At 34.8% G+C, this 57,671-nt stretch carries 38 protein-coding genes (1 of these 38 running past the window's edge); 30 read left to right on the top strand and 8 right to left on the bottom strand.

Translation table 11 applies throughout. From position 1 onward, the window contains the following. The 4 genes from C7972_RS21665 to C7972_RS21650 all read left to right on the top strand — a co-directional run. On the top strand, positions 1-2,697 hold the 3' portion of the coding sequence (locus C7972_RS21665) for a DUF6797 domain-containing protein (protein WP_110358261.1). It extends 522 nt beyond the left edge of the window; the window shows 2,697 of its 3,219 coding nt (coding positions 523-3,219); its start codon lies off the left edge, out of view; it ends in the stop codon at positions 2,695-2,697. 87 nt (positions 2,698-2,784) lie between these two features. Next, a complete protein-coding gene (locus C7972_RS21660) occupies positions 2,785-3,324 on the top strand; it encodes an RNA polymerase sigma factor (RefSeq protein WP_181422961.1) in 540 nt (179 codons plus the stop codon). Positions 3,325-4,126: 802 nt separating this feature from the next. Continuing rightward, positions 4,127-7,594 carry a TonB-dependent receptor gene (locus C7972_RS21655; RefSeq protein ID WP_110358259.1) on the top strand — a complete coding sequence of 1,156 codons (3,468 nt, stop codon included), beginning with the start codon at positions 4,127-4,129 and terminating at the stop codon, positions 7,592-7,594. A gap of 11 nt (positions 7,595-7,605) precedes the next feature. Continuing rightward, positions 7,606-9,258 (top strand): RagB/SusD family nutrient uptake outer membrane protein, encoded by a 1,653-nt coding sequence (locus C7972_RS21650; protein ID WP_110358258.1) that lies wholly within the window; start codon positions 7,606-7,608, stop codon positions 9,256-9,258. Between the two features lie 1,512 nt (positions 9,259-10,770). On the opposite strand, the gene C7972_RS21645 is transcribed toward C7972_RS21650, so the two are convergent. Further along, positions 10,771-11,985, bottom strand: coding sequence for a site-specific integrase (locus tag C7972_RS21645; protein ID WP_146216367.1), 1,215 nt, complete (start codon positions 11,983-11,985; stop codon positions 10,771-10,773). 306 nt (positions 11,986-12,291) lie between these two features. Here C7972_RS21645 and C7972_RS21640 point away from each other — a divergent pair, with 306 nt between their 5' ends. The 12 genes from C7972_RS21640 (at position 12,292) to C7972_RS21580 (ending at position 23,098) form a co-directional block, all read left to right on the top strand. Further along, complete coding sequence (locus tag C7972_RS21640) at positions 12,292-13,134, top strand: hypothetical protein (protein ID WP_110358256.1); 843 nt, start codon at positions 12,292-12,294, stop codon at positions 13,132-13,134. 125 nt (positions 13,135-13,259) lie between these two features. Further along, complete coding sequence (locus C7972_RS21635; protein WP_110358255.1) at positions 13,260-13,562, top strand: helix-turn-helix domain-containing protein; 303 nt, start codon at positions 13,260-13,262, stop codon at positions 13,560-13,562. Continuing rightward, positions 13,559-14,449 carry a hypothetical protein gene (locus C7972_RS21630; RefSeq protein ID WP_110358254.1) on the top strand — a complete coding sequence of 297 codons (891 nt, stop codon included), beginning with the start codon at positions 13,559-13,561 and terminating at the stop codon, positions 14,447-14,449. The genes C7972_RS21635 and C7972_RS21630 overlap by 4 nt, the downstream gene beginning before the upstream one ends. Positions 14,450-14,511: 62 nt before the next feature. Continuing rightward, positions 14,512-15,741, top strand: coding sequence for a site-specific integrase (locus C7972_RS21625; RefSeq protein ID WP_110358253.1), 1,230 nt, complete (start codon positions 14,512-14,514; stop codon positions 15,739-15,741). Positions 15,742-15,821: 80 nt separating this feature from the next. Then, positions 15,822-16,688 (top strand): AAA family ATPase, encoded by an 867-nt coding sequence (locus tag C7972_RS21620; RefSeq protein ID WP_110358252.1) that lies wholly within the window; start codon positions 15,822-15,824, stop codon positions 16,686-16,688. Then, entirely contained in the window at positions 16,657-17,643 is a 987-nt protein-coding gene (locus C7972_RS21615; RefSeq protein ID WP_258364922.1) for a DUF3871 family protein, read from the top strand. Before C7972_RS21620 ends, C7972_RS21615 begins: the two co-directional genes overlap by 32 nt. Before the next feature lie 366 nt (positions 17,644-18,009). After that, the gene (locus tag C7972_RS21610; protein WP_110358250.1) at positions 18,010-18,867 is read left to right on the top strand and encodes a competence protein CoiA; all 858 of its coding nucleotides are present in this window, start codon (positions 18,010-18,012) and stop codon (positions 18,865-18,867) included. Between the two features lie 164 nt (positions 18,868-19,031). After that, on the top strand, positions 19,032-20,258 hold the full coding sequence (locus tag C7972_RS21605) for a Shedu anti-phage system protein SduA domain-containing protein (RefSeq protein ID WP_110358249.1): 1,227 nt from the start codon (positions 19,032-19,034) through the stop codon (positions 20,256-20,258). A gap of 171 nt (positions 20,259-20,429) precedes the next feature. Then, complete coding sequence (locus C7972_RS21600) at positions 20,430-21,086, top strand: hypothetical protein (protein ID WP_110358248.1); 657 nt, start codon at positions 20,430-20,432, stop codon at positions 21,084-21,086. 1 nt (position 21,087) lies between these two features. Then, the gene (locus tag C7972_RS21595) at positions 21,088-21,375 is read left to right on the top strand and encodes a hypothetical protein (protein WP_146216366.1); all 288 of its coding nucleotides are present in this window, start codon (positions 21,088-21,090) and stop codon (positions 21,373-21,375) included. Positions 21,376-21,721: 346 nt separating this feature from the next. Continuing rightward, on the top strand, positions 21,722-22,171 hold the full coding sequence (locus tag C7972_RS21585) for a hypothetical protein (RefSeq protein ID WP_146216365.1): 450 nt from the start codon (positions 21,722-21,724) through the stop codon (positions 22,169-22,171). A 234-nt stretch (positions 22,172-22,405) separates the two neighbouring features. Then, positions 22,406-23,098: an Abi-alpha family protein gene (locus tag C7972_RS21580; RefSeq protein ID WP_110358244.1), complete on the top strand. Its 693-nt coding sequence runs from the start codon at positions 22,406-22,408 to the stop codon at positions 23,096-23,098. 91 nt (positions 23,099-23,189) lie between these two features. On the opposite strand, the gene C7972_RS21575 is transcribed toward C7972_RS21580, so the two are convergent. From C7972_RS21575 to C7972_RS21550, 5 genes are all read right to left on the bottom strand, one after another. Continuing rightward, positions 23,190-23,885, bottom strand: a complete 696-nt coding sequence (locus tag C7972_RS21575) for a hypothetical protein (RefSeq protein WP_110358243.1) — start codon at positions 23,883-23,885, stop codon at positions 23,190-23,192. After that, on the bottom strand, positions 23,885-25,033 hold the full coding sequence (locus C7972_RS21570) for a DUF3800 domain-containing protein (protein WP_110358242.1): 1,149 nt from the start codon (positions 25,031-25,033) through the stop codon (positions 23,885-23,887). Before C7972_RS21570 ends, C7972_RS21575 begins: the two co-directional genes overlap by 1 nt. A gap of 37 nt (positions 25,034-25,070) precedes the next feature. Beyond that, a complete protein-coding gene (locus tag C7972_RS21565) occupies positions 25,071-26,315 on the bottom strand; it encodes an McrC family protein (RefSeq protein WP_110358241.1) in 1,245 nt (414 codons plus the stop codon). Then, positions 26,316-28,976: an McrB family protein gene (locus tag C7972_RS21560; protein ID WP_110358240.1), complete on the bottom strand. Its 2,661-nt coding sequence runs from the start codon at positions 28,974-28,976 to the stop codon at positions 26,316-26,318. A gap of 305 nt (positions 28,977-29,281) precedes the next feature. Beyond that, positions 29,282-32,326, bottom strand: a complete 3,045-nt coding sequence (locus C7972_RS21550; protein WP_110358238.1) for an Eco57I restriction-modification methylase domain-containing protein — start codon at positions 32,324-32,326, stop codon at positions 29,282-29,284. Between the two features lie 283 nt (positions 32,327-32,609). Between C7972_RS21550 and C7972_RS21545 the strand changes: the two genes are divergently transcribed. The 4 genes from C7972_RS21545 (at position 32,610) to C7972_RS21530 (ending at position 34,476) form a co-directional block, all read left to right on the top strand. Beyond that, entirely contained in the window at positions 32,610-33,005 is a 396-nt protein-coding gene (locus C7972_RS21545) for a hypothetical protein (protein WP_258364921.1), read from the top strand. An 81-nt stretch (positions 33,006-33,086) separates the two neighbouring features. Beyond that, positions 33,087-33,527, top strand: coding sequence for a RadC family protein (locus C7972_RS21540; RefSeq protein WP_110358237.1), 441 nt, complete (start codon positions 33,087-33,089; stop codon positions 33,525-33,527). A 109-nt stretch (positions 33,528-33,636) separates the two neighbouring features. Further along, entirely contained in the window at positions 33,637-33,990 is a 354-nt protein-coding gene (locus tag C7972_RS21535) for a KTSC domain-containing protein (RefSeq protein ID WP_110358236.1), read from the top strand. Between the two features lie 3 nt (positions 33,991-33,993). Further along, positions 33,994-34,476, top strand: coding sequence for a hypothetical protein (locus C7972_RS21530; RefSeq protein WP_110358235.1), 483 nt, complete (start codon positions 33,994-33,996; stop codon positions 34,474-34,476). Here C7972_RS21530 and C7972_RS21525 read toward each other — a convergent pair. Then, complete coding sequence (locus tag C7972_RS21525; RefSeq protein WP_110358234.1) at positions 34,473-34,700, bottom strand: helix-turn-helix domain-containing protein; 228 nt, start codon at positions 34,698-34,700, stop codon at positions 34,473-34,475. The two genes, C7972_RS21530 and C7972_RS21525, sit on opposite strands and share 4 nt — an antisense overlap. 131 nt (positions 34,701-34,831) lie before the next feature. Between C7972_RS21525 and C7972_RS21520 the strand changes: the two genes are divergently transcribed. Beyond that, positions 34,832-35,701 carry a hypothetical protein gene (locus C7972_RS21520; protein WP_110358233.1) on the top strand — a complete coding sequence of 290 codons (870 nt, stop codon included), beginning with the start codon at positions 34,832-34,834 and terminating at the stop codon, positions 35,699-35,701. A gap of 333 nt (positions 35,702-36,034) precedes the next feature. Here the strand turns inward: C7972_RS21520 and C7972_RS21515 are convergent, their stop codons facing one another. Further along, on the bottom strand, positions 36,035-37,201 hold the full coding sequence (locus tag C7972_RS21515; RefSeq protein ID WP_110358232.1) for a XylR family transcriptional regulator: 1,167 nt from the start codon (positions 37,199-37,201) through the stop codon (positions 36,035-36,037). 731 nt (positions 37,202-37,932) lie between these two features. On the opposite strand from C7972_RS21515, the gene C7972_RS21510 reads away from it, so the two are divergent. From C7972_RS21510 to C7972_RS21470, 9 genes are all read left to right on the top strand, one after another. Further along, the gene (locus C7972_RS21510) at positions 37,933-41,148 is read left to right on the top strand and encodes a TonB-dependent receptor (protein WP_110358231.1); all 3,216 of its coding nucleotides are present in this window, start codon (positions 37,933-37,935) and stop codon (positions 41,146-41,148) included. 6 nt (positions 41,149-41,154) lie between these two features. Continuing rightward, a complete protein-coding gene (locus C7972_RS21505) occupies positions 41,155-42,888 on the top strand; it encodes a RagB/SusD family nutrient uptake outer membrane protein (protein WP_110358230.1) in 1,734 nt (577 codons plus the stop codon). 122 nt (positions 42,889-43,010) lie between these two features. Then, entirely contained in the window at positions 43,011-44,687 is a 1,677-nt protein-coding gene (locus C7972_RS21500; protein WP_220020935.1) for a sulfatase, read from the top strand. Positions 44,688-44,834: 147 nt separating this feature from the next. Continuing rightward, positions 44,835-46,310 (top strand): sulfatase, encoded by a 1,476-nt coding sequence (locus C7972_RS21495; RefSeq protein WP_110358229.1) that lies wholly within the window; start codon positions 44,835-44,837, stop codon positions 46,308-46,310. Between the two features lie 48 nt (positions 46,311-46,358). Next, positions 46,359-47,918, top strand: a complete 1,560-nt coding sequence (locus C7972_RS21490; RefSeq protein WP_220020934.1) for a sulfatase — start codon at positions 46,359-46,361, stop codon at positions 47,916-47,918. Positions 47,919-47,932: 14 nt separating this feature from the next. After that, positions 47,933-49,843, top strand: a complete 1,911-nt coding sequence (locus C7972_RS21485) for an arylsulfatase (protein ID WP_110358227.1) — start codon at positions 47,933-47,935, stop codon at positions 49,841-49,843. Between the two features lie 101 nt (positions 49,844-49,944). Beyond that, a complete protein-coding gene (locus C7972_RS21480; RefSeq protein ID WP_220020933.1) occupies positions 49,945-53,859 on the top strand; it encodes a PVC-type heme-binding CxxCH protein in 3,915 nt (1,304 codons plus the stop codon). Positions 53,860-54,054: 195 nt separating this feature from the next. Then, a complete protein-coding gene (locus C7972_RS21475; RefSeq protein ID WP_110358226.1) occupies positions 54,055-55,266 on the top strand; it encodes a sugar MFS transporter in 1,212 nt (403 codons plus the stop codon). A gap of 456 nt (positions 55,267-55,722) precedes the next feature. Then, positions 55,723-57,132 (top strand): sulfatase, encoded by a 1,410-nt coding sequence (locus C7972_RS21470; RefSeq protein ID WP_110358225.1) that lies wholly within the window; start codon positions 55,723-55,725, stop codon positions 57,130-57,132. The last annotated feature ends 539 nt before the right edge of the window (positions 57,133-57,671 follow it).

The raw sequence follows: 57,671 nt of genomic DNA, 5'->3' as shown, positions 1-57,671 counted from the left end.
GCCCAAAGATGGTTATCACCCGAGGAAGCCTATGCTGTTGTACAGTACATTCGTGAAGATCTTATCAAAGGCAAAAATCCCAAGGCATATTTTAATATTACAGATGTATATTTAGAAAGTTTGCCAGGACCGCAGATAGGCAAAGAGGAAATAGAGGATAAAGTAAAGAGAGAGGCTCTGTCTGGATCTCAGGAGTTTGGACAATCATATTTTGAGAATCATATCGGAAATTATGGACAAGCCATTTATTCCCAGATAGGAAATAAAACAAACAGTGCATTGACAATTAAGCTAGCGGACAGCTTATTTATAAGTTACAATGTTCATAGGCTGTCCACTTCGGTAGCTTGGAAAGGTATTTTCGATTTGAGTAAGACCAAATATCAAAAATATCGAGGAGAGGGGGAACCAACCATGGTAGGCCATGAACTTCTTGGGTTTAGTGATATGCATTGGAGCTTTAAAGACAGATACCATCAACTTGAAAATCTGGTTTCAGAGCGGAGTCCGTATCCAGCCAAATGGCTTGATTACCACGGGCATTATCAATTTGGAATGAAAACCATTCTCTCTTACTCTATTGTTGGGCGTAAAATTCTAGAGATGCCGTCCGTGGAGGTTTTGGGTAACGAGCCAATAATACAACATACCTTTGCTATTGCTCCCGGGGATTCTTGGCGAAAGATTGTTCTCGGAAGGCTTTCGAAGAATGAAAATTTTGCTTTTAAAGAGGGAGTCTTTTCACTGGATAATTTAAATGCCCAAAATATGCTTCCGGAAGCTAAATGGATAAATCCGAAAAATAGCATAGTAGTGATAGGGCAGGGGGACAAGGAATCTCAAAGCTTCATGGCCGTGGGAGTCCAAGGAGATATCGAGGGATTACGTTGGGATATAGATGGGAGTCAACAAGTTTCATTGTTTATACCGAAATCTACCGAAAAACAACTGATTAAGGTACACCGATATAGTGGCGGTAATACTAAGGAGCTTGAGGAATTTGCAAAATTTATCGCAAAAGTTCAAAACCAACCGATATCCGATCCGACCGATTTCACCAAAGGCGGTGATCCGTTGTGGAATACAACAATTACACTTACAGGGGCATTAGATGTGGGCATTCCGCACTATGACCCTATACATTACAATAGCAATGATAAACTAGAGCCGGAAAATATGGTTCAAATACCGGAGAACTATCCTTATGTGGTGGATAGGATACCCTTGCCTTTCAAAAATCCATGGAATAGTTGGATTCGTCCATCGGGATTGGATTTTTTTAGCGATGGACGATTGGTAATGAGCACTTACTTGGGGGATGTGTGGATTGCGAGTGGAATTGACCTTGGGCTAAAAAATGTAAAATGGCAACGTATTGCGACTGGACTTTATGACTCCTTTGGCGTAAAGGTAATCAAAGATGAAATTTATGTTACCTGTCGTGATAGGATTGTCAAACTCATAGACTTCAATGGGGATAGTGAAATCGATTTTTATGAAAGTTTCTTCGCTGACACTGATGTTTCCCCCGTTCCCGTTCAAGCTTTTAATTACTCTTTGCAAACGGATAGCAAGGGAAACTTACTTTATTCGAAGGGCGGTCAATATACACATGATGATGAACCAGGTCATCTAATCCAAGTAACTCCGGACGGTAAGGGGCAGCAATCCCTTGCTATCGGTTTCCGTGCCCCCAATGGGGTGACTGTTGGGCCTAAAGATGAAATATATGTCAGTGATAATCAGGGCAATTGGATGCCGGCGAACAAAATTAGTCTTATTAAGGATGGCGGATTTTACGGTTACATCCCAACTATTAAAGGATCGTTAACAAAACCAGGAAGAAGTGAATATAGCATGAAATCCTCCCTTGCATCACCAAACTATCCTGATGATATTTTGCCAGAAACATTTGATAAACCAATAATTTGGCTGCCACAAGAATTTGATAATTCTCCTGGGAATGGTGCATGGACACCCAAAGAGTGGGGGCCTTTAGGAAATCGTCTCATACATACTAGTTTTGGCAAAGGATGGGTGTATCAGGTATTGACTCAGGAAATTGATGGAATTACCCAAGCTTCTGCTTCTGCCCTTCCATTTCAATTTACCTCTGGGATACAGCGTGCACGGGTCAACCCATTGGATGGACAGTATTATGTGGCGGGAATTACGGGATGGGATGATTCCTTTGCTACTAAGTACGGGAGCTTAGACCGAATTCGCTATACAGGTGGGGAAGGTTTTCTTATTGAAGCGTTGAACGTGAGGTCCAATGGTATCGAAATTATATTTAATCAAAAACTTGATTCTGATGCGGCCAAAGAGTTGGATAATTATGATATTACTCAATGGAACTATCATTGGACTGAAAATTATGGATCAGCAAATTGGTCGGTAAAAAATCCCGACAAACAGGGTCGGGATACTGTAATAATAAAAGCTGTTGAAGTTTCTGGAAATGGTAAAAAGCTTCTGTTAAAGGTTTCTAAAGAAGACCTTAAACCTGTCGATCAGATGCGTATTATATTATCATTGGTGTCGGAAGATGGTCAACAATTTCGGGATTCAATATATCTTACTATCCATAAAGTTCCTGAAAACAACAGTAATACCCTCATCAGCAAGGTACTTATCGGAATTGTCATGATAGGAGTTATTATCTTATTGAGATGGTTTTTTAATAAGGAAAAATAATTTGGAGTAATATGTCCATTCAGCATAATTGATTTGTCCTATCTACCATATATAACGATAAATAATCAATATTTCTAATAAATCCAAGTGTATAAGAATAATTTACAAATAGAGATTATATTTAAAAAACATTATAAAGACTTATGCCTTATTGCGTACAATTATCTTCAGGACGTATCGGATGCCGAGGATATTGTTCAAGAAGTATTTATTTCCATTTTAAGGAATAAAAAAATCGGGAATATAGCCAATGTAAAGTCATATTTATGGCAGTGCGTTAAGAATGCTTGTATCAATAAGCTAAAAAGAGAAAAGAAACTATATTGTTTAAACGAGGCATACACACTAGATTATAACTATATTTCAAAAGAAGAGGAAATGATATGTTTAGAGAATCAACTATATCTTTACCAGCAAATTGATTTATTACCGAAACAGTGTAAGAAAATTTTCTTAAAATGTGCAATAAATGGTGATGGTTACAAACAAGTCTCCGAAGATCTGGAAATATCTGTAAATGCTGTCAAAAACCAAATAAAGAGAGCCTATAAGTTTTTAAGGGAATCCTTAACCGACTATTACATTTTTATTGGTGCTGTTCAGTTAAATATATTTTTGTTATTCTAGACAAAACATTTTGTATAGATTAAGGGAATATGGAAAAGACTGTGACCCAACTTCCAGGTCTATACCATTTCATTGTAAGTCCACATTTACAAATCATAATAATTGATTAATAGTTCTGTCCGAATGAAGTGATCATTTGAATATTCGAGAACATCCCGATTGGTTGACTGAGGCCTTCAATGGAGTTAGGTGTACATAACAAATCTACTCCTCTTATGATAGTTATGGAATGTTGATAGGCCTTCCCAGTTTGATTTCCACGACCACGCCATTGCCGTGTGCTCCATGTCATATCTCTATTCAAAAGGCACTAGGCCAACCTCAGTTTGTTCTATAGTTTCAGTCTTTTTATAAAATAATTATACATGGGAGTACCCAAAAATAATTTTATTGTGTTTATAGAGTATAATCTGCACGTGCATAAATGAAAAAGTTTGAACTGTTACTATATGGAAAACTCGAAGATTCACTTTCTAAAAAAGATGAATTACTATTGGAAGGAAAGTAAAAGGTAGTAAATCTCAATAATGGTAGTGACCTGGAAGAACAACTATATAAAGTATTCTTTCAGGATGACGCAGTAGAAGCGGTTTTGGGGTTTCTTAAAAAAACGTTCGAAATAAACTATAAAATAGAAACCAATAAATTAATTATTACATAAAAAAAATGTGCCTATGACATAAAAACCAATCAAACTAAACAAAGTCCATTAAAAAAAGGATTGAGAATGGTGGGCATTCCCAATCCATACTATTAGTGGCTAAAACTAATGTAAAACCACATTAATATTCAGAACAAAAATATGAAAAATTTAAGACAAGTTAAAGAAATTGCTTTAACTAGGTTAAAAACCAATTTGAAAATGAAACTCTCCGTTCTATTCCTAGTAATAGTTCTTTTTCAAACACATGCAAACAACTCGTATGCACAAAAAACAAAAATCTTTTTAGATTTAAAAAACGTGCCCATTGAAGTTGTTTTAAATGAAATTCAAAAACAATCCGAATTTAGATTTTTGGTCAATGTTTCTGAAATAGATTTGAGTGAAAAAGTTACTGTATTTGCAAAAAAGGAAACAATAAAAAAAGTTCTGACTAAAATATTTAAGAATAGAGAAATCGATTTTGAAGTATCTAGGAAGCAAATAATACTTACAGCCAAAGAAATCATTAAACAAAAAGATGCTATAAACATCGGCTTTCAACAGACCATACAAGGTATTGTTAAAGATGCAGATGATGTCCCATTGCCTGGTGTGAATATTTTAGTTCAGGGCACCAAGAGAGGTACTCAAACTGACTTTAATGGAAAATTTCAAATCGTTGCCACCGAAGGGGATGTATTAATATTTTCATATTTAGGAATGAAAACCCAAAACCTTACGATAGGTAACAATTCTACTGTGAATATGGAAATGGAGGAGGATCTAGCTGGTTTAGACGAAGTTATAGTTGTTGGTTATGGTAATCAAAAAAGAGAGACTTTAGCAGGTGCTGTAGATCAAGTTTCAGGAGTAGTTCTAGAATCACGTCCTATCACAAATTCTTTAAATGGATTGCAGGGAGTGCTTCCAGGATTGACAATTACAAAAGGTAGTGGTCAACCTGGTAATGAAGGGTATGTAATTAATATTAGAGGGGTAAGTTCGGTCAATGGCAGCAATTCTCCATTAGTATTAATAGATGGCGTTGAAGGAGATCTAAGTCTTATAAACCCAGCTGATATTAAATCCGTTTCAATTCTTAAAGATGCCGCAGCTTCAATTTACGGAGCGCGAGCTGCATATGGAGTAGTTTTAGTCACCACACAGACCGGAAAAAAGAGCCAAAAACTTAAAGTCAAATATGCAACGAACTTAAGTATAAATAGCTTATCTAATCAAATAGAAAGGTTAACGGCTAGAGAATGGATGGAAATGGATTGGGAAGCTAAAATAAACGCTCAGGCTACACCCCAATTACAAGATGCATCGATTGGCAATAATACATTAGCTGATGTTTTAGCCAAGGTGGATGCTAATATGGGGCCCGAATATGCATATGGTTCAACCAACGTGATCTTTAATTACAGATCTACAGATTGGAATAAAATTGTCTTCGATGGAACAGGATATCAGCAATCCCAAAATTTGACGTTCACTGGAGGGGGTGAAAATTCCAAATACAATGCTTCTTTTGGTTATGTGGATACTAATGGCGTGTTTAAAGACACTTACGACGACAGTAGGCGCTTTAACCTAAGATTAAACTATGGATTTGATCCCTTCGAAAAACTTAGATTAAATACCAGTATAAGTTATACAAACCAAAAAGATGAAAGTCCGGCCATATCGGCAGCAACAATTCTAAGTTGGTATAACAGGCATTTCGTTTGGCTACCTGAGCGAACTGTTGATGGGCAATACTTGACTCAATGGGGTTTTATAAATCCGAGAGCTTTTTTAGATAAGGATGTTGGCAAAACAACAGATGTTATTGAAGAATTTAGAGCAAATTTCACAGGAGAATATCAAATTCTAGATGGTTTATACCTGCATGGCCAAGCCGCTATAAACCGAGTTACGGGAAATGTTAAAAGTTTTACAGATCTTATTCCACGAATTAGATATGATGGAGTAACATCTGAAGGACCTTTTCAAACATATAGTAATTCATATAGAGAGTCTTCTGAATCAGATTATTTAAACTTAACGGCTTATATAAAATATGGTAAGACACTTTTAGACAAACATGATTTAAACTTAACCCTTGGAACCAGTCATGAAGAAAAAGAGTTTGGTAATTTTTGGGCTAATGCACGAGACTTAACTCAAAATGAAGTAACTACACTCGGATTTGGAAACCCAAGTCTTGCACAATTAGGAGAAGATAGACAGGATTGGGCTATTAAATCTTATTTTGGACGTGCTAATTATACATATGATTCTAAATATATTGCTGAAGTAAATTTCAGAAGAGATGGAACTTCTATATTTTCACCTGATGTTAGATGGGGTAATTTTACAGGTGCTGCCTTAGCCTGGAGAGCATCCGAAGAATCATTTGTTGAAAATCTAAATATTTTCGATAATTTAAAAATTAGGGCTTCTAAAGGAATCGCTGGAAATCAAAATTTAAACCCTGATAATAGTCCAAACTATTACGATTACATTGCCAGGGTGGATGTGTTTAATTTTAATTACCCTTTTGGAAATGGTTCAGTACAAACACAAGCCGCATCTGAAGCCGGTATAGTGTCACCACTTCGAACTTGGGAAGATATTGAAACAACTAATATTGGTATTGACTTTGCCATAATGGATACTCGCCTATCAGGACGCTTTGATCTCTTTAAAAAGAAGAACAAGAATATGCAATTACCTGTAGTTCTTCCTGCCGTATTAGGTGGTACGGCACCATCATTGAATATAGGCACTTTAAAAACCGATGGTTTTGAATTATCACTTACGTGGGCGGACAGAACAGTAGGGGGATTGAATTATTCCGTTACGGGTATTTTGAGCGATGCAACTGATAAGTTAACCAATTTAGATGGTGATGACCTTAAAGTACTAGGTAGGAATTTTGCTACGGAAGGATACGCACTCAATACTTATTTGGGATATGTGTATGATGGTGTACTGGAGACACAGGCCGAGGTAGACGCTTATAAGACTTTGGGCGGCAATGTTCGAAGTGATTTAAACATTGGAGATGCTAAATACAGGGACCTTAATGGCGATGGGGAAATATCAATTTTAGATGGCGATGGTAATCTTGCTGATGTAATAGATTATGGTAGTTTGGCTCCAAGATACTCTTACGCCCTTACAGGAGCTCTTGACTATAAAGGTTTCGATTTCAGTTTCTTCCTTCAAGGTGTGGCCAAGCGTACTTTATTCTATAGTGATGAGTTTCGACTCCCTTTTGAGCAGCCTTGGTGGCAGCCGCTTAAAAGGTTTTATAATAATACTTGGTCACCGGAAAGACTTGATGCCAAATATCCTAGGCTGACCACAGGACCACAACGATATTGGAATTTTGCACCTTCACAAAACACTAAGATTAACGGAGCATATTTAAGACTTAAAAATGTTTCCGTTGGATATTCACTTCCAGGAAAAGTGGTGGAGAGACTTAACCTTAGTAAGATTAGAATTTACCTAAGTGGAGAAGACTTATTTACCTTGGATCATGTAGATGGTGGGTACGATGCTGAAAATACTAATGGTAATGCAAATTCTTACCCATTTACCAAAAGATATTCGTTAGGATTAGCTGTTAATTTCTAAAAAAAATACTCATGAAAAATAACATAAAAAGATATATACATTTACTATTAGTACTAATTGTTTTTTCATTCACAAGTTGTAGTAAGGATTTGAATTTAGTTCCTCAAGCGCAATTATCGGATGCCTCATTTTGGAAAACAGGTTCCGATTTTGAAAAAGCGGCGAATAATCTATATGCTGATTTGTCAAATCACCAATCTGGTTGGATTGATGGAGAAACTGATCTTGCAGACGCAGATGGACCGCAATTATTGATTAATGTAGTACCACAATCTGATGATAACTGGGTTAATTCTTATAAGTCTATTAGAAGGGCAAGTAAGATTATTGAAAACTATGAATTAGCATCCGAAATTCAGCAGGAAACAGCTCGTTATGCAGGAGAAGCACATTTCTTTAGAGCGAGAATCTATTTTAATCTGTTAAAGCGTTACGGTGAGGTTCCAATTATTTCAAGCGTATTGGACCTTGATTCAGAGGAATTATTGGCCCCACGGAACACCAGAGAAGAAGTGCTAGCTTTTATTATTAATGAGTTGGACTGGGCTATTTCCAATTTACCCGTAGAAAGTCAAATCCCAGAAGGTGAAAAAGGCAGGGTATCTAGGGGTGCCGCACATGCCTTAAAATGTAGAGTAGGGCTTTTCGAAGGAACTTGGAATAAATATCACGGTATCGGTGACATTGATTTTTATTTAAATATTGCTATTTCAGAAGCTGAAGCTATTATTTCTTCCGCAGAGTATGATATTTATAAGGTAGGACCTGTTCCTTATTACGACCTATTTTTAGAGAAAGGTACTAAAGGTGTAGAAACTATTTTGGCCAGACAATATGCATTGAACGTATCCACTCATAATACAACCAGATGGTTGGAAACTGCGAATAACAACCCTACGAAGTTTTTAGCGGATTCCTATTTATGTACAGATGGGTTACCAATAGAAATGTCTCCTTTATTTCAAGGGTATGATCTAAAAGTATCTGAATTTGAGAATCGGGATCCTAGAATGCAACAAACCATATGGCTTCCCTTTACGGAAATTTCATTCCATAATGCCCCAAAGATTTTTAACCCTTTAATAGGTAGTGGGAATGGACCTTCATCAACTGGATATAATGCACGTAAATATTTTTCTTTAGATGCAGATTGCCATAACCAGCAATGTCATTATGATTTTCTTGAATTTCGCTATGGTGAAGTTCTGTTGAATTTAGCGGAAGCCCTATTTGAGAGAGATGGTAGTATTTCCGACAGTGATTTAGACAGAACAATTAATAAACTACGCGACCGAGTAGGCATGATAGGTTTAACAAATCAATTTATCGCTACAAATGGTTTGGATATGCTTTCAGAAATACGAAGAGAAAGAACAATTGAATTGGCTTATGAAGGTTTCAGACTAGATGATATAAAAAGATGGAAATTAGGCCCAGAACTTTTAGCAGTGGACTTTAAAGGAGTGAAGTATACTGGTACGGAACAAGAAACAATTCCTCCAAACGATATTTACGCTTCTGGAGGATTAAATTTAGATGCTAATGGTTTCGTAATTGCGGACCCTGGAAGTAATAGACCGTGGTCGGAAAGAGATTACCTAGATCCTTTACCTCAGGATCAATTACAGTTGAATTCTAGTTTAAATCAAAACCCGGGATGGTGAATAAACACATATTCCAAAGGAGAAATATCCTTGCATATTATTCTTGAGAAACAGTTTGATTATGTAATGGAATAGAATTATTATAGTAAGTTGTTAGTTAGTTTTGAGAAGAAGGGCTCCGACCATTAGGGGCTCTTTTTTTATTCTAGAGGAGTAAATACCCTGAGACTTGTCTCGTAAGTAAATGGCTAATGTTTGAAAACATGTTCCTTTATAATGCTCCGTAGTTTGCCCCGGAGAAATTTACTAATTAATATACCACCAATATTCTATTCCACTAAATTATTAAATGGACTAATTATTCTGTAGAAAAAATGAGGTTATGTAGCGAGACTTAGCGCTTTTGATTCAATTCTTATCTCTAATAAAAAGAATCAAAAACCAATGACAATATCGATATCGTCATCCAAATCTTTAATTTATAAAGTTCTGTTGGTAGTCAATGGTTGTTTTAATATCGGAATGATTTTAAAGCTTCTGTAAAACTTGTAACGGAATTCGGTCTCCAGAGATATTGACAAAGGAATGACGGGATACAAGCATTGTGATTTTGAATGAACAATTCCATTTGTATTATTCGGCTATAATTGTCAAGACTTAGTCTTTCACGAGACAATAAGCTCATTCGTCTTATCTAGCACAAGTTTGGTACAGCTTTTCAAATAAATCTCCTTTGTCCAAAGTGAATTATGGCCCAATCCTTAACTGATTACCTCCGGTAGGTACTTCCATGAACCTATTTATTATTGCATTGGCAGAAGTCTATTAACTCTTCCACTCCAAATCTTACTATTCGCCTAATTCCTTCCGGACTATTATGTCCGTCTTCGTGTTCCAGTTTTCTTTTACACCCTCCCGAATGCGGGAAAGCGCTAACTGAAAAGACAGTTTGACTTATCTTCTCCCTAACCATAAACATTCCTAACCGTTAAAAAGTTGCATAGCCTCTGGGTTGCACTTGGCACAGTCAAATGCATCAAATAAATAATGGATTGCTGCGGTCACGAAATATGTATATATGCAAATATGTCAATATAAATATATGCGTATATGAATATATTATTATTGGTACGTAGGATCTCCGAAATCGGAAGGTATTTTTGTTTTTAATTATGTCTATATCGAGTCTACTCGTTTTGAGTAATTTAACCTTTAAATAAAATTAGAAATATTTATCTTCGAAGAAGATAGCAAGTTATGTTTTAAGCAACTTAAAACTCCTACTTCTGGCGAAGTGAAAACTGGGTCTGTGACAGTCAGGCGATAATAATTGAATGAGAATATGGCAATCAATAATGCAGGATAAAACGTTATAGGAAAAAGAAACGTGAGTATTACTTAACACTTAGTATCAATGGTTCGGAACTAGCTGATTTAAAATACGGACCCCTTAGGGATGCATTTTTGTGTCTAGGGGGAATAAGGGAAATGGGACAAATTCTAGTGCAGCAATATATATCCGGACAAAACTTATTAGAAATCTATTATTACATTAAATGTTTAATGTAAAACTTAAATCTCCAATCTTTCCTGGTATCCATCCATTATATGCGTAGGGAGATTTTTAATATATATTTCAGTTGTACTGATATCGCTGTGCCCTAGCATTTTGCTCAGTGCATTAATAGGAACATCATTGAGGATAAGATTCGTTGCCATGGAATGACGGCTTACATAGCTTGTCAAATGCTCTTCAATTTCACAAAGCTTGGCGATCTCTTTTAGACGTTTGTTATACCGCTTTCTTTCCCATTGGACATCCTTAAATTGATCTTGCATATCGTTACGCTTTACGATTGGAAAAATATAGTCGGTTTTATCCTTGCCTGTCAAATAACAATCCATAATCGATGATAACTGTGGAGTTAGCTTAATATCGTAATATCGGGCTGTTTTTTGTCTACGGTACTGGATGCGTCCATCTATGATATTATCCAGTTTTAAAAAGGCCATATCAATAAATGAAATGCCGTTCATAAGGTAAGAGCACAAAAAATAATTCCGGGTGTTAAATAAAGGCGTACCAGGTTCTAATTCCAAATTAAGGATCCGTCTTATTTTTTCTATGCTGATTGCCCGTTTTGCCGTTGGCTGGGATTTTATCTTGTATTTCCTAAAAGGATAAGAATCCGCAGATACTACCCCCTGATGTATGGCTTTGTTGTATATGGCCCGGAACGTTCTCATATACATGGATAATCCATTTATACTATTTCCCTTTTTCAAATGTGCCGTTTCAAATCGTTTAAGATAAGTGTAGGTCATCTCTTCAAACCGGAGAGACTCCTTTTTATTGAAATTCTTCAATGAACCAAGGGCACATCTATAGGCTTTGGCGTTCCCGAAACGATTAGCTTCTTCCATTTCGCCTATTAAATGATTGGTAAAATCAAAAAAGGAAATCGTGTTGGTCGGCTTGGTCAAAGTGTTTTTGAGTTCGGTGATGCTCAGCCCTCCGAGCTGTCCAATTTCTTCTAATTCATTAATCCCATCCCGTAATTCGGTCTTTTTCTTGATAAGGAGGTTATTTAAGCGCGCAACGGACGACACGCCATTATAGGTCCTTTTGACCTCTCGATTCTTCTCATTCCAGTACTCGGGCGGAACGGCAAATCCCGTTGAAATGGCAATCGTTTTTCGATGATGGCTCAATCTAAAAATTATCGGACACATGCCATCTTTGCGCTTGCGCCTAGAGTCTATGGAAAGAGTGATGTTTGTTTTCACATTCTAAAGATATAAAAATTTGCACTCAATTTGCACTCAAAATCAGGTATTATATGGTTTAATATGAATCCTTATGAAATACATAATATTGATAATCAGTATTATATGTATTTATTAAGACAAATAAATACAATAATCCTCCTTCTTCTAAGCAGGCGGTCCTAGGTTCGAATCCTAGTGCCATCACGTAACAAAATTAAGCCTTTCAAGAAATTGAAAGGCTTTTTCTTTTTATACGGGTTAAACATAGGTTAAACAATTGGTGTTTTCTTCATACATTTAATTGTTCCAAAATGTTTTCAAGTTATGCCTCAATCATATTTACAATTTTATTCTGATATAGCATTCCATAACGGTCTGAAAAAGCTGATGTCTGAATTTTTAGGGAATAAGCAACTTTTGGATAATGGGTTTGAATATTTAAAAGAGTACGATTATTATTTAAAGGAGGAAATGGTTATTGATGCAGAGGATGCAGTATTTGATATTACTACTATAAATAGAGAAATATACCTTAGAGACATTCTTCTGGAACAACGAAAGAATCTTTATAATGTTCTGAAATCAACCCCTGACTGTCTCAAGGGAACTTTAGATGAGCTTAATATAGTATTCACCAAAATAGAAAGTCAAGAGGAGCAAACTTACTTCGCAATAATAATTGAAGAGCTGAAAAATGTAGTCGGAGATATTAAATTACAGTATTCAAATATTGTTGAGCATCATCCAATTTATAATAAAATCAAGAGAGTCAATTCTTCCTTAAGTTATTTTCAGTGTAAAGACCTTCCCTATTCATTTTTTGAAAAGCTCTACGAGTTAACCTATAGCTTAGATTTAATTGATGATGTTATAGTCACGGAAGAAGAATTCATGAATGTTTTTACTTCGGTTAAACCAGAATCACAAATAATATTTAAAAAGCCTAATCCCATCATTGCTTTCTACCTTAAAGCAATTGAAGTTTTTTTTGACAATTTAAATGCAGTTACAATTGAGAAAAGCCAATTGTTTTTAAATAAACAAGGTAAGCCTTTAAAAAGTGCGGATTTATATACAGCTTTATCAAGAGGTACGGATAAGTATGCCGTGGAAAAAACTAGAATAAAAACTGAGGTTGAGGAATTAAACAACAAGTATTTGACCTAACCTTACACTTTACCTTACACTTTGTCTTAACCCTTCATTACACTTTGAGAATGAGGGTTTTTTTATGCGCGTAATTCGCTTCATTATTAACCGTGATATGCGCATATCCATTAACCTAAACAGTGATGGAAATTATCCTAAAAAAATTAGAAAAGTTAGAAGACTTAATTAAAAGTCAAAACATTTTAAGCAAAGAAATATTAACTCTAGAAGAGGCAGCTGAGTATCTGCATTTGAGCAAGTCTTGTGTCTATAAAGCTACGAGCAATAAGGAAATTCCTTATTATGTGCCAGGGGGCAAAAAGTTATACTTCAAGAGAACAGAACTTGATAAATGGGTTTTCAACGGTAGAGTCACTCCTACAGTTGAAATGGATTTAGAGATTGGAAATTATTTAGGTAGAACATCTAAAACTCCAATGTCATGATAGATTTTATTAAGATTTATTGGAGTGACAAAAGCTATTTGGAACCTTTTGTATGCAATGTGGACAATTTTCAAAGTCTTTATTTCGTATGTGAGCAGCATACAGGAGAAATCAGCTACCCATATAAAACTAATATTGAGAGTATGAATGTGGTGGTTAATAAAAAGTCTGGTTATGTAAAAAATTCTATTCATAAACTATTCAATGTTCTTAATGAAGATAAGGAGCATAATCATAATGATTTCACCTATTCCAATCTATGCACATCTATAGATTATTTAACCTCAAGATTAATTGATACTGAAAACGCAAGGATTTCACAATTGGAGTTTGGGTTAAATATTAATACTAGTGCAGCTGCGGAAACTATAATTCGAAAAAATGTTTTGATGCATCAATTTAGAGGCTATAATCATAATAGAAAATATCATGGGTCTGGGGAATTAAAACAATTTGATCATAGTAATTATGTAATAAAGGTTTACGATAAAGCTAAACAATATAGGATTGAACAGAACATACTTAGGTTCGAAATAAAGTTTTTAAAGAGTCGTGAATTTCAAAAGTTTGGCATCTATAATATCAATGATTTAAAAAATAAAGAAAATCTAAAAAAATTATTTGAATTATTAATCCAAAGGTTTGATGAGATCACGATTGTAGACGACGGAGCTTCCATAAATATTTCAACAGAAGATAACAATAAGCTTAGACAATATCTTAATCCATCTTTCTGGGAAGAAGACCTAGAAGGTGTGCATCAACAATATAAAGCAAGACATCGAAATAAGTTCAACGATCTCTTGGAGAGGAATAATCTTTTAAAAACTAAAAAGGCATTGAAAGTTGCTTTGACCAATAAATTCAAATATTTAATCAGTAATTAATTCATTGTGACAAAATCACTACTTCTTATATAGGGATTTTGTCACATTAAAAAAATAGCACAATGGCAAGTATAAAAATATTATTAAGAAATAAACAAACCAAAGAAGGATTATACCCAGTTATTTTAAAGGTCATAAAAGACAGAAAAATAAAGGTAATCACCCTAGGAATGGAATGTGATAAAAAAGATTGGGATGATAAAAATTATCAGTTTAAAAAAAGTCACCCAAATTATGTTCAGAGAAATAGGATATTACTGCAATTAAAGGAGAAAGCTTATAGAATAATTGATGAATTTAATCTTGATGGTAGTGATTATTCTTTACATCAGTTTGAAATAAATTTCAGAGGTAAAAAAACAAATCACATTACGGTAAAGGAATTTTGGATGGAGAAAGTGCAGGATTTAAATAGGGCAGGGAGAACTGGGAATGGAAAGGCCTATTACGAAACAATGAATTCTTTCTTTAAATATAATAGAAATAATAAGCTTTTGTTTAATCAAATAGACCTAAAAATGCTTGATAAATATGAAACTCATTTAAGAGAAAATGGCTGTAATGATGGAGGACTATCAGTTAGAATGAGGACCCTAAGAGCATTATTTAATGATGCAATTAAAAAGGACATTGTCGATGCAAAGTATTATCCATTTAACCTTTATAAAATATCTAAATTAAAAGGAGTAAGTATAAAAAAGGCATTGACTAGAGAGGAGATTAAAAAAATTGAATCCTTAGATTTAATTCAAAACCTTCACTTATCAGAAGCTAGAATGTTATTCCTATTCTCTTACTATACAAGAGGTATGAATTTTCATGATATGATGAAATTAAAATGGGACAATGTGTTGAATGATAAAATCATTTACACACGTTCTAAGACTAAAGGGAAATTCATCATTAAAATCTTACAACCTGTCCAAGAAATATTGGATTTTTATAAAGGGAAGAACCCTGACACTGATTATATCTTTCCTATTCTCTTAAAAGAGGGGATGACTCCAATGCAAATTGAATATCGAAAATCAAAGAAGTTAAAAAGGTTTAATTCAGATTTAAAAATGATTGCATCTGAACTTAAAATCGATAAAAATATAACTAGCTATGTTGCTAGGCATAGTTATGCTACTAATATGAAGCACATGGGTATTTCTACAGATATCATAAGTGAATCTATGGGGCATAAAAATTTAACCATTACGGCAACTTATCTAAAGGATTTTGATACTAAAGTAATAGATGATGCAAATCAAAAACTTATTGAAGAAGAATTAATACCCTATTGTTAATTTTTCGGCTCTCGCTCCGCGAGAGCCTGGTTACGGTTTACTTTAAAAATATATCATATTAATCTTAAAAATTTTAAATTATGAAATTAAGACAATCAGAACGTAAAAAAGCCAAAATCAGATTGGCTCTCCAAGGCCCATCAGGTGCAGGTAAGACATATTCGGCACTATTATTAGCTAAAGGTCTAAGTGGAGGGGACATAAGCAAAGTAGCCGTTATTTCCTCTGAAAATGGATCAGCAGACCTTTATTCAAACCTATATAGTTATAATGTGCTTACACTTCCATCTCCTTTTTCTCCTGAAAAATATATTGAGGCAATAGCATTATGTGAAACGTCTGGGATGGAGGTTATAATTATTGATAGTATATCCCATTGTTGGGAATTTTTATTGGAATATCATTCTTCTTTGATAGGTAACAGTTTTACAAATTGGAGCAAGGTTACGCCGAGACATAAATCTTTTGTTGAAAGAATGCTTCAATCATCATGTCACATTATTGCCACAATTAGAACTAAACAGGGTTACGTACTAAACCAAAAAGATGGTAAATACATCCCTGAAAAAGTAGGTTTAAAAGCAGTTCAAAAATCTGATATCGAGTATGAATTCACTCTTGTTTTTGATATTGATATAAAGCATAAGGCAATTGCTTCAAAAGATAGGACAAGCCTATTTATGGACAAGCCAGAATTTATTATCAATTCGTCTACAGGAAGGAAGATTTTGGATTGGTGCAATAGTACCATGACAACCAAAGAATTAACGTCACAGGTTAGTTCTTGTGTCAGCTTGGATGAATTAACAAATCTATATAGGGAAAACCCTGATATTGCCAAAATCATTGAACAGGATTTCATAGAAAAAAGAAACCTTTTACAAGAATTAATTAACCCTAAAAATTATGTATCAAATGGAACTACAAACAGTCACCCTAAATCGTAATATACCTTTAGAAAGAAAAAGACCTTCTCTAGTTAAAAAAGTAAACCCATTTATAGAGGCTAACACTCAAGATGTTAGCCTCTCTCATTTAAAAAATAATTGTATTATTCCAGTATTTGCAAAGGACAATGAGCAGACAATATCCCATCAGGAATTTATAGATTCCGCATTATCCTGTGCCTTAAGATTATTCAGTAATGAAATCATTGATAAGCCAGAAATAAGAGTGAGCCATCAGGTCAAGGGCAGAACACCAGATGCTATCCATATTCCAGCCAAAGAATTGTTGGATCAACAGAAAACAATTTACTATGAAAGGATGGCTTTTATAATTAGAATTCCCAGCATTTCGGAAAATATTAATGGGAATGAATTATCCCTTTGTATAGGAGGTGTGAGAAGCTACAATCATGAAAACCTATATAGTAAAAAGACAATGGAAAAATTTAAATTCTTCATTGGTTTCCAAAATATGGTCTGCTGCAACATGTGCCTATCTACAGATGGATTAAAATCAGAATTGAAAGCCACAAGTACTCTTGAACTAGAGGATAAAATCATGCAATTAATTGAAGGGTACTCTAGCTCTATACATATAGAGAAAATGAACGATTTGGTTAAATATAGTTTAAATGAAAAGCAATTTGCGCAGTTAATAGGAAAATCAAGATTGTACAACTATTTGCCAAAAGATGAAAAGGCTTTATTGCCAGAATTACTTTTAAATGACAATCATTTCAATTCCATTGCCAAAGATTATTTTGCGGATAAAAGCTTCTGTAAAAATGAAGATGGCACTATAAATTTATGGAATGTCTATAACTTATTGACAGGTGCGAACAAGAGCAGCTATATCGATACTTTCCTTGACAGGAGTGTAAATGCCTTTGAATATGCCGAGGGTATCTCGAAAGCAATCAATGGTGATTCACAATACCGTTGGTTTTTGAGTTGAAGGAGGTTCCCCAATATTAATTGGGGAGCTTTTTTAAGCCTTAAGATTTGTCTTAAAATATTAGAATTGGCATCAATACTATGAGGCTGCTGGGCTGGATAATTTGAAAAGTGGCGATGTCAAAAAAAGGCATCTAAGGTTTAAATAAATTTTTCGGAAAATGGAACCAAAGATCTTATAAAATTAACTTCGATTCGGATTTGTTTACACCCAAATAAGTAAAATTTATACTTATGCTTCGGATATGTTAATAATTGATTATAAAGGATTTGCTATATTAGTATTTATTGGTGAGATACAGGTATTAACTATATCCAATTTTTGACAACAATGAAATTGAATCACTAACTAGAATAAAAATATTGGATGAAATTCGCAATAATTGATGGTGATAAAGTCGAAGCAACTAAAGGAGCAACAGGTTTCTGCCAAAGTTGCGGAGCAGAAGTGATTGCCAAATGTGGAACACAAAAAATTTGGCATTGGGCGCATAAAAGAAAAACCGATTGTGACCATTGGTGGGAATCGGAAACAGAATGGCACCGAAGATGGAAAAATAACTATTCAGCGGATTGGCAAGAAATATCTTTACTTGACGAAAGAACTGGCGAAAAACATATTGCAGATGTTCGTACAGTTTATGATCTCATTATAGAGTTTCAACATTCACGTATTGACCCACAAGAACGAATCAAACGAGAAAAGTTTTATAAGAATATGATTTGGGTGGTAGACGCTACACGCCTAAAAAAAGATTACCCTCGTTTTGTTAAAGGTAAAAAGAACAGTTTTGAAAATCAAATTTTTTATAAAACGGATAATCCGAAAATATTTCGAGTTGACCTTATAGATTGGTGTTTTCCGCTTGATTGGCTTGAAAGTTCTGTGCCTGTTATCTTTGATTTTCTTGGTGACGGTTCATTGGACGATTCCGATGGATTACGAAATAATCTTTATTGTTTATTCCCTCAAATTGGAAGTGATGCCAGAGTTGCGGAGATTTCGAGAAAAGTTTTCATAGATACAACTACAAATGGACAATGGACTTTGAGAGTTCAAAAATTTATGAATGATTGGATTGAGCAAAAAAAAATCCAAGCACAGGAATGGAAAGAGAAAGAAAACCAGGTCTTGAAAAAACAACGCACTCAAAATGGATATGAGTTCAGTCGAAAGTTATTAGCAGGAAAATCACCATTAAAAAGAGAAAGAAAACGTTTTTAAGGACATCCATCGCAAAGCAACCAACACCCGCTATAATTGATTGTTACATTTGAACAAAAAGAAAAATATAAATTAACGCTGATTTCATAAGCGGAATAATACTACGCTTGATTACACAACAAAATCATAGTCTAACCGTTAGCAAACAATTCAACCAATAATAAATGAAAATATTAATAAACGATTTAAAGTCTGAACAAGATACTTATAAGGATATTTTCAAAAATTATGGATATGAAGAAAATGAGTTGATTTTTCTAGAATCTTACCAGCAGGTAAAATCTTTTCTTAGCGAACAACTTGAAAAAAATAAACTTCACATTGATGCAATAATTACAAACGAATCTTCAAGACAGCTTGTTGATACTTTGCAAGCATCCAATTTGGCACATTTTAAAAACGAACTTTATACCTCATACTCTAAAGGAAATTTTAGAATCAATTCCATTCCCCTAATTCTCTATTCACAAACGGAATCAAGAGAAAATATTGGAATTGAAGGTTTTGATTCCGTCATCAAGAAAAATTCAGAGGGACAATATGATTATTTCGTTTCCAAATTCGAAGAGTCAATTAAGAATTGGCGAAGGTCTTTGTTAACAGATTTAGAAAATTTAGAAATATTAAATCGGAATACACATAATTTTCAGGAATCACATTTTTACAAAACTTACTATAAGAATACTATAGGAAAAAATGCAGAAACCTATTTTCTTATAAAGACTAACATTGTCTCAAAAGAATTTATAAAACTTCCAACACCACTAATATTAGATTGGTTAATGCTTAGGCGAAATGAAATAGAAAAATCAATTTTAGAATTCAATAGTACATACAACAGACACATAAAATACGATAGCAAAAATAACGAGCGAACTATCTTGCATAATTTCTTCAATGAAAATAAAATGATTTTGTTGAGAGATGCATTTGTAGATTTAGATTATGAAAAAAATCTATATGATTTAAACGAGAAAACTAATGAAGAATGTGATTACATTTTAAAAACAGAGTTTCCTGAATTTCTTAAAACCACTTTTTTTGAGGTAAAGAAAGAAGATGTTACTTTCTATGTAAAAAAGAAAACCAAAAGACCTCAATTGAGTAGCAATTATTTGTCGCACTTGGAACAAGTGTGGAGATATAAAGAATATTCTAAAAATGAGAAAAACAAACCAGAATTGGAATCCAAATTAGGCTATAGCACTTCTAATTTTGACCACATTTTACTTGCTGGAAGAAAAGAAGAAAAACTTGAGATGAAGGATAAATTTAATAGTGATTTATACAGAATGTTTAATGGAATTGCAGTAGTCACTTATGAAGAACTGGAAGAGTTAAATATTGATTATTTCGATAAATTCAATAGATTGAATATTGAAACAAAATAAAAACGCATACAACAATGGCTTTTAGTAATTGCTTGTTCCCGCCTATTTCTGAAAATACTCCCACGCCCAAAATCGTAAAAGCACGGATTTTCTATTAGGTTGGTATTTACTAAATTAGTTGCTTAACCACGCAACTAATTTCATACAAACTTGTTGAAGGTAATTTAAAAAATGAAAGAATACAGATTAGAATTAATAAAGATTGGTGAAACTTATATCAAATTCGATTTTGATTTTAATGAAACTAATCAAGAGTTAATAAAGAAAGCGTACTTAGAGCAAATTGGTTTTTCATCATTCGAATTTTTTAAAAACAGGGAATCATTAAAGATTTCGATTGAATATGACGAAGGCTCTTTAAAAACAAGAATTATTGTTTGGGGTACAGCAATTTATATGGGATTAGCGAACTATGGTTCATTCCGAGCAGGAGTTAGAGAATTAGTAAATGATGTCAAAGACTTTTCAGAATATGTTATTGAGCATATTGATGACGACCCTAATATTAGCAACAAAAACATTATTAGAACAGAAAAGAGAACTGGATTACCTGGCCGTATTCAAGACATATACAACCGAATAGATAAATTGGAAAAAAATATAAATAACCTAACGAATAATCAAATCCAACAAGAAATTCAACTGATTAAACAAGAGGTAGCCAATCTTTATACAGTCCTTCCATTTCAAGAAAGAGATGTCTTTCTAAATGAATTAAGTAATAATTTCAAGCAAAATCTACCTAACCCAAACGATTCTAGAACAGATTATTTAGCAAATCGTTATGGTCTAAAACCTGATGAAGATGTGGAATTCATAAACAACTAATATGGAAATAGAATTAAAAAATTTTTCAATGAAAACAATACTTATAGTTATCGGAATTGGAATTTGGGCAATCGTACTTCAAAATGCCGGTGTTATTCCTACTAAGCAAAATGTATATGTTAAAGGAGGTTACATTGATGCAGATGTAAGTGGAAGTGTTGATATAGACAATACAGTAGATGTCAATGGATATATTGACGTAAACATTCAAGCAATTAATGGAAAGAGTAATGCTTTCTATAAAGATAGAGATGGTGACTATGTCCTTTTACCTGTATTAAGTCGATAATAAAAAATACCGCTAAGAATGGTTACAAGTAATTGCTTGTTCTCGATTATTTCTGAAAATACTCCCGGATTTTCAGTTAGGTGGTTACTAGCACAGTTTAGTGTTAAACAACCCAACTTCTCATAGCCGAGACTATTAGTTGTAATTTCAACCCAATTATATATGATTAGAATTAATAACATGACTAAAACAAGTATTTGGATTTATGGATTAATGTTATTCGCTAGTATTAATATGTTTGCCCAGAATAATATTAATAGAAAAAAAAATCGACTCTCTAACTACTGAAATTGATAATTGTTTAAACTGTAGTAGAGTACTGTACAAAAGAGCTAAACTGTATCTTTTGGAAGACGAAAAAATGAAAGCAATGAGCGATTTGAATAAAGCAATCGATATTTACATTGAATATTTCCTAAAAGATTCTTTTGATAAAACAACTCTGACAGAATACTACAATGAGAGAGCTTATTTAAAATCTGAATTAAAAGATTATCGCGGAGCCATTCAAGATTATGAAAAAGCAATTTCAATGAAAGTTGGATATGCAAGTTTATGGGATAAGGTGTATTTTGGTAAGGGATTTTGCGAAACCAAAATTGGAAATTTTCAAAGTGCAGTAGAAAGCTATGAGAAGGTGTTTATACATAACCCAAAGGACGAATTAGCACATTTTAATGTTGGTTTAGTGAAAATTGCGTTAGGAAGAAAAAATGAGGGCTGTTTGAATTTAAGTAAATCGGGTGAATTAGGATATAGTGATGCTTATGAAATAATAGCTGAACATTGTAACTGAAGTCTGAATTGTATAAAAACTACAGCCAATAACACAATCTATAAACTATACGGACTTCGGGCTTAATTGAAAGGTTTGTGTATTTTTATTAAGTTCGGAAAATTATTTCGATTTCGCTTTGGACAGTAAAAAATAAATCACAACAAAAAGATTTCGCTATGTGCATAGTGGAACTTAAACGTTGGTTTACTCCCGTACTGTTTAAAGCTTAACCTTTATAATATATTTAAAATTATGAGCGAAGAAAAATATACAGACCTTGCAAATGGAATCGGAATCGCTGCAGAAAAAGCTTTAGAATTTATCGAAAAAATAATTGCAGCTCCAATTATGGAAGGAACTGGAATTTTTACAGATAAAGTAAAATATTGGAGATTTAAAAATCAGGTCAAAATAATAACTAAAGCTCGTGAATATTTAAAAAGTAAAGGAATTGAAATACCAAAAAAGATTCCGATTAAAGATGTAACAACACTACTTGAATATGCCTCATTTGAAGAAGAAGAAATTATGCAAGATAGTTGGGCTAAGTTATTAGCAAATACAATGAACCCAAATAACCAGTTTGACGCTTGCCATATTTTCAGTCAAGTTCTTAACCAAATGTCAGTAAATGAAATTTATATTTTAAATTATGCCTATTCCAAATGTTTTATGGTTAGTAGCGAAGACAGACCTTATTTGGGAAAACATGAATTGATGAAAAATAGTTATTCTGACTATCATACAGGATTGTTGTTAATAGATAACCTTTTGAGACTAAGGTTGATTGAAGAACAACCACCAAAATTTATTGACAATTCTAAAAAACGCCAAATTGTTTATGATGATGGTGATGAAGCAACCCCTGCAAGTGAAATTATTGCTTCAGATTGTTTTAGATTATCCAAATTTGGGGCTGAATTATTAAAACAAATAACGGAATAAAAACGTGTTACAACACTATGTGAAATTAATTGTTGGGTTTATATTGGGAAATTGTGTACCCATAATTTTACTTTCAACATTTTAGGATAAATTATTTTGAAATATGTTTCTCCAAATTGTCACTCATTTTCAAAACTAATCCATCAATAAGTTCTTTTAATTTACAATTATCTATTACTTCATTAATTGACTTTATTAATGCGTCACGTTTGTTTTCTTTATAGATATAGTGATATTGTTTAGAATTATTACTCGCTAAGATGTCGGTTTGGATATTTTTAGCTTCGTTGGAAATTATGAAATTTAATTTCTCCTTTAAATCGGAAACCCCTATAAATACAGCACTAAGTTCATTTTTGATTATAGAATTATGACAATCAAAGAACTGCATATTTCCTCTTAATTCGGGGTGCTTTTCCAATAATTTTGATAAAAGTACTGAAGATTGGTCATGGTCACCTTTTCCTATTGCCGTTTTTTTAAAAGCAAAACAATTGTCTACTCGAATTTTGTTAGGAGCATAAAGTGATTGAAATAAGCATCCACTGTATAAACTTAAAAATTTGAAAGCGGTTAAAGATTTATCCTTAATTACTTCATCGAAAGTTAATAAAGATTTTGGTTCTAATTTTACCCAACCACACCAGCTAACATTCTCGCATTTATAATTCCTTATTAATATCTCTTTTATTGAAATTTTGGGATGTTTTTCGATTAGCAATATGTCAATTAACAAGTGACCTATTTCATGCCATAAAATACTTTGTATTTCTTTAATATCATTCATTAAACATCCTCTTTTGTTAAAGATTCAACGAGTTTTTTTAGACTATCCATGTCTTCAAGTGGAATAAATTCTCCAACTGTTTTGCTTTTGAAAATACTATTGGCAATATCAACTTTTTGAAGCATTGGAATTACATATTTTAGATAATGATTAAAATATTGATAAACATCATTTTTATTGACTGCAAGTTTGTATCCTCCTTTATTAGTATTTGAAACAATAATAATCCCTTTGTACCTGAGATCCCTGATAATTATTCTAAGATTTTCGGTGCTAATTTCACTACCTAAATAATATTTAATGGAGTTTAGCAATTCATAAGTATAAACAAAATGTTTAGGAGAAATTTTTTGATAGGTTAGTAATTGATTTAAAACGTGTTTGTGGATTAAATCAGTTTCTTGTTCTATTAAATCTTCTGCATCGATTTTTACAATGTTATATATTTCGTAATTAATTATTTCTGATTCTTCTAGTTTTTTGTAATGAGATAATTTGTCCTTAGGAGGAAAAAAAGATGTTTTAATAATTCTGGATTTCAAAATATTAAAAATATCATCTTTAATCTCTGACTCAAAAGAAGGATTCACTATTCGCCCAAATGAACCAGAAATTAAATCAGCAAATTGTATTAAAGGCTCACTTAAATCATTTGACATTTCGTAATTGTCAAATAAGGAATTTGATATTTGGTTAGCTAAATAGGATTTTAAGTCTGCATGATAGTCCTCAGAAATAAGGCTATCCATTACAATCTTAAAATCATTGTAATTATTATTTATTAGTCCAATAAAAATCTTCTGAAAATATTTATAAAATACTTCCTTAAATCGTAATCCTCCATGTTCTTTAGACAGCTCATCTTTATTAATCACTAAAATATGTACTGTAAAATCTAAATTGGATATTAAGTAGTTAAGTATTTCTAGCCTTCTCTTGTTATTATTTCTAAGTGATTTTGAACTAGATTTTATTTTATTGCCTGATAAAAACTTATTACTTATTTCATCTCTAACCCTTCTAGCTTTGTCCAGGTTAGATGCTTTAATTATAATTGCAGAGTAAACAAAATGTGTAATGTTTTTTACATCATTATTGTTTAGTGAAGAAGTGCCAAATTCATCACCAAAGATGTATACTCTTTCCATTTTTAAAAGTTTTTATTTTGATTTATTTTAAAAAACACTATTCAAACTTATTAAAAATCTCGTCACTTAAAATTCTCCCTTCTTTTATACAGCCACTGTTATCTATCACACTGACAAAACCTAATTTACATTGGTTTGTCTCTTGACCATGATGTAAATATTGATAATTTCCAAAAGTGCTATCTATTTGTTCTAACTGTGGATAGAGTAACATACTTTTGGTTGAACTCCAATGAAGATTATATGCAAACATCTGTTTTAAGTCATCATCTGATGGGTTATTGGATTCTATAATTTTCCATTTGGTATCTATTATAAAGGCTTCATTACTTTTGTTAGTATTGGTGACTACAATATCTGGTCTAATGGTTTTATGTTCCCAAAACACATTAGAGTTTTGAAATGAAACTTCATACCCTTCTTTCTTGTACTTGTTCAAGATTCTAAATATGTATTCTTCCCAAAGCCTATTCATGTCAAACAAAAGTGTGAGCATATTTTCGTTGCCAGAACTGATGTTTGGAGAGTAATTAAGAATTAACATTTTGGCTATATTTATTGCTCGTGAATAGTCAACTGATTTTCTGTTTAGCTGTAATTTTTTAAAATGGTCTTTAGTAATTTCAACTTGTTTGATGTGCTCAAATTCAAATAACAAACTGTTGACTCTATCTGATAAATGATTATTGGTTAATTCATTTAATATATTTAAACCTTTAAGAAGTATCTGATTTAGCAAATGGTCTTTATCGTATACTTGATGCTCACAATACATCCTTTCTTTATGCACTGTATTTTTGTTAATATTCTTGGCAAACACCAACTTTCCTTTTAAAGCCAATTGATTACTCTCAATTCTCCTGTATTTTTTAATTAAACCTCTTTTGACTAAATGGTTCAACTCATTTAAATACATTTCATAATAAACCTCAAGAATAGACTTGTATCTCTTTTTTAGAGAAGATTCAGAAACACTATCCACTTTAATGTGTTTGCAGACCTTAAGCATTTCAAGGAGTACACTTTGCCAGATTTCTTTTTGCTCAATTGAAGCGTAATTATCCCTATCGGCTTTAGGTAAAATTTCTAATGTTAAACCTCCAATTTGAATTACTCCTACATGACTATTAAACTGAATTCCATTAAAAATTGGTCTAAAATATTTATTGTCATTTCTCTCATTAAATTTGACCATAGCATCAAAATGGCTTTTCTTAAAACCATTCTCACCAACCCTTAATTTTTGGTACTCAAAAACTTGTATAAAATTTTTACCGCTCACTTATTGTATTTGATTTTCATAGATAGATATAAAATCTTCAACATTCATTTCATTTATCTCCTTTTTTAATCTGAAAATCTTCTTATCAGTTACAAAATCAATGTCCTCATAAGCCTTGAATTTTGCTAAAATGCTTTTATTTTCAATTTTCTTGGGTTCAATGAAATTTTCGCCCAAAACCAACCCAATTTTCCCAAAATCGCCATAGAAATATTCTTCCAATAATGGAATAATTTTATCCTTGAAGACAATCCTTAAATCCTTCAATGATTTAATTTCATAGAAATATGAGTGTCCTATTTGATGGTCTTTATCTATAAGTAATTCAATTCTTTCATTTATTTTAGTTAACAAATCTTCAAGGTTAACATCTTGGTACTTATGGTCATTAAGCAGTGTTGGGTCTGGTAATATCTCTTTAAATGAAAATCTTCTTCTTAAGGCAGTATCAAGAGCCTCAACACTTCTGTCCGCAGTATTCATAGTTGCTACTATATAGATGTTGTCAGGCACTGAAAACTTCTCTTTAGAGTAAGGAAGGAGGCAGCTAATGGCTTCATCCTGTCCAGCCCTTTTATCCTTTTCAATAAGTGTAATTAATTCTCCGAAAATAGCAGAGACATTACCTCTATTTATTTCATCAATGATTAAAACATACTTTTGATTTGGAGCTTTGGTTTCTTTTGATAGGTTATATTTTTTCTCCAAATGTTTTAATATTCCATTGGCATACCCTTCCCATCCACTAAATGTTGGTGCTCCAAAATAAAAGTCATGTAATCTTTCAGCAGTCAAGGTGCCATACTGGTTTATTTTTTTAGTTGTAAATAGCGTTAAGTTGCCATTGCTATTTACATTAACTCTGAACTCTTTATTTCTTTGAGTATTCAGAACCAAATATTCTTCTTCAGATTCTATGATATCTTTTGTCAATTTTCCATAGGCCATATCAAAATTTGTAGTTTCTTTTTTTGCTGCGTTTTGACAAAGCTGTTTAAATAAACCTGATTTTATTTCATATTCAATTTCTCCATTATTCCCATTGGTCATTTTAGGTTTTATTCCTTCAATAAAGTCTTCATATGCCATGCTTTGATGGAAAGTGGTAAAGTGAATTTGTTCAGTTGTGAGATACTCTTCATACCTTTCAAGTATGTTTTCCCTATCGTCTTTAGAGTCCGAATATTCCTTATTTTCAATAATTTCTACTGCAATTTTTTTGGTTTTATATGTTTTACCGGTTCCAGGAGGTCCATATAAAATTTGATTCAAAGGAAATTGAAGTTTATTATCATCTTGGTTGTCTGCAACTTCATCCTCAATTATTTTTTCCTCGTAATTATCGTTGTAGAATATAGCGTCTATATTGGTTCGGTTATGCACCTTACTAATTGTGTTTCTATAGCCACCTTTTCTTTTTAAAATAAAGGATTTGAAATCCTTTTGCCAGTCAACCTTTAAGGTCTTACCATCATTAAGGTTTTCTAAAACCCTACCAATACAATGAACCTCTAAAACTGAAATAGTTTTATCATCTTCATTCATAGTGTATGAAGTCTTTGCAGCTATGAGTGAACCAATGGGAACTTCCTTTACCGTATTTATAAATTTGTCATCATAGCCATTTACCCAAATTCCATTCTTAATAAACCTTGGCAATTGGTTTGTTGGGTTTTGACCATAAAAGTGAAACCCTACACAATAATAGGCTGGTATATCTGTATTCATAATCTTTCTGGTTATAAAGAGTAAAAAATCTTGTGTGATGAAATTCCAATGTAATTCTGTAAGCGTATCTACATTAAGTAATTCCTTAAAAACTGTTGTATCTAAATTACTTTTCTTTAATTGCTTTTTTATGCTGTTATAGAAGATTTGGTAAAACTCGAATGATTTGAAATTTCTTTTAGGCGCAACAATCCCTAATCCTTTTGATAAATACTCATAAGCTGGAATAGATTCTCCATCATATGCCATAAATCTTTCAGGTGCGAAAAGGCACAAAAAGGCACTCGTCTTTGGAAAACTTCCAAAGGAAAGAGATAGATTCTCTTTATTAACTAATCCATTATTTTGAATAATATTTCTTAGCTTTTCAATATCTTCAATTGTTAAATAATTATCTTGATATCTGGTTATGGTTTGAATGAAATTTACTCCTTTAACATTAGAGCCTGGACTGTAAGTGTTTTGTTGAGATTCTTCAATTTTTTGTTTAATTACTTCATTTGAATCATTTTTAAAATCGATATGTTCTTCTACCCATTTTATGAAATTGAATTTATAGCTTTCATCTATTCTTAACCAATCAGAATTATCAATTGCATTTTGATATTTAATTATTTGAGGCAGGACCAATGATTCGTCATAATTATTCTTTTTTTGGTTGCTTATAATTTGAAAACCCAATTTTTCAAATGGCTTATTGGCATGTCCGCCAAAGAAGGTGTCTTCATTAATTTTGTATCCCTTTTGTTCAGCAATTATTCTTAAAAAGTCTTTTGGAGGAAATAGTATATTATTTATTGATACAGAATATTTTGTAGATGGTTTAAGCCTTAATTTATTTGAGTGGATAAATTCAAATGCTTCTTGAATAGACGGTTCATCCAACATTTTAAAGAACTTTGACGCATTAATAATTTGAAATTCTTTTGCCATATTTAATTAATATCCTTTATAAATTCATCTTAAACCATTAACACCTGAAGAAATCGATAAAAGCTGTTACTTTCAGAATTTAATGCATATAACCCTTGTATCACTCTCGATTCTATTAAAACCTCTATTCTCAATCAAGTACCGATTAATTGTTTCAGTTACTGGTGTATTTTCATTATTCAAAAAATTATACTTTCTAAAGCAATCTCGGTTTGCCCTGGCCCATTCTTTAGGAGTAGTATGAATTAAATTGTTGTTTTCGTCAAAATAAATAGTGTGATGTTTTTTGTTCATGTTTAAATAATTTAAGAGTTTTCCACTATTTCAATTTCCTCCTTAGTTAAGTCATAAAGTTCATAAACCATTTTGTCTATTTCTTTGTCTGTTTGGTTAATTTGGGTTCGCAAAGTTTGAGCATTGTGTTTTTCTGCTAAAAAGTAATCTTCCCACTCTGCTTTTTGTGATAAAGATAATTCTACTTTTTTCTTTTTTAATTCTTTAAGGAAGTCAGTATAACTAAGCTCATGCCAAGTTTCTAATTTTTTACTTAGTTTGTCAATTGTAGTGAATTCTCTTAGGAGATTTCTTTGGAATTTACTAATAGCTTCTTGTAAGTATTTATTTAAAGAGAGCATTATATCAACTTTTTCTATAAAAGGTTCTTGTTGGGAAAATGTTACTTTCTTTATTGGAAATTTTCTTAAATCATTGAGAATTATTTTTGGAAATAATTTTCTAACTGATTTAGCTGTGTTTTTTAAAAAGTAATAGGATAACAGGCTGCTATTCAGTAGACAGACAACATATTTTAAAGAAACATCAGAGTTGTCCTTTTCAACTATACCAATGTTACTTCTGTTGTACAAATACAATTCCTCGGTATATGTTGATACAAGACAGTTCGGAAATTTTCCAGTAATTTCTCTAACTATTATTTTTTTTCCATTAAATAAGTTAAAGGTTCTTGGAGCTGCTAAGTTCTCTCCATATCTTAGATATAATCCAGACCAGTTAGTGTAATACCTGCCGACATCCTTACCTTCCAAATATTTATGGGTATTTTCATTGAATTTAAATTCATAGTCATAAGGTCTGTTTTTTACATCCTCAGCAGTTTGTTTTGGTTCACCTTTATTTTTTTCATAGGCTTGTAATCCAGCTTTTATTTCAACTAAATCATCAAGTGAGATTGTATTATTATTTAGTTTCGAGTTTACTCTATCACCTTCATCATCAAGAAATACCTTAAACTCAAAACAATCATTTTTTTGAAAATCATTTTGGTTTTTAACGTGTGATAGATAGAACTCAGTACCATTATTTAAAAGTATTTCTAAAATATTACTCGTTTGCATTACTTCTTTTTTAGCTAATAAAATCACTGTCTCTACATTAGCACTTTCAAAAGAGTAGCCCTCTAAGTTTATTATCTGATATAACTTACAAGTTTCTAATAAGTACTTTCTTAATCCTTCCCCAGAATATACCATAAGCCAAGAATTGGGTATAATTAATCCATAAACTCCGTTTTGCTTTATTAGTTTAACTGATTTCTCAATAAATAATAGGTATGTATTGATTTGATATTTTGCTGAGACATATTCGTTTATATAGAAATCCTTTTCTTCTTGACTGAAATTATCTCTTGCAAATACATAAGGAGGGTTACCAATAATCACATCAAACCCACCTTTATCAAAAATATGAGGAAATTCTTTTTCCCAATTAAAAGCCTTGTCTCCCGCTACTTCTGGGTTGTCTATTAAGCTGTTGCCACATTTGATATTGTTGCTTAAATCATTTAGTTTTCTATTAGGCACAGCGGTCCTGAGCCATAATGAAAGCTTAGCTATTTCAACACTTTCTTCATTTAAGTCAACCCCAAATAGGTTGTTTTCTAAAATGCTTTTCTCTAAATCACTTAATATTATTGCATCACCAAAGAGTTTAGCTTGTAATTCATCAATGTATTTGTGTTCAAGAATTAAAAAGTCTAGAGCTTGGTTTAAAAATGCTCCAGAGCCACAAGCTGGGTCACAAATGGTTAATTGCAATAGCCAATCTCTATAAGTAGTTAATTTGTCTATAAGACCTTTAATAGTCTTCTTTTGCCTTTTCTTGTCTGTAATAAAGTCTTCTTCTACTATTTCTAGTTCAGCTTTCTTTTCTTCACAAATCTTACCAACTGTGTTTTCAACAATGTATTTTGTTATGTATTTAGGTGTATAGAAAACACCATCTTTTTTCCTTTTAGTATTGCTTTTAACGACTTCTGTTCCTTCTAGTTCAGCTTTAACTTCATCAATTTCATTTAATGAATTCTCAAAAATATGGCCTAGAATATTCACATCTACTTCACTATCAAAATCATACTCAGAGAGTTTAAGCGTATGTTTGTATAACAAATCATCATCTATAATTACAGTGTCTAAAATCTCATTAGGCTTGAATAAGCCACCATTGTAAGCATATATGTCATGATGTTTTCCTTTAAAGCCAGTATTTAAATAACCAAAGTACTTTTTAAACCTATCAAAAAGCGGTGTGTAAGCATCTAAGTCTTGTAGTTTTTTCCATTGGCTTAAAACCAATCTTACAGAGTTTGGAGGTAGTAATTGTCTGTCTTCAGCAAAGAATAAGAACAAAAATCTATCTAGTAAAGTTTGGGATTGTTTAAATAAAGTTAAGTTATCAAACTGGGGGTTTAATGCAACTAGATTTTGATACAATTCTCTTTTAAAAACAGAGTAGTGATTATATAGACTTTTAGTAATTGCTTCTTCCTCACTTAAAGATGTTTTTTTTATTTTAAGAGGAGTATCATTATTTATCTTTTCATAGGATAGACATAAATATAACAACTCAAATTCTTGTTGTGGTAAAGTGAATAAGTTAAATTCAATATGATCAATAGTATCCTCTATATAGAACCTTAATTTTTCAAAATTGGAAGTAATTACATAAGGGCATTTAGGTTGATTGTTTTTGTACCCAAACGCTTGTACCTCTATTTTCTTTAAGTCTGTTGTGTTTGTGCCTTTAAGTTCAATTACGGCCTTGACTTCATCATTAATTACGATTGCCCCATCTGCTTTTTTGCTATCCTTTACATTTTTATATTCAGTGGTTAAATTAAAATTGGGTTCCGGATTTAATGTATAACCTAAAATTTTTACAAATAGCTCCCTAAAAAAGCCTTCTTGAAACTGTTCTTCCTTACTATTTCTAATGTTGTTCTGTATTTCAGGATTTTGAAAATAGGTTTTAAAATGTTCCCATTTTTTCTGAAGAAGTTCTTTGTCCTGAGCTTTTAAATGTTTAGCAACTACAGAGTTTTGAAAAAAAGACATGGATAATGATTAGTTGTTCAAAAGCTAAATATAACGATTAGCACGTCATAGTACTTAACGTATGGATTTAATTTTTTTAAAATTTTTTAGCAGTCATGTGTTCGTGAATCTCCCTATCTCAAACCCCCCACCAATCCCAAGTAAAGGGGGAATCCCCCCCTACCTTAGTTTCAGTAAGTCTTTTTCGTCAGCAGTATTTAAGAACAAGGTGATAGCTGTTTTTAATCTGCTGCTACAGGCTTAACTGTTGCTAACCTATTGTTCAACTCTAAAAATCAATAAGATGGTACGAATCATTAATTTTAAACAGTACACTAGTGAAGAAGGAAAGGTATTTAATGTTCTAGAACTTCAAGGAGGGATTGAGATGGTAAAATCCCAACAAACTGATAGGTTTTATGCCACTGCCAGAAAGGCTACCATTCCATCAACCTTTGATGAAAATACTTGTAAAGCCCTAATTGGAACAGAGCTTGCAGGTAAAATAGTCAAGGTTGATACTGAACCTTATGATTACACTATTCCAGAATCCGGGGAGGTTATAGAGCTTTCTCATAGATATGAATATCAACCAGAGGAAGCACCAAGACCTTTAGTGGAAAAATCCAATTCAACTGTTGAGGATTTCGTGAAATTTGACAAGCTTCAGGAAAAATTCTCTTCTAATGGAGTAATGTAATCACTAACCAAACAGCTAATATCGTATAAGGGTACTTTGTAACTCTTACTTGATTTTAGCTGTTTTTAATATTTAATACACATGAAAAGTATAATAAAAGAAATTTCCATTTCTTATGAATCGGGAATAAAAAATAGAGTAAGAATTTCCAGTAGCGAAAAAGCTTATGAAGCTTTCTTATCAAGTTGGGATATGGGGTTGATTGAGTTGCAGGAAGAGTTTAAAGTCTTATTGCTAAATAGAAGTAATATAGTTTTAGGAATATGTAGTTTATCAAAAGGTGGCGTGTCTGGAACCGTGGTAGATGCTAAATTACTATATTCGGTGGCGTTGAAATGTAGTGCCTGTTCTATTATTGTGGCCCATAATCATCCAAGTGGGAATCTAAAGGCAAGTGAAGCAGACATAAGTTTAACTAAAAAATTAAAACAAGCAGCTTCGTATTTAGACATTCAGTTTTTAGATCATTTGATAATAGCAAAAGATGGATTTTCCAGTTTATCGGACAAAGGTTTATTTTAATATTGCACAAGCCTACTTGAACTCTGTAGTAGTTTAAAGGCATTAATTATTAAATTAAAAATTAGTAACATTATTATTAATAGCGTTTTATTTAAATACATTAAGGTCCATGATTAATATTCTAAAGGTTATATGTATAATTTTGATGGTCTCTTGCCAGCCAAATGACTGCGAGAAACTTCCAAATTCCTTTACCTCTTATCAAGATGGTTTAAGTACCGTTACTAATTCTACTTTTGCTTTTATAGACCAAGTTGATACTTCGGAAAGTTCTTGGATAAGAGGAGCACAATATTATAGCTGTAATAATGACTTTGGTTTTATGGTGCTTTCTACCGATTCCAAGAAATATTTACATCAAGGCATACCGCTAAGCGTTTGGAAAGAGTTCAAAGAATCTCCTTCTTTTGGAAGCTTTTATAACCGGAACATAAAAGGCCGATATCAATTACAGCTCAATTAAGACATGAATGAAGTTGGATTTTATCAAGAATATATAGCTGAGTTATATCCTTTTTCAGAAAGCGATTTAGCCTTTTTTAAAGATGTAATTGACTTTAAAATACTATCCGCAAATAAGAAAATGAAATGGTCTTATGAATTGATTGAAGAATTTAGAGATTTTTGGGATTGGAAAAGTTTAGACAGTAATAAAGCTGTTTTTGAAAAGGTTACATTGGGATTGCTCTTTCCTGATAAGGTGGATTTGCCCAAATGTGATTGTTATAGGATGGAAGATTTTTGTGAAGACTCAAGCTGCACGATTAATGCGAAAAGGTTAATTTATCATTCAAGGTTATACGATGAAAATGTTGACATCTATCTACGAATCGCGATTTTATGTGATACTGGCCTATTAAATCGAGAAATGATTTTTGAACTGTATAGAAATGAAGATGCAGGTCTGATTGAAGAATTGATAAAATCTTCCTTCCATAATAATAGCTAAAATTTGAAAATTTCAACTACCTCAATTTTCAATGCTTGGGCAACTTTGCATAATGTTAAATAGGTAGGATTAACACGACCCGCTTCTAATCTTGAGACATTTGACTTCTCAAATTCACATTCTAAGGCCAATTCACGCTGCGAAATACCTTTTTCATGACGAAGTTCACGGATTCTTTTTCCGAGCCTTTTAATTAGTATTTCTTGTTCATTTTCAGGAATCATGAAATTGCCTTTTATGGCAACTCAATTTTTGTTTTATATTTGATTAAAAGGTTATCATATATGGCACATTGCCTAAAATGAAAAGTTTTGTAAATCAGTTGTCATATTAACCAATTTTAAGTTATTTAAGTATGGAAATAATCGAGAAGAAGATATCAACAACAATAATTATTGTTTCTCTATTACTTATTATATACAGTTTATTAGCAAAAGACTTTGACCCCTATTTTGATCAACAGATTTATAATTTGGTGGAGAATAATTTTGAAATTCCTCTGAGCTACTATTTTGTCAACATTTTTGGAATCGATATGCCTTATAGGGGTACATTATTACTTCTCATAATCTTTCTAGGAATGGGCATTTATTTATTCATTTATAAATCAGATGCAGAAATTAAAGTATTATATTCTAATTTCAGAAGAAAAATTGAATCGCTGTATTTCTCTATGGGCGACAAATTAAAGAGCTATGTAAATTCTTTAAAAAGAACTGAAAAAAATCCAATTCAGTTGGCCACTCAAAATTTAGACAGAGCCAGTAATATTAATACTAAAACTAATAAGTTTAAAATTATTGATTCTATATATATTGTGGCCTTTATAGCACTTTCAATTTCTAGTTACTTTAAACATAGTGATATTTTAATGATTCAAAAATCGGTTTCATCATATTATGAACTAGTAGTTTTTGATAAAGTAATTGAGCAGAAAGAAGCTCTAAATACCTCTGAAGGTTTTTTGATGGAAGCTGTAGTCATGTCAAAAGCACTTGGTTCAAATTCTACGTCAACAATTTTAATTACTTCAATAATATTAATCTTGATAATTTTAATAGAACAGATTAACCGAAAAAAGTTCTACAGAAACAGCTTTTTACTTAATACTTCTGTAATAATAATTATTTGGCTAATAATTACCGGAGTTTTCATTGGGCATGTTAATAATAAAGGTGACGAAGCTATAAGTGTAATAAATAGTTCCGTTGAAAATACCCAATAAGAAACGAATTTTATAGGTAAAATATTTAATTTTAAACGAATACAATTTTACTTTTAATGACAATCAGGTTAAACATAGGTTAAACATTTTAGAGATAATCGGATAAAATCTGAAACTATAGGAAAATATTAAAATTAGAAATCCTATTATTATGGACGATTTGCAAACAAATGAAACTATATGATACTATAGTTGAAGTGCCTTCTAAGCAGGCGGTCGAAGGTTCGAATCCTTCTGCCATCACTTTAAAAATCCGTAACAAGCTTTTAAATAAGTAGTTACGGATTTTTTAGTTTATTACTTGTACGATTATTGTATTATTAAATAATCTTATTATGTTGCAGTCATTATTTTTTTGCGATAGGCCATTGGTGTAATCCCAGTTTCTCTTTTAAATAAATAACTCATATAGGAAACATGATCAAAACCAGATTTTTCTGCAATATCCAGTAAACTTAGGTCGGTTTGACCCAAAAGTTCCTTTAAACGATTTACCCGAATCCTTTGCAATTCCTTATATGGGGTTCTACCAACAAAGGTTAGAAATCTTTTCTCAAATACTCTGCGTGTCATAGGAACAAAATTAAGTATATCATTGATATCAAAAGTACCTGTGTTGGCATGTTCATAGATATAGTGCATAGCCTTTGAGATATGGGGGTCTTCTATTGCCATAGAATCTGTGGATCGTCTTTTTTCTATACCTAGTGGTGCAATGAAATTGGTAATTTGGACATCCTTTTGCCCCTTCATCAGTTTGTCTAACAGCCTTGCGGCTGTGTAACCCGTTTTATAGGTGTCTGGAATTACACTTGTAAGTGAAGGAGAGCAAAGTTCACAAATAAGTGGGTCATTATCAACACCGATAACCGCTACTTCTTCTGGCACCAAAAACCCAGCCTTGTGGCTAGCATCAATAATTAATCGCCCGAGTTGGTCATATGCAGAAAATATTCCTATTGGTTTTGGTAAGGTCGTCAACCAAGATTCCATATTTTTTTGCTCTTCAATTAAATTGATTTTTTGATTGATGGCAAAATTATGGGAATAACAATGAATTCCCTTTATTTTAAGCATATCAATAAAATGCTTGGCTCGCCATTCCGACCAATTGAATCCGGTGCCTACGTAGCCAAAATTTTTAAAGCCGCATTCAATTAGATGATCAAGGGCCATTTTGGCAATAAAATTATCATCTGTTTCCACCCATGGGATTCCAGGAACTAAGTTGGCGGAGCTCATGTCAATTGTTGGTAGATTACAGTTCTTGACCAATTCCGCAATGGCCATATTTTCAATTCGTGCGATGATACCGTCTCCCTTCCAGGACAATAACCATTCTGGATTCGGTTCTCCTCTACTATATTCACCGAGATGAACATCCCATTGGTCACGTTCTTTTATATAACCATAAATTCCCTTTATTATTCCTCTGGAATATTCATTTGAGGTCTCTAGGAGCAAGGCAACTCTATGTCTACTTTTAGAGATGTTCTTCATAGGGTCATAATGTTATTTTCTTTTATAATATTTAGCTTCTTTTATTTCGTGTTATAACGCAGATATTTAATTAGATGGTCCTTTTTGATGGTGCCTGGGTGTTTTAGGTTCTATGAATATAAACTATGCGCCTAGAAAGTTAAATATCTTATTTAAAATTATATAATTAAGGTCAACCTCACAAATATTAATGGTATTAGTTAATAAATATCAGTTAATTCTTGCACTATTGTTTGAAAATTCTTGGTCATTAAGGGTGATTCATTAATTATTATTAGTTTTATGGTTTATATGTTATAGAATTTATAATAGTAATAACTGGTGTCTAAAAAGAAATAAATCTGATGCTGGTAAAATATCTAAATAAATAGTCCAAATGTCATATTGTTTTAAAGTAATCTAATTTATAAGTTTGAACATGTTATTTATACACCCACTTCCTTGGGTGGGGATTGTTGTCATTGGAATTGTCATATGGATGTCCTTTTAGACTGTTATGTATAAATACCGAAAAATAGATTTTTGGGACCTTACTTTTTGAGATGCGTTGTTCTATACTGGAAGATATTAGTGGAACTCGATATTAGAAGGTAAAATCATCAGGATTTACATTTATGATGGTAGCACGATAGTCACTCTTTAATGGAGAAGTGATTTGTTATAATAACCAGCCAATTAGCCTTTTATACTATGTAAAGGCTTCGACTAACTTTTGAAAAACACATTATATAATGCCAGACCTAATTAAAGAGTGTTTGGGTATTCTTTTAGGAAATTGCCCGAAATTAAAAATATCATTTTTTTTACTGTTGATGAGTGTACTTCAACTCCATGCAGGCGCTACTTTTGATATTGCTTCGAAGTCATTGACCATTGAAAAAACAAATGTCCAGCAAGTAGTATCGGGCACTGTGGTCGATCAAATGGGAACTCCATTACCTGGGGCAAACATCGTGGAAAAAGGTACTACCAATGGGGTAACCGCAGATTTTGATGGAAACTTTTCCATTGATCTATCGGGCGGCAACACGATTTTGGTGGTTTCTTATATTGGTTATGCAACAAAAGAAGTTCCGGTTCTTGGGCAAGCTAATTTAATTATTGCTTTGGAAGAAAGTGCATCTGGACTGGATGAGGTTGTCGTTGTTGGTTATGGGACGCAAAAAAAAATTAATTTAACCGGAGCTGTATCTACTGTTCAAGCAGAAGATTTAACTCAGGTTAAAGCTCCCAATGTTACAGATATGTTGACTGGTAAGGCACCTGGCCTGTTCATAAAGCAGAACGGGGGCGTGCCTGGTGCCGACGTGGGGGCGCTTAGTATAAGGGGCTTTGGTGCGCCTTTGGTACTTGTTGATGGTGTTGAAGGTTCATGGAATCGTATGGATCCTAACGAAATAGAGTCTATAAGTGTATTAAAAGATGCTGCCGCGGCCGTATATGGTGCACGAGCTGGGAATGGTGTAGTTCTCATTACAACTAAGAGGGGAAAAGCTGGTGAAACTATGATAACTTATTCTAGAAACTACTCATTTCAAAGGGCCGCCACGGTTCCGGAGTGGGTTCCATCATGGAAAATGGCCGAACTTAAAAGGGAAGGGGAGTTGAATAGTCAATTGCCCTATACGTACACAGAAGCGGAAGTACAAAAATTCAAGGATGGGAATGATCCAAACTATCCAAATGAAAATTGGTATGAGGCTACTTTGAAAAAGCAGTCTACTATGGATTCCCACACTCTTAGTGCTTCGGGGGGAACGGAGAAGGTAAAGTATTTTCTAAATGCAGGTTACTTAAATCAGAATTCCCTTTTTAGGTCGGATGACCTAAAGTTTGGGAGGTATAATTTTCGATCTAATATTGATGTTCAGATTACGGACCGAGTCAATGTTACTTTTAACGCCGCATATAGAAACGAACAGACGGATTCGCCTCATATGAAACAAATAGGTGTAGCTGCAAATGGTATCGGCCAAACATGGACTCAATTGCAATCAGCTCAGCCAATGTTGCCGGCAGCTTTGCCAGATCCTACGCTGGGCGGGGCATATTCTGGCTTTCAAAGTAGGAGCCCTATTGCTAATAGTACTAGTGATTTTAGCGGATTTGAATCGTTGAATGAAAAGTTTTTTTCAGGTAGAGTTAGCTTGAATTACAAAATCCCTGGCATCAATGGCCTGGTGGCAAATGCAACGCTAAATTATAACACCCAAGAGCGATATAATAAAATTCAAGACAAGGTATTTAGGGTGTTGAGCTACAACTACGACAGTGATGATTATACGGAATGGCCCAGTAATGGAACCAACTCCTTAAATGAAGAAACATACAGATATACTAGCATCTATCCTTTAGTAACTTTAAATTATAAAAATACTTTTAAAAAGCATTCGTTTGAAGGACTTCTGCTGGCCGAAGGGATTGATACAGAATCTTCATTCTTAGAAGCTGGAAGAGTGGATTTAATAGCGCAAGATTTACCCTATCTCTTCGTTGGGTCTACGGCTAATTTGACGAACAATGGTGGGGCAGAAGAAACGGGCCGAGTTAGTTACGTAGGTCGAGTTAACTATTCATATCTCGGAAAGTATCTTATTGAAGGAACAGTTCGGTTTGATGCTTCACATAAATTTCCATCTAATTCCCGATGGGGTACATTTCCAAGTATTTCGGCAGCATGGAGAATTTCTGAGGAATCATTTATTCAGAACAACCTTTCTTGGATTAGTAATCTCAAGCTTCGAGCCTCATACAGCAATACGGGGAATGATAATGTAACTGCATTTCGGTATCTGACTGGATATCAAATCTTGCAAGACCAATCGGATGTGTATCTCTTCGGTGACGATTTGTATAGGGAGATTCGTACTACGGGACTGCCTAATCGAGATATTACCTGGTTAGAAAATACAAGTTATAATATCGGGTTGGATGCTTCTTTTGGTAATGGTTTAATTGGCTTGGAGTTTGATTGGTTTTATAGATTAACGGATAATATATTCGCCCAACCTATAGATAACTATCCTTCGACCTTTGGTGCCGTACTACCTCAATTAAATCTAAATTCAACCGAAGATCGAGGAGTTGAACTTACTTTGACTCACAAAAATAACATTGGTAAAGATTTTCGATACAATTTATGGGGCTCTGTAAGTTATGCGCGTGAAAAATATAAGAAGTGGGCAGAAAGTCCTTTTGATGATCCAGATGAGATAAGGATTTTTCAAAAATCAGGAAATTACACAAATAGATGGATTGGATACAAGTCAGATGGTTTGTTTATGAGCCAAGATGAGATAGATAATCACCCCGTTAATCAGGATCAAGCAGACAACGCAACTATTCGCCCCGGTGACATTAAATATATCGATATTAATGGGGATAACGTTATAGATTTTAGAGATCAAGATGAAATTGGATACGGTACCTTTCCAGATTTGACTTACGCCTTAAATATGCAATTAGATTATAAAGGGTTTAGTTTGTCAGCTATGTTTCAAGGTGCCTCTATGTTCAATAATTACATTGGAGGTTCATTGGCTAAGCCGCTGACAAACAATAGTGTTCCTTATGAATTCCAGTACAAATATAGATGGCAGCCAGATCCAGAAAACCCCGATGTAAATATTAATCCTGAGGCAAGGTTGCCGGCTATTTTGGGGGATGATAGTGGAACTAGTTTAAATAACCAGAAAGTGTCGGATTTTTGGTTGAAAGATGCTACTTATATTCGGCTAAAAAACCTTAGCATGGGATATGATTTTCCAGAAACATTGATTGGTCAAATAGGATTAAAAGGGTTAAGGATGAATTTAACAGGTAGTAATTTGTTTACGTTAAGTAAATTAGGAATTTATAAGGATACAGTTGATCCAGAATCCACCGGCGGTCAACAATTTTATCCCGTTTTACAGACATTTTCAATTGGCTTTGATATAAAATTATAAAAAATCATGAAAAAATTTTTAGTATTATTGTTAGTTATATTCGTGGGGTGCGCTGATTATCTTGATAAAGAACCTTTAGCACTTATTTCGGAAGATCTTGTTTTTGAAGACCCTGTTCTTGTGGACTCTTATCTTGCCGATTTATATAATCGGGTCGATTTTTCGGGTATTGAGGGCAACCCGGAAAACACCAACTTTGCCATGATTTCCTCGATGGGTGGAGAAGGCAGGTCATATGGGACGCATCATCCAGCTTATCGAAATTCAACCAATGTAATAACTGCGGCCGCAAACCTCGGTGGACTTGACTATTGGAAATACAATAATATCAGGGAATGTAATAATTTTATAGAAAGAATTTCGGAATCTGTTTTGGAATCCTCAACTATAGAACAACGTCGTGCTGAAGTTCGTTTTTTAAGGGCTTATATGTACTTTCAAATGGTAATTCGATATGGAGGGGTACCCATTGTTACGGAAGTGCTACAGTTGGATGCGGCAGAAGAAGATATTTATGTCTTTCGAAATTCCGAAAAGGAAGTTTATGATTTTATTATTTCGGAATTGGATGCAATAGCACAAGTATTACCTCCGCAACAATCTGGAGAAAATAAAGGACGCCCATCAAAAATGGCGGCATTGGCTTTAAAAAGCAGGGCTGCCTTGTATGCTGCCAGTATTGCCAAATTTGGACAGCAACAGTTAGACGGACTTTTAGGTTTTCCATCAGGTGATGTAGATTATTATGCCCAACTTAGTTATGATGCATCCCAAGCGATTATCACCGGCGGATACCATACGTTATATGATAAATACCCAGATCCTACTGAGAATTTTCAAAATCTCTTTCTTGATGAATCACCTGACAACTCTGAAATAATAATGGCCGAGGTGTACGATTATAGCAAAAATAGAGCCCATGGTTTTACTATGCGTTCTGCACCGCATGAATTTTCTAATACATTCTCAACCATGTTATACCTATATGATTTTACGGAAAGGTTTGAATTTGAGGATGGATCACCAGGCACTTCAATTTCTAGGGAACAAATTGAGTCACAAGAATGGTCTCCTGATCAGCTTTGGAATAACCGAGACCCCCGTTTTAAGGCATCGGTATTTTACCCTGAAAGTCCTTGGAAGGGTGGTAATGTATATTTTCACAGTGGAACCCTACGGAATGGTGAAATTCTTTCTTCTGGAACTTCTGAAGACGGTTGGCCATACAAAGCATCGTCTCGTAATACAACGCGGACAGGATTTATGGTTAGGAAAAGAACCAATGAAAATATAGATGTTACACCGGTTTTTACTGACGATACGGATCATATTGTCTTTAGATTGGGAGAAATATACCTCAATTTAGCGGAGGCGGCCTTTTATTTAGGACAGGATGGAGAAGCATTGGTCACACTAAATGACTTAAGGCAAAGAGCGGGAATGCCACCAAAACTGACCATTGATATGGATATTATTCAAAATGAAAGGCTAGTAGAGCTAACATGGGAAGATCACAGTTATTGGGATATACGTCGCTGGCGAATTGCCAAGGAAGTATTGGATGGCAAACGGATGCAGGGATTGAAATATATTTATAATTATGACACCAAATTGTATCAGATTACATTTGCAAATGGCGAAGGAATAGCACGCATATTTTTGGATCACTATTATTATTTGCCACTGGGAGTTGACCGTGTTTTAGAAAACCCTAATCTTATCGAAAATCCTGGTTATTAATATTTTAGGACTGGTGATTAGTTATATCAATACGGATTATGCTTTGTTTCTTGAATGAACCATAAGAGATGAAATCAAGAAATTCTTTTAGTATTGCTTGAATCCTATAATAAAATATGAAAATGATGTTAAGACAATCAAATATTGAGGCTTGCACCAACCTGAATATGGCATACAGGTTTTTACATAAGAGTAGTAATTTGTATCTGTTTTTTTTACTACTAATAGTTCCTCTAATAGTAGTAGCTCAAACAGATAAGCAGCCAAATATCGTTTTGTTTTATGTAGATGATTTGGGGTGGGCAGATGTAGGCTGTTATGGTAGTACTTTTTATGAAACCCCGAACATAGATGCACTTGCAAAATCTGGTGTAAGATTCACCGATGCGTATGCTGCTTGTCATGTTTGTTCTCCAAGTAGGGCGAGTCTTTTATCAGGGAAATATCCGGCTACCATTAATTTGACAGACTGGCTTCCAGGGCGTCGAAATTTTCCGTTTCAGAGATTTCTTAATGTTGATATTAATCAACAATTACCTTATGAAGAGACGACGATAGCCGAGACTCTAAAAAGTATTGGGTATAAAACGGCAATCATCGGCAAATGGCATTTGGGCGATGATCCCTCCAATCCTATGGCCCATGGGTTTGATAGCCATATACCAGATTGGCCTAAGGGATGGCCGGGTCCAGGTGGATATATCGCTCCATTTAGCTTGAAAGGATTGGAGGACGCCAAAGAAGGCAGTTATCTTACAGATATACTTACCGATAAAGCCCTAAAGTATATTGAAAGTAATAAAGAGAATCCATTCTTTTTATATATGTCACATTATGCTGTTCATGACCCTATTCAGGGAAGAAAGGACTTGGTTTCAAAATATGAAAATAAGCTGCTAAAAGCGGAAGCGAGCCCCTCTGCGGATTATATACTTGAAGGGAATCCAGACAATCCTAACAATCCAACAAGGGAAGAATTGGAATTACTCATAAAAACGGAGGATTACAAACCTTATAAGGTGTTGCCAAATGAAACCGTTAAAGTTAAACAAAAGCAGGATAACGTCGAGTTTGCAGGAATGGTTGAAAGTATGGATGAAAGTTTAGGTCGTATAATGAAAAAACTTGAAGCGCTTAACATTGCTGATAATACGATAATAATTTTCTATTCTGACAATGGTGGAATGTCCGCGGCAAATGTTGGTAATCCGAAGAGGATAGTCCCTGAAGAGAAACAGGACAAAGCATATTCAACCTCCAACTTGCCATTGAGAGGGGCTAAAGGTTGGTTGTATGAAGGGGGTATTCGAGTTCCATTAATAATAAAATGGCCGAAAAAAGGAAAACAAGGTACTGTGTCTTCAATGCCGGTAGCAGCCGTTGATATTTTTCCAACCATATTGGATATGGTTGGTTCTTCCAAAAGTGTTCCCAAGGATAAAGAAGGAGTAGATATTTCACCTGTTCTACGTGGAAAAAATATGAAAAGAGGGCCTATCTATTGGCATTTTCCACATTATAGTAATCACGGGATGCAGAGTCCTGGAGGAGCTATTCGGGATGGCGATTATAAACTATTGGAGTACTTTGAAAATGGAACGGTACAATTGTTTAATCTGAGAAATGATATAGGGGAACAGAATGATTTGTCGAAAATTGAAATCGAAAAAACTAAAGAACTAAAAGATAAACTTCATAAATGGAGGGAAAAAGTCGGAGCAAAAATGATGAAGCCTAACCCTGATTACGATTCCGAGGTAAAGCCTGATGAATTTTATAAATATATTAAAAAACAATAAAAAATGATATAGGATGTACTTGCCCGTGATTTGGAACTTCACTGATTTGACTTTTATAATAAATCGTTTGGGTATCAGTTCTGTAATTTGCAAATGGTCCTTTTCAATGTAGTTGATTTTTAATTCTGTCTAAAAAATAATTATATAATGAAATGTATTCATATTGTTCTGTTGATCTTTACCTATGTACTTTCAGCTCAAACCTTCGAAGTTCCTGATGTGAGGAGGCCCAATATTCTATTTTGTATTTCCGATGACCAGTCCTGGTTACATACCACTGCAATGGGTGATCAGGTAATAAACACCCCTGCATTTGATAAAATAGCTAATGAGGGCATCCTTTTTATGAATGCCTATGCGGACGCTCCCTCCTGTGGTCCTTCACGTGCAGCAATATTGTCAGGCCAGCATATATGGCGTTTAAGAGAAGCAGGTAATATCCATAGTAATTTCCCGGAAGATTTGGTCAATTACCAGAGTCTACTTGAAAAGTCTGGTTATTTTACTGGTTCCTATTCCAAAGCATGGGGCCCAGGAAAAATTAAAACGAATAGTGGTTGGGTGTTCACAGGAGAAACTAAAATGAACCCGGCCGGTTACAGATTTAATAACTTTAAAGAATTCAATAAAACCCGACCCAGGGACAGACCCTTTTCGTTTTGGTTTGGCAGTGCTGACCCGCATAGACCATATAGGTTGAACTCGGGAAAGGAATCAGGTATGGACATAACTGCAGTGAGGGTTCCTCCGGTGTTCCCCGATAATGATATAGTACGTAACGACATCCTGGACTATTATTACGCAATACAAAGGTTTGATGATGAGGTTATGAAGGTGTTGCAAATGCTTGAGGATGAAGGGATTTTGGATAGTACGATTGTAGTATTCGCTAGTGACAATGGTATGCCTTTCCCCCGGGCTAAAGCAACCCTATATGATATGGGAACCCATGTGCCCTTAGCCATCCGGTGGCCAGAAAAATTGTCCTCCCAAGATAAAGTATATGATGGTTTTATTACACTGAGCGATTTAGCACCTACTTTTTTGGAGGCGGCAAATCTAAAGATTCCAAAAGATATGACGGGCAAGAGTCTAATGCCTATTTTACTAGGCAAAAAAGATGAAAACAGGGCTTATAGAAAGTCGGCCTATACCGCTATGGAAAGGCATGATGGCTGTAGATCGGGTGGTAAAGGGTATCCTTGCAGGGCAATTAGAACGAAGAATTTCCTTTATATCCGGAATTATGAACCAGATCGTTGGCCAGCGGGGGATCCGGATTTAAAAAATTGTGCGCGTATGATTCCCTATGGTGAGGTAGCGCCAAGCCCGACTAAAACCTTTATGATGGGCAATGAAAGCAAGTTTCCTGATCTTTTTAAACTCACATTTGGCATGCGACCTAACGAGGAATTGTATGATATAAGGGAAGACCCATTTCAAATGAACAACTTGGCCATGGAGGAAAAATATAAGGACATTAAGATTAGTTTAAGCGGGCAGCTGATTCTGTATACGCAAATGACAGGCGATCCACGAGCGTTAGGGCGATTTGCCCCATGGGATTATTACCCATATTATGGAGCGATGCCAAACAAGAATTGGCAAGTAATAAAGGAATGATACGTATACTGAAACTCATAATAATATATTACAATAAAACTTTCGATTTTGAGAATACTACTTTTGTTTTTAATGTTTTGTGTTTTAGGGCGTGATAAGGTAGCTGGATTTCAAAAGCCTAATATCTTAATTTGTATTGCTGATGATGTCTCCTATCCGCACATGGGCATGGATAACGGCTGGATAAAAACACCTGCTTTCAACCGGGTAGTAAAGAAGGGAATTCTTTTTTCAAATGCCTTCACGCCCAATGGTAAATGTGCTCCTTCGAGAGCATGTCTATTGACTGGTCGTAATCCTTGGCAATTGGAAGAGGCAGCCAATATGTGGGCTTACTTTCCTTCGAAATATAAAACTTATCCCGAAGCCCTTATGGGAATTGGTTATTTTGTTGGATTTACCGGTAAACCCTGGGCACCGGGAGAACCAGGAAAAAAAGGTGGTAAATCAAGGGAGTTATGCGGACAAAACTGGAGTTCAAAGAAACTTTTGCCGCCGACAAAGAATATCTCTAATATCGACTATTCCTCGAATTTTATCAACTTTCTTAGAAACAAGCCTAAGGATAAGCCTTTTTGTTTTTGGTACGGAGCACATGAACCACATAGGCGTTATGAATATAAATCGGGGATTAGATCAGGTAAAAAAATAACGGATATAAATAATGTTCCCGCATTTTTTCCAGATAATGAGGTGGTGAGAACGGATCTTTTGGATTACGCATTGGAGATCGAACATTTTGATTCGCACTTGGGTAAAATTCTTGATTATTTGGAGCAAACAGGCGATTTAGCAAATACAATTGTAATTGTAACAGCAGATAACGGCATGCCCTTTCCCCGTGCCAAATCCGATGAATATAACTTCTCTAACCACGTTCCCTTGACAATTATGTGGGGAAACGGAATTGAATCTCCCGGAAGGACCGTTGAAAGCTATGTCTCCCTCGTTGATATAGCACCGACTTTGTTTGACATTGCTGGTATAATGAATGAGGAGGATTATGGTGTACAAGTATTTTCGGGCAAAAGCTTACTTCCCATATTTAATGAACCTAAGAGTAGGGTGCCAATCCGAGATTTTGTACTCATTGGTAAAGAAAAACATGGTATTGGAAGACCAGATGATCTAGGATATCCCATAAGAGGGATTGTAAAAAATGGGATGTTGTACCTGTACAATTACAATAATAATCTGTGGCCTGTAGGTCCACCTCAAACCGGCTATTCAAATGTAGATGGCAGCCCTACCAAAACAGAAATACTGAAAACCCGTAAATCGCCTGAAAAAAAATATTTGTGGAAATTATCATTTGCCAAACGGAGGGTAGAAGAGTTATACAGTTTAAGCAATGATCCTTATTGCATCAATAATTTAATAGACTCTGCTGATTACAAGGGAATTGGGAGAGCTATGAGGACGGAAATGGAAAATGAATTGAAAAAAGAAGCTGACCCGAGAATACTCGGTAATGGCAATATTTTTCAAAACTATGAATCTTCGAATAGAAGATATAAAAATGCCTATAATCGAATTGTAAATCTAAAGGAGGCTCTAGTTCCATCTTGGATCAATGCATCAGATATCGAAGCCGATTTTGTTGAATAAATTAAACGAAAAAAATGCTAAAATCAAGAATTAGGAAATTAAAAATAATGGCCATGTTTCTTATATGCGGTACTTTGGCAATGCTTGGCAATCCAAGAAAGGGTTTCGATATACAGCAAAAAGGAAAAAGTCCAAATGTCATAATTATAATGACGGATGACCAAGGGTATCCGGAACTTTCAATTCACGGAAATCCTTTGTTGAGAACCCCTAATCTGGATGAATTGGCTAGAAAGAGTGTAAGATTTGGTGATTTTCATGTTTCACCTATGTGTGCACCTACTCGAGGGCAGCTACTTACGGGAATGGATGCGGTAAAAAACGGAACAGTAAACGTTAGTAGCGGCAGAGGACTGTTAGATCCTAATATGCTTACTATAGGTGATATTTTCACTGCCAATGGTTACCGCACTGGAATCTTCGGAAAATGGCATAATGGAGAGAATTATCCCTTTAGGCCGGAGGACCGTGGATTCCAACAAACTGTATGGTTTCCCTCATCTCATATTGGGTCGGTTCCCGACTACTGGGGAAACGATTATTTTGACGATTCCTACTGGAACAACGGAAAACGTAAAAAGTTTGAAGGGTATTGTACAGATATTTTTTTCGACGAGGCTATGAAGTTTATTGAGCTATCTGTGCAAGAAGGCAAGCCTTTTTTCACCTTTCTGCCAACTAATACTCCCCATGGACCTTTTATAGCCAAGGAGGAAGATTTAATGGCAATAGAAAAAGCCTATGAAAATTCTCCGTTTGCAGACGATAAGCAGCTTGGGAAGCGCTTGATTCCATATTTGGCTATGATAAGAAACATTGACTCCAATATAGGGAGACTTTTTAACTTTCTTGAGAAAAATGAATTGAGAGATGATACCATAGTAATATTTTTAACCGATAACGGCAGTATAATGGGAACTCGATATTTCAATGCCAATATGAGGGGAATGAAGACAGAGCTTTGGGATGGAGGTCATAGAGTTCCATTCTTTATTTCATGGCCAAACGGAAATTTCAAGGCCAAATCAGGAATTGAAATAGAGGGATTGACAGAAGTTCAGGACATTCTTCCCACTTTGGTTGAACTTTGTAGTCTAAACAAACCTATACCCTTGGATTTTGACGGAACAAGTCTAGTACCTGTATTGAGAGGCGAACAAAATATCTCTGAAGACAGGATGCTTGTAATAAATTATAGCAGAATGCCTGGTGGTTTTAATTATCCTTCCCCTTTTGGGCAATCCATTGTGAGAAAGAATGGGGCTGCTGTTCTATGGAAAGGTTGGCGAATGTTGGAGAGTAGAGAATTGTATAACAGGGAAAACGATCCACTGCAACAAAACAATGTATATGATCAAAATCCCAAGGTCGTAGCTAAAATGCAGGACCATTTGGACAACTGGTGGGATGGGGTCAAAGATAAAGTAAACATACCCCATAGGATAATTATTGGAAATGAAAATGCAAATCCGGTAATGTTGACCGCATGCGACTGGCTTGATGTGTTTGTTGATCAGCAGAGTCAAATACGACGAGGTGTTCGCAAAAATGGTTACTGGAGCCTTGATGTGGACAAAGAAGGTGAATACGAATTCGAACTCAGACGTTGGCCAAGGGAAGTTGATGCGGCCATAAGTGCAGGCATCCCTAAACATAGGAATACTACTTCTAAAAGAAATAATGTAGGTGTAGCCTTACCCATTGTCACTGCTAAAATATATATTGGAGGTGTCAACCTTAGAACGGTAGCGGAAAAGAAACCTTATGGATTTGAGGGGCTTGTGAAGCAGGTATCGCCAGATGACAAGTTTGTTACCTTCAATATTAGGCTAAAACCAGGTTCAATTTACCTACATACTTTTTTTGATGATAAGGCAGGAGAAAATGTTTGTGGGGCTTATTACGTGTATGTAAAACGGAAATAATGGCCTTTGCGCAATTAAATTAAAGGATTTATGCACTGTAACTGAGTAAAAAAAAGCGGTACACAAGACGAATTTTGGACTATTTGCAAATAATAATTAGCATGAAAATAATAATTAGCACGAAAAGAATATTAACTCTACTGTTTGGGTTTACAATGTTGATGGCCTGTAAACAAAAAAAAGAAAAGGGGATGGCTTCGGCAAATATGAAGGAGTACAGCTTCCAAATTGTACAGACAGATACAGAAATAAAGGTGTTGCCCAATGGTGAGACTTCGGCTGTTGTTATACAAAACGTAAAACCTGATTTTAGACCGTATATCCACCCTATTTTAGCACCGGGTTCGGAAGTGGAATTGACCCAGGTCAGTCCAGGGCACCACAAACATCAGACCGGGCTATATTGGGGCTTTACCCGGGTAAACGGGAGTGGTGCCTCAGCCGATGAATTGAAAAAATGGTTTTACAAACCGGAAAAGCCAATGGATGTCCATGATAAGATTGGTCTGGACTTTTTTCACAATCCTGATGGGGAGTATTGGCAAAAAGTCTCAGCGGAGGTGTTGACTCCTAAAGGCAAGGAGGTGCAGTGGCGAATTGTCTATAACATGTTGGATGTAGACAAGAATCCGATTCTAAAAGAGACTCAAACGTGGACCTTTACGGAGAAAGATAATAAATATTTTTTAAGTCTAGAGTGGCAAGGTGAGGCGTTAATCGATATTACCGTAAACGAGTTCGATTATGGCGGGCTTTTCCTTAGAATGCCTTGGAAGAAGGGTGTAGATGGGGAAGTGAAAAATGCTGCATTACAAAAAAATGAAAAGGCTAATGGGCAAAGGGCAATGTGGGTGGATGCCGGAATGCAAATCGAAGGCCTTGAAGATTGGGGCCATATTGCCATTTTTGATCATACCATGAATCAAGGATATCCACAGCCATGGCGAGTAGACAAGCAGTTTGGGGTGGGGCCAGTATTGTCAAAAATGGGAGATTGGCATATAAAGAAAGGGGAGGTTAAAGTTTTTCAGCATCAGGTTGTTGCTTATGCCGGAAATTTGGACGAAACCAAAATGAACGAATTGTGGGGAGCCTATGTTGGGAGTAAAGGGAAGTACAAGGATGCATCTTTGTGGAAACTAGCCCAACAAGAGGGTAGGGAGGCTAAGTTTCTAAGCCCTAAGGAAGCGGTCGAGGCTATGACTGTAAAAGAGGGCTACAGGGCTAAAGTCTTTGCCTCTGAGCCAATGATAACTCAGCCAATTGCCTTTTGTTGGGACGACAAGGGTAGAATGTGGATTGCGGAAAACAGGGATTACGAAACTAGAAGGTCGGGCTTTTCTGGATCTGGAGATAGCCGTATCCTTATTTTAGAGGATACGAATCATGATGGTATAGCAGACAGCAAAAAAATCTTTATGGAAGGGATCCCGTTTCCTTCTGCTATAGCAGTTGGACATGGGGGGGTATTTATTGGTGCGCCACCGAACCTACTTTTTGTGCCAGACAAGAATGGAGACGACATAGCAGATGAAAAGGATATAAAAGTATTATTGACCGGTTGGGGGATACGTGATCGGCATGAGACTATTAATAGTTTTCATTGGGGACCTGACGGCTGGCTCTATGGACTTGAGGGGTTTGCGACACCATCGAAAATCCGAAAACCTAAGGAGGGTGAAGGTAGACTCTATAAGCACAGAGATGAATTTCCTAAAGATTTATTAGAAGGCGATGGAGTGGATATCAATGGAGGTGTATGGAGGTACCATCCTTTAAAAGACCAATTCGAAGTGGTTGCGCATGGCTTTAGTAATCCGTGGGGAATCGACTATGATTCCAAGGGGCAATTATTCATCACTGCCTGTGTAATACCTCATATGTTCCATGTTTTTCAAGGAGGTATTTATCACCGACAGGGTGGACAGCATTTTAACCCATATGTGTACGAGGATATCAAGACCATTGTGGACCATAGGCACCGTTCGGCACATGGAGGCGCAAGGATTTACCAGTCCGATGCCTTCCCTACCGAAGTACAGGGAAGGCTATTTATGGCGAACATCCATGATCACGGAATATTATCTGATATCCTTACACCAAATAAATCAGGGTATACCGCTGGCCACGGTGATGATTTTATGATGGCCAACAATGCTCAATTTGTAGGGTTCAGTATGGAAATTGGTCCAGCTGGGAACCTTTACGTATTAGATTGGCACGATGCAGAAATATGCGGAAACGATGTGCTTAATAAGGAAACGGGTAGAGTTTTTAGAATCGAACCTGAAAAGTCATTAGCCGAAAATTGGCCGGGAAGATTTGATGATTTGAACGAAAAAACCGATGCCGAGTTGGTGGAATTGCAGTTGAGCAAAAGCAATTGGCATGCACAACGGGCGCGGGTCATATTACAGTACCGTGCCTCCAAGAGAACCTTGGAGAGTAAGGCAATTGTGAGATTGAATGAAATAATGGATAATCATAAAAATGAAGATACTAGGCTTCGTGCATTGTGGTCACTCTGGATAACCAACAATTTAAATACGGAAAAACTGCTAGATCTTTTGGATGACAAAGATGAATATGTACGCGCCTGGACTATCCAGTTTTTAGTAGAAGATGCAAATCCATCGTCAAAAATAGTCAATAGACTGACCGATTTAGCAAAAAAGGAAGCTTCTCCTGTTGTCAGGCGATACTTAGCAGGATCATTACAGCGCATGGTAGAAAAGGATCGATGGGGAATTATATCAGAATTGGTACAATATAATGAGGATGCTGATGACCCGAATATCCCTATGATGCTTTGGTACGGGCTAGAGCCTTTGGTTGCAAAACAGCCAGAGAGGGCATTGGATATGGCAAGACAAAGTAAAATTCCGTCATTGGTTCAAAAAATAGCAAGAAGGTTGGTTGATGGCAATAAAATGGAAAAGTTGATTGCCAACATTGGTAAGAAGTCTGATATGCAGGCAGAACTTTTGAATGGTCTGTTGGCCGGCATGGAAGGGAATTCAGATCTGCGAGAACCTTCAAATTGGGCTGCCACATACAAACATTTAAAATTGAACCCAGAACTTTCTACGAGAGCTGATGAGGTTGCCCAAGGATTCGGCAACGCCGAAATAGTTGAAAAAATGCTCGTAACTTTAAAAGATCCTAATGGTGATATTGACGATAAAAAGAGAGCAATCCAAGGACTGGCTTCAAAACAAAATCTTGCATTACAAGATATTATCCCAAAATTATTGGAACATTCAGACTTACGGTCGGAGGTGATTAAAGCGATAGCTTTTTATGAAACCCCTGACTTAGGAAGGGTATTGTTCCAAAAATATGAGAGTTTTAATGTAGCTGAAAAAGAAGAAGCTATAATGACATTGGCCTCGCGACCAATGTACGGTAGGTTGTTGGGCAATGCCCTTAAAAATGGTAAAATATCAAAATCAGATATTCCCGCACACGTGGTCTTACAATTGCGAGCTGTACTTGGTAACGGTTTTGTGGAGATATGGGGCCCTATCGATGATATATCGCAAACCTTACAAGTGGAGTATAGAAAATATTCTGCTTTGCTGACCGATGATGCAATTTCTAAGGCAAGCCCTTCCAATGGTAAGGGAATCTTTCAAAGAACATGCGCTATGTGTCATATGTTGCATGGAGAAGGTGGAGAAATAGGCCCTGACCTAACTGGATCCAATCGGAACAATACGACCTATTTGATGAGTAATATTTTGAATCCAAGCGGAGATGTACAGGATGATTATAAACTGGTGGTCATCACTACACAGAACGGTCGTACCTATAGCGGAAATATTATTGGGGAGAATGACAGGAACATAACCTTGCGCGTGGTAGGCCAGGATCCGGTGATTATCAATAAATCTCAAATACTTACTAAGGATATTTCTGAAAAATCAATGATGCCCGAGGGGCTTTTGAACAATCTGACCGATAAGGAAGTATTGGATTTGATCGCCTATTTGAAAAAACTGGAGCCGTCCACATAGCTCGCAATCACACAGATATTATGAACAAAAAATAAATATTGTAAAATGATCGGACAATGAAATATGGAGAAATTATTGACTCACTGCATTTTGTATAAAAGGAAGGGGTAATTCATCGTAGCAATAACCAAAATTCACCTTTACATAAAACCCAAGTGAAGAATAAATTAATTACTGAACCAAATAATCACAGATATGAGTGCAAATAATAACAAAAGACTTTTTTACGGTAGTTGTTTTGCAATAATTACTACGGCTTTCTCTTTCAGTATACGAGCAGGGATACTACCTGAATTGGCGGAGACCTTTGATCTGTCTGCCAAGCAGTTGGGCTTCATAAATCAAATGTGGTTTATTGGATTTCCAATTGCTATGGTTATTGGTGGCTTATTTTATCATGTAATTGGACCAAAAAGAATCATGCAATGCGCCTTTTTTGCTCATTCTGCGGGAATCCTCTTGACCATTTATTCAGGCGGATATGTTGGGCTGTTAATTTCTACACTTCTAATCGGAATTGGCAATGGATGTACAGAAGCGGCTTGTAACCCTATGATTGCAGATAGTTACGAAGGTAAGACAATGAATATGCTTATGAACCGATTCCACATGTGGTTTCCAGGTGGAATTGTATTAGGAAGTTTAGTATCTTTTGTTATGACTGGTTTAGATCTGGGGTGGCAGGCACAAATTTGGATTTTCTTTGTGCCAACTATTATTTATGCCTATCTTTTTTACGGACAATCTTTTCCAAAACCAAGGATACAAGAAGCTACTACCATTAAGGGCAATTTAAAGGCCATGGTCAAGCCTCTATTTATTTTTATTGCCGTATGTATGGCTTTGACGGCCATTTCAGAATTTGGTCCAACGCAGTGGGCGCAGTTAATTTTAGAAAAGAGCGGTGCCGTACCTATGCTTGTACTGGCACTTATTACAGGTATTATGACCTTTGGTCGCTATTTTGGTGGGGAAATAGTACATAAATTTGATCAGACAGGAGTCTTATTGGGTTCAGCAATTTTTACGACACTGGGAATCTTTTTACTTAGCACACAGACCGGATTTATGATCTATGTTTCAGCAGCAATCTTTGCAGTGGGAGTATGCTATTTCTGGCCTAATATGATAGGGTTTGTAGCCCAAAAAATTCCTAAGAGCGGTGCCTTGGGTATGTCCGTAATAGGTGCTATTGGTATGTTTTCAACGTCTATTTTTCAACCGGTTATTGGTGGATGGATTGATAATGCATACGAAACGGCTACATCAATCGGATTAACGGGAGATGCATTGGACTTGGCGGCAGGACAGCAAACACTTGAAAGGATGATTACGTTCCCATTGATACTAATCATACTATTCACGATACTTTATTTTTGGATAAGGAAAAAGGAGCGACTTATGTAAATTAGGTAAAATCCCTTAGCCTGCTGTAGTTTAGGGCTGTATACGGATACTTTATAACATTTTAATTTTGCGGATGGAAGGTGAATGTTGGAGCTAGGATTTTAAATATTCATATTGTAGTAGGTTTTGGGTATGTGATTATAATATTGTCACAATTTAAAATTTAATTCCAATTTTCATCTTTGGTGGTCAGTGTGTTTACCCCATCAATATGGAATGCTTTTTACTCAAATTATGCTTTATAATTTGTTATATGATTTAGGTGGGACAGAAATGTACTATTCGAGAATGGAATAATAAAAGTGGTGAATAACGAAAAATGCCAAGTCATAAATGATCCAAGTGAACACGCATATCTTTTAGTAAGGGTAAGTAAGTCCCTAAACTAATGTAGAATATCTGAAAAACGCTGTTCATAATATAAATTAGGCAACCATATATTGTAAAAACTGCACTATGAAATACATTATTAATCTTAATGGTAACTTGTTCCTATTGATTTTTCTTATTAGTATGGTTCATGGAATATCCCAGAACAAAAAGACCAAGAAACCCAATTTTATCATCATTTTTACGGATGATCAGGGATATGGCGATCTAAGTTGTTTTGGCTCGACCATAGTAAAGACCCCGGCAATTGATGGGATGGCGCGTGAGGGGACCAAATTGACCAGTTTTTATGTTGCGGCACCATTATGTAGCCCTTCTAGGGCGGCTTTGATGACTGGGAGCTATCCAAAGCGTGTCGATATGGCCTATGGGTCTAATTTTGTGGTATTGCTTTCGGCCGATAGCAAAGGACTGAACCCGGATGAGATGACCATAGCTGAAGTTCTAAAAGATGCGGGATATGCTACAGGGATATTCGGAAAGTGGCATTTGGGAGATCAGCCCGATTTTCTGCCTACGAAACAAGGTTTTGAGGAGTTCTTTGGAATACCTTACAGTCATGATATTCATCCGCAACACCCAAATGAGAAATTTAATTTCCCTCCTTTGGCCTTAATGGAAGGAGAAAAAGTTATTGAAATGGATCCCAATGCGGACTTCCTTACTAAAAGAATAACGGAGAGAGCCGTAGGTTTTATAGAAAAGAACAAAGAGCGGCCATTCTTTCTATATGTTCCCCACCCGTTGCCGCACAAACCGCTTCATGTATCACCGCCTTTCATGGAAACGGTTGATGAAAGTATAAAGGATGAATTAAAAAAAGAAGGTGAAGGGGTGGACTATAAGACACGTGATTTACTTTACCCACAGGCTATAAGTGAAATTGATTGGTCCGTAGGCCAAATCCTAAAAACCTTAAAGAACTTGGGACTTTCCGAAAACACTTTTGTTGTTTTTACTTCGGATAATGGACCTGCCGTAGGCAGTGCCGGTCCACTTAGAGGAGGAAAGGGAACTACTTTGGAAGGAGGCATGAGAGAGCCTACCGTTATGTGCTGGCCAGGGGTTATTCCTGCCGGGAGCACAAATGATGAATTGATGACCACGATGGATCTGCTACCCACCTTTGCGAAACTTGCAGGAGGCAAATTACCCCAAGACAGGGTCTTGGACGGTAAGGATATTTTTCCAACACTGTTGGGCAATAGAAAAAGTCCGCACAACACATTTTTTTATTACAAGGGCAATGAGCTTAGTGCCGTTCGTATGGGTGAATGGAAATTGCACGTTGAACGGAACAAACCAGAAGCCTTGTATCATTTGGGTAGTAATATAGGAGAGTCCCTAAATCTTCTTGGCCAAAATGATAGGGTGGTCAAAAAACTTCTCGATCAGATTGCAAAATTTGAAAAGGAAATACGACAAAATAGTCGCCCAGCCGCATATGTGGGAAATCCTGTTGCTCTCAAAAAATAAATTGATCCCTTTGCCTAAATTAAAATTAATTATCAGTTGATTTTAAGGTCTTGATATAATTGGCGAGACTAAACAATAAATTGTAGCCGGACATTACGGAATGCTACAGCTCCGGGAAGGGGTTATCAATTTGCGAGCTAGCGTAAGAAAGGTATCTGATGGTTTGCCATGGACACGTTTTTTTTTTGATAGTAGAGTAGGGCGTAAATACGGCACAGATTTGGTGCTGGAAGTGATTAATGTGGTCGACTTTAATATTATTTTCATGGTATATTCTACGAATTGTAGGGGCCATGTTAAGGTCATAAAAGAATATTTTTCGTTGCCATTCAAGAAAGTGATCAAAAGGCCTATTCTCCTTTTATTGTATTCCGGTCATATGAAAAGTGTTTTTCTTGAAATTGTGCTCCTTCTACATAAATCCTTGAGAATTATTGAATATGATTTTTCTATATGTTGTTTTCATGTGTAATATATCTTATATGGATGGTGTTGTCAATTGGTCATCTCCTAATGGTTTTTTGGATCTTTGCAGGCTG

The organism is Arenibacter sp. ARW7G5Y1 (assembly GCF_003201775.1).
Taxonomy (GTDB): domain Bacteria; phylum Bacteroidota; class Bacteroidia; order Flavobacteriales; family Flavobacteriaceae; genus Arenibacter.
Note: the sequence above shows the minus strand (reverse complement) of the source record. Positions and strands in the feature narration are given on the sequence as shown.

Excerpts from the sequence above, each read along its gene's own strand:
- C7972_RS21655 (WP_110358259.1), top strand. The coding sequence starts at position 4,127 with ATGAAAAATTTAAGACAAGTTAAAGAAATTGCTTTAACTAGGTTAAAA.
- C7972_RS21650 (WP_110358258.1), top strand. The coding sequence starts at position 7,606 with ATGAAAAATAACATAAAAAGATATATACATTTACTATTAGTACTAATT.
- C7972_RS21640 (WP_110358256.1), top strand. The coding sequence starts at position 12,292 with ATGCCTCAATCATATTTACAATTTTATTCTGATATAGCATTCCATAAC.
- C7972_RS21635 (WP_110358255.1), top strand. The coding sequence starts at position 13,260 with ATGGAAATTATCCTAAAAAAATTAGAAAAGTTAGAAGACTTAATTAAA.
- C7972_RS21630 (WP_110358254.1), top strand. The coding sequence starts at position 13,559 with ATGATAGATTTTATTAAGATTTATTGGAGTGACAAAAGCTATTTGGAA.
- C7972_RS21625 (WP_110358253.1), top strand. The coding sequence starts at position 14,512 with ATGGCAAGTATAAAAATATTATTAAGAAATAAACAAACCAAAGAAGGA.
- C7972_RS21620 (WP_110358252.1), top strand. The coding sequence starts at position 15,822 with ATGAAATTAAGACAATCAGAACGTAAAAAAGCCAAAATCAGATTGGCT.
- C7972_RS21615 (WP_258364922.1), top strand. The coding sequence starts at position 16,657 with ATGGAACTACAAACAGTCACCCTAAATCGTAATATACCTTTAGAAAGA.
- C7972_RS21610 (WP_110358250.1), top strand. The coding sequence starts at position 18,010 with ATGAAATTCGCAATAATTGATGGTGATAAAGTCGAAGCAACTAAAGGA.
- C7972_RS21605 (WP_110358249.1), top strand. The coding sequence starts at position 19,032 with ATGAAAATATTAATAAACGATTTAAAGTCTGAACAAGATACTTATAAG.
- C7972_RS21600 (WP_110358248.1), top strand. The coding sequence starts at position 20,430 with ATGAAAGAATACAGATTAGAATTAATAAAGATTGGTGAAACTTATATC.
- C7972_RS21595 (WP_146216366.1), top strand. The coding sequence starts at position 21,088 with ATGGAAATAGAATTAAAAAATTTTTCAATGAAAACAATACTTATAGTT.
- C7972_RS21580 (WP_110358244.1), top strand. The coding sequence starts at position 22,406 with ATGAGCGAAGAAAAATATACAGACCTTGCAAATGGAATCGGAATCGCT.
- C7972_RS21575 (WP_110358243.1), bottom strand. The coding sequence starts at position 23,885 with ATGAATGATATTAAAGAAATACAAAGTATTTTATGGCATGAAATAGGT.
- C7972_RS21570 (WP_110358242.1), bottom strand. The coding sequence starts at position 25,033 with ATGGAAAGAGTATACATCTTTGGTGATGAATTTGGCACTTCTTCACTA.
- C7972_RS21560 (WP_110358240.1), bottom strand. The coding sequence starts at position 28,976 with ATGGCAAAAGAATTTCAAATTATTAATGCGTCAAAGTTCTTTAAAATG.
- C7972_RS21550 (WP_110358238.1), bottom strand. The coding sequence starts at position 32,326 with ATGTCTTTTTTTCAAAACTCTGTAGTTGCTAAACATTTAAAAGCTCAG.
- C7972_RS21545 (WP_258364921.1), top strand. The coding sequence starts at position 32,610 with ATGGTACGAATCATTAATTTTAAACAGTACACTAGTGAAGAAGGAAAG.
- C7972_RS21540 (WP_110358237.1), top strand. The coding sequence starts at position 33,087 with ATGAAAAGTATAATAAAAGAAATTTCCATTTCTTATGAATCGGGAATA.
- C7972_RS21535 (WP_110358236.1), top strand. The coding sequence starts at position 33,637 with ATGATTAATATTCTAAAGGTTATATGTATAATTTTGATGGTCTCTTGC.
- C7972_RS21530 (WP_110358235.1), top strand. The coding sequence starts at position 33,994 with ATGAATGAAGTTGGATTTTATCAAGAATATATAGCTGAGTTATATCCT.
- C7972_RS21525 (WP_110358234.1), bottom strand. The coding sequence starts at position 34,700 with ATGATTCCTGAAAATGAACAAGAAATACTAATTAAAAGGCTCGGAAAA.
- C7972_RS21520 (WP_110358233.1), top strand. The coding sequence starts at position 34,832 with ATGGAAATAATCGAGAAGAAGATATCAACAACAATAATTATTGTTTCT.
- C7972_RS21515 (WP_110358232.1), bottom strand. The coding sequence starts at position 37,201 with ATGAAGAACATCTCTAAAAGTAGACATAGAGTTGCCTTGCTCCTAGAG.
- C7972_RS21510 (WP_110358231.1), top strand. The coding sequence starts at position 37,933 with ATGCCAGACCTAATTAAAGAGTGTTTGGGTATTCTTTTAGGAAATTGC.
- C7972_RS21505 (WP_110358230.1), top strand. The coding sequence starts at position 41,155 with ATGAAAAAATTTTTAGTATTATTGTTAGTTATATTCGTGGGGTGCGCT.
- C7972_RS21500 (WP_220020935.1), top strand. The coding sequence starts at position 43,011 with ATGATGTTAAGACAATCAAATATTGAGGCTTGCACCAACCTGAATATG.
- C7972_RS21495 (WP_110358229.1), top strand. The coding sequence starts at position 44,835 with ATGAAATGTATTCATATTGTTCTGTTGATCTTTACCTATGTACTTTCA.
- C7972_RS21485 (WP_110358227.1), top strand. The coding sequence starts at position 47,933 with ATGCTAAAATCAAGAATTAGGAAATTAAAAATAATGGCCATGTTTCTT.
- C7972_RS21480 (WP_220020933.1), top strand. The coding sequence starts at position 49,945 with ATGAAAATAATAATTAGCACGAAAAGAATATTAACTCTACTGTTTGGG.
- C7972_RS21475 (WP_110358226.1), top strand. The coding sequence starts at position 54,055 with ATGAGTGCAAATAATAACAAAAGACTTTTTTACGGTAGTTGTTTTGCA.
- C7972_RS21470 (WP_110358225.1), top strand. The coding sequence starts at position 55,723 with ATGAAATACATTATTAATCTTAATGGTAACTTGTTCCTATTGATTTTT.